This window comes from Sapientia aquatica (genome assembly GCF_004358105.1).
GTDB classification, from domain to species: Bacteria; Pseudomonadota; Gammaproteobacteria; order Burkholderiales; family Burkholderiaceae_D; genus Solimicrobium; species Solimicrobium aquaticum.
On the sequence record NZ_SMYL01000013.1, the window covers coordinates 1 to 57,671 of the forward strand.

Below are 57,671 nucleotides of genomic sequence, written 5' to 3' on the forward strand. Positions count from 1 at the left end.
TGCGTTTCGGCGCAAAGGGAGGAACAAAGACGGTCGACGGCAAAGAGGAAATTACGCCACCTGAATTCGTTCAAAAACTCGCCATCACGAGAACGGTTATCTCACAATTTAACTTCGAATATTCAGCCGCAAATTATTTCCTAATCAAAGATTGTGAATTCGACCGCGCCAATTTCCGCAAAAGCCGTTACAACAAACTAGAAATCATCAACACCCGAATCAGCCGCCAAATCGACTTTACCGACACCAAAGTGGATGAACAAAACATCGAATTCATTGCTGGCTTCAAAAATCGTATTGAGCTAACTGACGGTTCTAATGTTCGGATTCCGCGCTAGACCGGCGGGACACCGAATATGATTCACCACATCCACGCGCACGCCATCAATCCCCGCCAGCTCACGCTGTTACGCCGCGCACAACTCACGTTCACCAAAGAACACATCGCCAATCTCAAGGCCGCGTTAGCCGCCGGAATCGTTCGCCAGATTGGACGTGCGCCGCGCCGCACGATTCCGCAAGCGTTTTGTGCAGTGAAGCTCAAAAAGCCAGCGGATCGTTGGTTCTGGGCCAACGACATGCGCATCGGTCAAGGCAATCCCGAGACCTGGGTATTTCCAATCGATATCAGCATTAGCGGCACGGAGTTTCAGGAAAAGACTTTTTTAACTCCTAATTCCGCGTTGCGGTTTCATCGCTCAGCGGGCGAACGGGGTGAGGTACCCGATTGGGATTGGCTGGCAGCCACATTTCCAGAGAAGGGATATATCTCAAAGGAGCATGTCATCAATTTGGCCCAAACAATTCCGAAGAAATAACAAATGCGTAGACGATCATTTATCTTCAATTCATTAATTTTTTTAAGTTCCAATCTATTTGGGAGATGCAATGCAATGAGCAAAAAAACACATATTAGCCAACTAGGTAAAAGTTTCGAATACCTACAAAACCCAGTACTGCGATCACAAGAAATTGGAGAGCAGCTATTAATCATAAAAGACGCATTCGTCGCAGATATAACTTTCAGCAAAATTAAGTGGGAAAACATTCAATTTGTGAATTGTGACTTTGCCGGTGGTTACCAAATTAAATTGGATGAGCTCAATAATTGCCGCTTTATCGAATGTAATTTCGAGGCGATCATCAATTGGGGTACTCAAACTAACGTCCAATTTCTTCGATGTAAAACCTACGGTGGTAGCAATATTATTGGTGACCGAGGCAGTAAAAACGTTATCCACGAAGAATGTGAATTTATTGGAAAAACGGAAGATCGCAACAACTATGGATTTATCGCGTCCTACGGAGAGGTCACGTTTAGTCAATGTCATTTAACCTGGTTCAGTCTGATGGGTTCTACCGCTTTAACCATCATAGATTGCAAATTAATTGGGGCTAAAATTTTGACGGATAATCTTCCGAATAGCGGACCTGATTTCGACAGGTCATCTATTTATATAAAAGGAAGTGTATTGATAGGTCTAACCAAAATGATCAACGCCAACCTAACCAACCTCACTATCCTAAATACCCACTATGAATCAATTGATCTGACTAACGCAACTTTCACCGGCGACTTCCGCATGGAGCAATGTCAGGGCGGGAATACGAAGATACTTGTTAAAGAAAGAGCGCAAAATTTCACCATTAAAAATTGCCACATGCAATCAAATAGTAAAGAAAAATTTAGATTCTATATTGCATGCTCTGCACAAACCGCATTTATAGATGGATTAAAAATTCAAAATTCAAGCGAAGTTGCGGAGATACGTTTTGGAGCGCAAGGCGGGATAGAAATCGAAAATGGAGTTGAGGTAATTTATCCACCTGAATTTGCAAGGAAAATCACTATCAGTAATACATCCATCCCACAATTTAACTTCGAATATTCAGCAGCAAATTATTTCCTAATCAAAGATTGTGAATTCGACCGCGCCAATTTCCGCAAAAGCCGTTACAACAAACTAGAAATCATCAACACCCGAATCAGCCGCCAAATCGATTTCACCGACACCAAAGTTGATGAACAAAACATCGAATTCATTGCTGGCTTCAAAAATCGTATTGAGCTAACTGACGGTTCTAATGTTCGGATTCCGCGCTAGACCGGCGGGACACCGAATATGATTCACCACATCCACGCGCACGCCATCAATCCCCGCCAGCTCACGCTGTTACGCCGCGCACAACTCACGTTCACCAAAGAACACATCGCCAATCTCAAGGCCGCGTTAGCCGCCGGAATCGTTCGCCAGATTGGACGTGCGCCGCGCCGCACGATTCCGCAAGCGTTTTGTGCAGTGAAGCTCAAAAAGCCAGCGGATCGTTGGTTCTGGGCCAACGACATGCGCATCGGTCAAGGCAATCCCGAGACATGGGTATTTCCAATCGATATCAGCATTAGCGGAACGGAGTTTCAGGAAAAGACTTTTTTAACTCCTAATTCCGCGTTGCGGTTTCATCGTTCAGCAGGCGAACGTGGTGAGGTACCCGATTGGGATTGGCTGGCTAAAACGTACAAAGGGAAGGGCTATATCCCAAGTAAAGAGGCGATTTCCGATAAAAAAGGTAACGCATGAAATTTAATCGCCGCCAATTTTTAGCAAAAGCCGCAGCCCTGTTCGGGTTAATGACTCCCCCTTATTTGATTGGAAATACCATGGCAACTAAAAAACACATTCGTCAATTTGGAAAGCAATTCGACTATTTAATTGATCCCGAATTACGCAAGAAGGAAATTGGCAGCCAATTACAAGTTATCGAAAATGCGGGTTTTTATGACATCCAGTTCGAAACCGAGTGGAGCAATACCAATTTCGTCAATTGTCAATTTGTCGGCGGATATCAAATCAGCCTTGATCGGCTGGTCAATTGCCGATTTATCGACTGTGAATTCGAGGGAATTATCGGTTGGGGCGAACAACTCAATGTGCAGTTTCTACGTTGTAAAACGTATGGCGTTAGCAACATCATCGGTAATCGACGAAGTAAAAACGTTGTACACGATGAATGTGAATTTATTGGTAAAGGAGACGACAAAAACCACTACGGATTCATCGGCAATTATGGCGAGGTTACCTTCAATAAATGCAAAGGTTCTTGGTATGCGGTCATCGGTGGGAAGAAGCTGACCCTCAATAATTGTAATTTTATGGGATTACAAATTAGCACAGATAGCTTCGCCAACAGCGGCAGTAAGTTTGAAAAGTCTGATGTGGTTCTAAATCAGTGCCGTCTTTTTGGGCTTACCGACATGATAACTGCCGATTTTGCAAGTTTCACCATGCTCGACACCGCGTACGAATCGATCGATCTTACGGAAGCCACCTTTACCGGCGACTTCCACATGGAGCAATGTCAGGGCGGGAATACGAAGATAATTGTTAAAGGCGGAGCACAAAATTTCACCATTAAAAATTGCCGCATGCAATCAAATGGCAAAGAAAAGTTTCGATTTTTCGTAGGCTGCTCAGCACAAAATGCGGTAATTGATGGACTAAAAATCGTCAATACCAACGAAGAAGCTGAAATGCAATTAGGGGCAAAAGGTGGCAAGGAAATTATCAATGGCGTCGAAAAAATCTACCCACCTCGATTAGTGAAAAAAATTACTATTGCTAACACCAATATCGGTCGATTTAATTTCGAGTATTCAGCCGCAAATTATTTCCTAATCAAAAACTGCGAATTCGACAGCGCCAATTTCCGCAAAAGCCGTTACAACAAACTAGAAATCATCAACACCCGAATCAGCCGCCAAATCGACTTACCGACACCAAAGTGGATGAACAAAACATCGAATTCATTGCTGGCTTCAAAAATCGTATTGAGCTAACCGACGGCTCTAATGTTCGACTTCCGCGTTAGACAGATGGGACTACCAAATATGCGTCACTACATCCACGCGCACGCCATCAATCCCCGCCAGCTCACGCTGTTACGCCGCGCGCAACTCACGTTTGCCAAAGAACACATCGCCAATCTCAAGGCCGCGTTAGTTGCTGGAATCGTTCGCCAGATTGGTGGTGCGCCACGCCGCACGATTGCGCAAGCCTTTTGTGCGGTCAATCTCAAAAAGCCAGCAGATCATTGGTTCTGGGCCAACGACATGCGTATAGGTCAAGGCAATCCCGAGACATGGGTATTTCCAATCGATATCAGCATTAGTGGCACGGAGTTTCAGGAAAGAACCTTTTTAACGCCTAATTCCGCGTTGCGGTTTCATCGTTCAGCGGGCGAACGGGGTGAGGTGCCGGATTGGGATTGGCTGGCTAAAACATACAAGGAAAAGGGCTATATCTCTAAATCCCGTGCACTCAATAAAGACGAGGATAAAGAAACATGAAACGCCGCACTTTTGTAAAAAACATCGCTGCATTGTTTGCGCTGGCGAATCCATTCACATTCATAAAGGCCTTTACCATGAACAAAACAAATATCCGTAAATTTGGAAAAACCTTCGACTACTTAAAAGATCCTGACCTGCGCACCAAAGAAATTGGCGATCAACTAATTCGCGTAAACAATGCCGACGTCAGTGGGGCTAGTTTCCAAAAAGTCGTTTGGCGAAATATTGAATTTGTGAATTGCGATTTCCAGAGTGGGTATGACATTAAATTAAGCAGGCTAGAAAATTGCCGTTTTATTGACTGTCAATTTCAAGGAATCATCAATTGGGGAGCCGCTACTAACACTCGTTTTGTACGCTGCAAGTTTTACGGTGAGAGCAATATTATCGGCAGCAGTGGCACAAAAAATCTTGTGCACGAACAATGCGAATTTATCAATCCTAAAGGCGGCAGAAATCATTTGGGCGCGATTGGTGCGTATGGCGAAGTTGAGTTCATCAAGTGTAAAGCAGAATTTTTCGACTTCCTTGGAACAATACAACTCAAACTTTCTGACTGCCAATTAAAAGACTGCACTATTTCAACCGATTCTGAAGCCAATACTGGTCCTCATTTTAAGAGAGCAGAAATTGTTATTAATCAATGCATATTGATAGGTTTAACCGACATGATCAACGCCGATCTAACCAACCTCACCATCCTCAATACCCACTATGAATCAATTGATCTGACTAACGCCACCTTTACCGGCGACTTCCACATGGAGCAATGTCAGGGCGGGAATACGAAGATACTTGTTAAAGGCGGAGCACAAAATTTCACCATTAAAAATTGCCACATGCAATCAAATAGTAAAGAAAAATTTAGATTCTATATTGCATGCTCTGCACAAACCGCATTTATAGATGGATTAAAAATTCAAAATTCAAGCGAAGTTGCGGAGATACGTTTTGGAGCGCAAGGCGGGATAGAAATCGAAAATGGAGTTGAGGTAATTTATCCACCTGAATTTGCAAGGAAAATCACTATCAGTAATACATCCATCCCACAATTTAACTTCGAATATTCAGCCGCAAATTATTTCCTAATCAAAGATTGCGAATTCGACCGCGCCAATTTCCGCAAAAGCCGTTACAACAAACTAGAAATCATCAACACCCGAATCAGCCGCCAAATCGACTTTACCGAAACCAAAGTTGATGAACAAAACATCGAATTCATTGCTGGCTTCAAAAATCGTATTGAGCTAACCGACGGCTCTAATGTTCGACTTCCTCCGAAAATCCCACCGAATCAATAAATTGCCTCTGAATATTATTTGGGAGCAAGTTTTACCATCCGCATAATTTGATGTGATTCGTAAGAAACCAGATAGATAGTTATCAATCAAAGGTCGGTTCATGCTGCGTTAGTGGTGTACGGATTTTTATGAACGTGGTCTTAGGCAACTACTTAGTTCTCTCCACAATACTTTTAAGGAATAGATGTAATGACTAAGAAGATTATTTTGGTCGGTGATTCGACCAGCCATGAGGGGTCAGTTATTTCTGGAAGTCTTACCCACACAATTGGTGGTAAAGCGATAGCTCGACAAGGTGATTTGGTGAGTTGCCCAAAACACGGTGACAACAAAATTATAGAAGGTTATGCGAATTATTTAATTGATGGAATTCCAGTGGGTTTGGATGGTCACTCCACTGAGTGCGGTGCGGTGCTTATTGGAAGTACTTCGGCTTACGTGGGTGATTAGTTTTTTGATAGAGGATATGTTGATGTATTACGCAGCAGGAAATTTGAGGCCACCTTCTCCTGAAACCGGGGACGAGGATTTTGAACAAGGGTCGGCAACACAAGATACCGCGATTATCAGCGATGTTGATGGACAGCATTTCATCCACTCGCACAGAGCGACGATTGATACCATCGTTGCGGCAGGCAGTGAAACAAGCGAAGAACGCACCGATCGCTTTACGGCGATATCAGCGGCTCGAAATCCGCTGTTGGAGGCTGCGAAGCCATTATTATTAGCTATTGCGACGATGCCCAAACAGTTGAATGATCCAATCCAAATCGAAGGATTTCGTGGACTGCTGAAAAGGGAAATCCGAAGCTTTCAGGATATTTGCGCGAAAGCTAATATTCGACGTGAACATCTTATTACTGCCAGTTTTTGCCTGTGTACTGCGTTGGACGAGGCTGCCAGCAGCACCTACTGGGGTGGTAGTCAAAACTTAGGCGACGTTGGAATATGGGCGTCCGGCTTATTATCAGAAAGCTTCCATCAGGATAGTCATGGCGGTAAAAAATTCTTTTTATTGGTCGCACGTTTATCGAGTAATCCTACCGAACATGGCGATTTGCTGGAGGTCATGTATCACATTTTAAGTTTGGGATTTGAAGGACAGTATCACAATGATCCAAACGGCCAACGTCAGTTAGAAGCAACTAGATATCACTTATTTACTCAGTTGAGCAATATCCACGGGGCGTTCAATCGCGAACTGTCGCCAAATTGGGTGGGAGTACCACATCAAAAAAGTATCTTTATGCGCAGCCTACCTGTTTGGGCTTTAGCTCTCGTCTGTGGTCTTGGACTGCTAATTATGTTTGGCTGGTACCAATATCAACTTTCGTCACTCGCGCGCCAAGTCACCAACAATATTATGGCGATTGAAAAGATGGCTCCACCGCCACAGGCAATTAAACAAGTAGATCTCGCAACCCTTCTAAAAGATGAAATCAAACAAGGCCTGGTCACGGTTGTTGAAAAAGGTGATCGTACTGAAGTTATTTTCAAGGGCGATGACATGTTTGTACTCGGGCAGTCAAGCGTCAATAAAAAAATGATTCCATTATTAAATAAGGTAGCCGCCGAGATCGCCAAAGTCGCTGGCAATATTCAAGTTATCGGCCATAGTGATAACCAACCGATTAACACGCCACAATTCCCGAACAACCAAGCTTTGTCATTAGAACGCGCTGTTTTGGTTGCAGACGTCCTGCAGTCCGCAGGCGTCGCAGCAGGCCGAATGGAGATAAGTGGTCGCGGGGACAGTTCTCCCATAGAAAGTAACTCTACCCCAACCGGAAGGGCGAAAAATCGCCGCGTCGAAATCGTACTTGTAGGATCTTCCGCTCCAAAATCAACATTACCTTATCCTACCTCGACTGAAGCGCCCACTACTAAACCTTCAACTAAGAATTAATCGGTTAGTTCCATGCAAAAATTTCTCACTATTTTATTTTCACGCTATACGTTAGCGATCGTAATGATCGTATTAATTGGCGCTTTCATCTGGTTCGTTGGACCACTTTTAGCATTTGGCGGAATGCGTCCGCTTGAGTCAGTCGGCCTTCGCGTGACGATCTTTATATTGATTTTGGTGTTTGTCCTCTGTTTACTCTGGTCTATATCGATATTAGCAATCGGAGTTGCTTTACTTTGCCTGTTAATTTGGCATGCTGGGCCACTATTAGCGATAGGCGCTATGCAGCCGCTGGCGCCTATCTGGTCGCGCATTTCAGTGATCAGCGTCATTGTGCTGATTTACGCGATCTACGGACTTTATTTGTTGCTAAAAGCAGCACAACAGAATCAACACATACTGGACAGATTTTTCGGAAAAAATAAGAACGACTCTGAGGAGATCGATAAGGAGACTCTTACGTCTTTACGCAAGATTATTCAAAGTTCATTAAACCAACTAAAAACACTACAAATCACCACAACCGGCCTGCGTAAATTGTTGGAGGGCAAGCGGTATTTGTACGAGTTACCTTGGTATCTAGTGATTGGACATTCCAACTCGGGTAAAACTACCGCGTTAATTAATTCGGGCTTGAAGTTTCCGCTTGGTGCCCAAATGCAATCCGCGGCGAGCGCACTGGCCAAAAACGAGCATAACACCGCCAACTGCGATTGGTGGTTTAGCCATGAGGCTGTATTAATTGATACAGCAGGGCGCTACACCGAACAAGAGCCTAGCCCCAAAAATAAAGCAGAATGGATGGGCCTTCTGGGTCTATTACGGCAGTACCGCACAAGAACACCGATCAATGGAGCAATTGTCGTTGTCAGTATTGGTGAATTATTGGCGAAAAACGATGCTGAGAATATGAAACACGCCAGCCAACTAAGAGAACGCTTACTTGAATTACGCCGTGTATTAGGCGTTCGTTTTCCAGTGTATGTCGTCATTACCAAGATGGATCTGTTGGCTGGTTTCAGCGAATATTTTCAGTCGCAAACAACGGATACGCGATCACAAGTCTGGGGTTTTACGCTGCCTTACACAGCGAAAAAACAAAGCCTAAAGAAGCAGTCAGATAATGAAAATTCGGCAAACTCGCTGGAGAAAGCAATCTCGGTTGAATTCACGGCATTAAAACAAGTCCTAGATAACGGATTACTAGTTCGCTTACAAGAGGGGCTCGATAACGATCTACGCCAATCGCTATATCAATTACCACAGGAGTTTGCTGGTTTAATACCGCGCTTAACTCGATTTGTGGACAGTGTTTTTCAAGACTCTAGATACGATAATACTGAATTGCATAATATGTTACGCGGCGTTTATTTCACCAGCGCTGCTCAGGGCAATGTGCACGAGGTATCCGATAGACGAACCCTATGGCAACGGTTTTTAAATGCGATTAACGCGAAGTCCGAGGAAGTAAATGATTCGGAGCCAAATAGTGTTATGTCGACTCAATCCCAATCAACTTCTACAAAAGAATCCAACGAACAGGGTGTAGGACAAAGTTCACGTAAAGCGATTTTAGGAAACCGGAGCTATTTTTTACGTGATCTGTTCACCAAAATAATCGTACCTGAGGCGCATTTAGCACGACCAAACTTAATATGGGAATTTCGATTCAGAGTCATACGTTTGGTCGCTTACTCCATTGTCATCGTTCTTTCTGTGTGGCTTGCTGCAGGCTTCTCGGTATCACACGAAAACAATAGTAAATACTTGAACAGCGTAGCGGGCAAAACTGTGTCGCTTACAAAACAGGTTTCAACGTTGTTTGCCGCTAACGGGGAGGAAAAATTACAAGCGATTCCCGATGTATTAACTGCCGCGCAAGAATTGCCAACCTATACTGGACTTAGTTTAGAAAGTCCATCTACAAGTTTTCGCTATGGCTTATACAGCGGACCAACAGTCATAGCGGCATCCGATAAAGTCTATGCTTATTTACAAGATCACTTCTTGCTGCCACAAATTATCCGTCGCATGGAATCGGTTCTGGAGCTTGCGGTGCGTGACAAGGATAGCAAAACGGCGTACGACACCTTACGAGTCTATCTACAGTTGCACGATCCAAAACACTACAACGCGGAAGATCTTAAAACATGGATGCAGAAAGACCTAAGCCAACCTGAAAGTCTGGCTTTTTTTGGCGGTCGTACCGCCATGACAGCTCATATTACTCAGTTGTTTTCGGCTGAGCGAGTAGTCCAATCTCCCTTCGTCAAAAACGAAAAACTGGTGCAGCAAACCCGACAGTTCTTGGATGGGGCATCGTCCACGGAACGCTTATACGAACGCGCTAAATCAGCTATGCAACTTGAGGCGCCTCAGGAGTTCACTCTACTGCGGGCAGTCGGGCCACAAGCGGGGACAGTTTTTGCCCGCGCGTCCGAGCAGCCCATCGGGAAGGGCATAGATGGATTATTCACCTTTGATGGTTACCACAATTTATTTAGCAAGCGATTACCCGAATTCCTTGCAAAAGCGCAGATTGATGATGCTTGGGTGATGGGCTATTCCACACCTGATGGCACAAAGTTTGCAGGAAAAAAAGCAAGCGCATCATTGGACTCAGCAATCGACGATGACGAGTTGACTCGCGAAATTAGGCGTCAATACCTCAACGAATACGCACAACGCTGGACATTTTTTTTAAATGACATCCGTACCGTCACAGGCGCTAATTTAGCCTTTGATTTAACGGTTTTGCGCACATTTGCGGCACCCGACTCGCCGTTATCTAGGCTAGCTCGGGCGGCGGCCAAGGAAACAACTCTGTCGCGCTCATTGAATACAAAGCCTGAGCTCGACAAGAATTTTATCGATAAGGCGAGCGAACAACTGACCAAAAAAAGCCGCGATGTATTAGGTCTAAGTTCAAAAGAGCGCCAAGAACGAGAACTCGTTGACAATCGATTTGCCGCATTGCGTGAAATTGTCACAGGACAAGCCGACGTTAATTCAGAACAATCTGGACAAACCCCGCTAGGGGAAAAACTCGGCCTTGAAAATATTATTGGCTTACTTAATGAATATTACACTTTGCTCGTTGTAGCTGACGCCGCCCTCAACACAAATAGCTTGCCCCCGGGAAGTATTGAAGCAGGGATGAAGTTAAAACTAGAAGGCGATAAATTGCCAGCGCCATTTAAACAAGTGCTGAGCGCTCTAGCCGACAGTGGATCACAAAAAATAGGAGACGGTGCAGCGGCTATATATCGCACTCAAGCCCAACAACAAGTTAACCAAATCAATGCTGTGCTGGCATCCCAAGTAACTGACGTTTGCAAACGTAGCATTGAAGGCCGATATCCTTTTTCAAAAACCAGTCAAGATGTTTCCATCGATGACTTTAATCGCTTGTTCGCCTCTGGTGGGACGGCCGATGATTTTTTTCAAAAATACTTAGCTCCATACGTCGAAACGAGCTCGCGACCTTGGAAATATAAACTTCCCTCTCCTGTAAAAACATCTTTATCAAATAGTCAGTCTTCATCTAACCCTAACGCAGTAGGGCTATTAGCGAATCCCGGTCCAACCCTAGACGGTGAATTGATTGCGTTACTGACAAAACAAGGACCGAACCCGGACATATTCGCTCAGATTGCGGAGATCCGCGAGTCTTTTTTCCGTGGTGCTGCTGGGAAAACAGTGGCTTGGAAGGTAGATATGAAAATCGCAGAGATTGATCCCAGCATCGTTGAACTCATCATCAACATTGATGGGCAAGTTACGCGCTATTCACACGGTCCGATACAAGCCCAAACAATTAATTGGCCAGGCTCTCGCGGGGGAACCATAGCCGAACTAACAGCTCTGCCACGAATTAAACCAGATACGTCAAGTATCGTTACTAGCGGTGCATGGGCATTATTGCGCTTACTAGAGCGCGGAAAAATAACGACCTCAAATACCGGGGGAAAAGCAGAAGTTGAATTTAATTTGGACGGCCGCAAAGTTGTACTGGACTTTAATAGCGGCAGCTTTTCCAACCCATTAACGTCAAATTTATTCGCTAATTTCCATTGTCCAGGGAGTCGACCATGACTTTTTTGACACCCAAGTTTCGTCAGAATTTTTTCGTCAGCTCCCCTGCACTGTGGGGAAAATTACCAAGTCAAAATGAATTCATTTGCCATAACCTCCCCGAATACCAGCAGGAGGAATTACACAATTGGATTATTTTACAACGGCGACCTACTAAGAGAATGACAGCAAACCGCGCGATACAGGTCTCAAAAAAATCGAACTCTACCAACCTACTTTGGCACCATTTAAATCCACCAAGCGACGCTTCCAATCGGTCATCTCAACCTGAAATAGGACGCGACATGGTTCCGTGGTGCTTCGTTCTCCCTCCGTCAAGCTTGGCGTTCGCACCGAGCGAGTACGTCATTGGGGTCTGGATAGCCTCATACGACAAGCAAAATAATCCTTATCCCTTAGTAATGATACAGACTGCATCGCTCAGCTGGATCGAACAATATTTTTCTCGACACGCTGAACTTCCTCGCGACTGGTTATTCTCAGCATCGAGAATTCTGGCAAAGATCGTCTATACCGACAAGGAGCAAGTATTAAATCCAAACAATTGTATAAATCGGACGGATAGCTTGGCGAGACTCGTAGTCCAGATTGATGAACTTTGGAGTCTTAGCAAACCCAACTGGCGCAATTTGTTCGGACTAAGTTATGGCGCAATCGATAGTAACCTAGCGCAAAAAATAATAGGTGAACATCATGAAGAAGATCCGGCGCACCACCTGCAGGGGGTGCGCTATTTACCTTGGTCAGATTGGCCTAAAAGACTAACTGCTACGGACAATAATGCACGACCCGAGCCAGCATTCTGGCAGCAGGATTTAAATGGTCGATTCATAGCCGCGGCATCAAAACTAATGGGGTCAAATTGACTCAGCTGAATTTGATGTTGATTGTTCCAATTCATGAAACAAGGAAAAGAGATGAAGTATGACCTGAATTTAAAAGTCAAATATCAATATGGCGAATCCACAGACGAAGCTCACATTGTTTCATTTTCAGAAGATGGCTTTTTAGGAATTGCTCGTTTCGGGCACATACTCCCCTCGCTAGATTTTGCCTGGTTGGAAGAAGCACAATGCAGCGTCAAATGGCGCTCATTAGGAAATGTGTCAGCATGGTGGCTCCAACATCAAAGCCAACGTTGGATTTGTACGGTAAATGATCAGGTGCTTCCCTGCGGCGATAAAGTCATGCTGCATCATGGCGACCGTATTGAAATCGGGCTTCTGTGCTTAGAGGTAATAGATCCGCTAATTATGGGGCAAAGGCTAACAAATGCTCAACCTTATACGCACCATATCGCCAGAGAAATCGATTTATTGATTGATCATCAATTTGATCGATTCCCACCGCTACCACTCGATTTGGCCAATCCAATTGCACCTACTATGGATTCAAATGAATATAGCCACGACAATCCTTTTGACATCATTAATTCAATATGGTCCGAATCGTATTTTCAAATCGAAACATCGACACCGCAGGATGGGTCGCTCGCATCGGCGGGCGTAGAACAACATCTCTCAGAATTACGCAAAGAATATTTCCTAGCAGTTCTTGACCCAACTTCTTTATATTCTCAACAATCAACGCAACACCACGTGATTGGGTCGTCCTCGATAGACTTTTCATCCCAAGTAATATCAGCATCGCTGAACCATGATGAACCTCTAGAAGATTTGCTTGCTGGCCGCTTAAGTATTGACGCCATATTAGAACAGCTCGGTCTAGCCGAAAATATAGAAAAGCCAGATCAACCGAATGAAGTTCTCCGATTGTTTTACCCAACTGCTCATTCGGCAGATCATCAAAAGATACCGCCAGAACTAACTAGACGTGAGCATCACGTGATTAGTCCAGACAGTGCGTATAGCTCGACCAGCGCAACCCAAACTACGGATGAGCCGGACACGATGATTAAGAATAGCCTTCTAATTAAGAGGGGCTAGGGTATGAAAAAACTAGGCAACAGTAACAAACAAAAGTTTTATGAAGACGTCAGCTTGGGACGCTCCAGTTCGCACTTACTACCAACACTACTTGACCGTCTGCGTGATGATGCTCCTTTCAGAAAAACTGAAGCACCTAGCGAATACGCCGTGTCGCGTAAACAGATGGGTGAAATCATTCGACGAGACTTAGCCTTTCTCCTCAATACGTCAAATACTGATGACCTAATCAATCGTTCGATATACCCGGAAGCAGCAGCTTCGACCATCAATTTTGGCATTCCTCCGCTAGCTGGAGGTTATTTATCTGAGAATAAATGGGTAACTATCGAAAGACTCATTCGTCGGGCCATATCAGATTTTGAACCGCGAGTTATACCAGAGTCATTGCAGGTCATACCACTCATCAAAGACACAAGTACGCACAATTACAACGTTTTATTGTTCGAAATTCATGGTCTGATTCATATGAAACCGTATCCCCTAGCTTTCCTAATTCAAAGTTCCGTAGATATTGAAAATGATCGGTTCACGATCGTAGGCAATCGCTCAAGTTAGCGGATTTTTTCGATACTAGGAACAAACTATAAAAACTTCTGAAAGACAATATGGATCCACTTTTACTCGAGTATTACAACCGCGAACTAATTTACATGCGCGAAATGGCCAACGAATTTGCGCATATGCATCCCAAAATCGCTAAGCGCTTGGGCATACATGGTATCGAAGTAGCTGATCCGTATGTCGAGCGCTTAATAGAAGCATTTTCATTTATATCAGCCCGAACGCAGATCAAACTAGATGCCGAGTTTCCACGTTTTACCCAGCGCTTATTAGAAGTAATTTATCCCAATTATATTTGCCCAACTCCCTCAATGGCGGTGGCACAACTGCACCCAAATCCACAAGAGGGAGATTTACGTAACGGCTTCGTGGTACCAAAACAAACAGCATTCCACGCTGCTGTTGCTCAAGGTGAGCAAACAGCGTGCGAATTCCGCAGCAGTCAAGATGTCACTTTATGGCCGATAGAAATCGTCGATGCAAAACTAACTGGCGCACCACCCGATCTTCCCAATATAGAGCGATATTTGCCAGAGCACATCGAAGTGCGGGGTGCATTGCGCTTAACTCTGCGGTTGACAGAGGCACTCAACTTTTCTGATTTAAACGGCTTAGATACGCTGCCGATTTATTTGTGCGGGGATGAGGTAATTGCCTCGCATATATTCGAGCTATTGCATACCTCCGTTATTGCCACCGTTACGCCGATTGCAGAGGAGTTGATGCGTCCACATATTGTTCTACAAGACGCATTAGTTCATGAAGGATTAGAGCCAAACCAAAGTTTATTGCCACTTAATTGGAACACATCCCATGGCAATAACCTTTTACATGAATACTTTTCCTGTCCTAGCCGGTTCTACTTTTTTTCACTGACTCAACTCAAAGACGGTTTAAAACGAATTTACAACCAACAGATTGAAATTATTGTGCTCTTGGATAGATCGCCCATGAATTTAATTAGTCATGTAGACCACAATCATTTTGCCTTGTACTGCACTCCGGTGATCAACCTATTTCCAGGAAGGGCTGATCGGGTCGAAGTTAACTCTGCTGAGACAGAGTTTCATGTCGTGCCCAATCGTTCTAAACCAATTGACTTTGAGATTTTTTCTCTTACTGAGGTCAGCGCACAAGCAACCGAATCATCTGCGAACGTGATTTTTCGGCCAATGTTTCAAACATTGAATCAGGATCAAAACAACTACGGACGTTATTACTCACTGCGCCGGGAAAGACGTCTAACTTCCGACTCAGCGCGTAAGTATGGAACTAGGTCGCCCTACATGGGTACCGAAGTATTTATTTCTATCGTTGACCAACACGAAGCTCCGTACAGCGAAGATATTAAATATTTATCGATTCAAGCGATGCTGACCAACCGCGATCTAGCTACGATGGTGCCTCGAAACGGTGTATCGGATTTAACCACTTCCGATTCAATTCCAGTCGCTAGCGTTGGCCTAATTCGACCTCCTAGTGCTGCTAAAGCGCCTTACGCTGAGCGGGAACATGCTTGGCGTTTAATACGTCAACTAGGGTTTAATTACTTACCCTTAACAGACATGGACGGTAAAGATGGTGGACGAGCTCTGCAAGATTTGCTGCGCCTATTTGTGACTAGCGAAGATTCTGAGCAACAAAGGCAGATTCAGAGTCTTATACGTTCAGACATCATACCAATTACACGGCGTCTGCCGGGGAAAGGTCCGTTAATTTATGGGCGTGGAGTCAAATGCCAATTGACCGTTGATGAGACTGGCTTTTCCGGCACTAGTCCGTATCTATTCGGACTAATTCTTGAACACTGGCTGGCTCATCATGTTTCTATTAATGTATTCACCCAAACCGAACTTCTAACAATCCAACGAGGCAAGATTGCCACTTGGCCAGTGCGCATGGGGGGACGTGGGATCATATAATGAAAAAATCTTTAGATCTTAACCGCTCTGCCGCCATCGCCCAAAAACACTTTAATTACCAACTGCTAACGGACCAGCCATGGAAATATAGTTTTACTTCGTTACTGCGATTCATTGCAGCGCGGTGTCGTCGAACTATGCCTCCCATTGGCAGCGCATTCCGTCCACAAGATGAACCCTTTCGGCTCGGTCAACAACCTGCATTGACATTTGCGCCGCGTGAAATTGCCCACATTTTAGTGCGGGAGTCACGATTGCACATTAATCTGTTTAGTCTGGGGATGCTTGGTCCAAATGGACCGCTCCCAATACACTTTACTGAAATTGCAAAGGATAGACTCGATAATCGGCATGATTCAACACTGGTGAATTTTTTAAATATTTTTCATCATCGATCAATGGTGCTGCAATACAGAGCGTGGGCGCAATCACAATCGGCCGCAGGTTTAGATCGCAGTGAGGAGGAAAATTTTTCCCGGTATATTAGTTGGCTCACAGGAAATGATCCTTGGGATATTCCTTTATCTCCGTTGCCAGCCCATGCCCGCCTAGCAACAGCACCGCACCTCGCCAAGCAATCTCGCAACCCTTTTGGATTGTGCGCAACATTGGGACAATACTTTGACGTCCCAGTTGATTTGGAAGAAAACATTCTCCATTGGATTTCCATATCCCCGGATGAGCACACCCGCCTAGGAATATCTAGCGAGGCGTCCACTTTAAGTAATGGTGCCCTACTCGGTGACATGGTGCCCGACAAGCAGCATAAATTCCGACTCGTGATTGGCCCATTAAGCCTCGAAGAATATTTACGATTCACTCCGAGTGGAGAGAATCTCTCGATTTTAGTCGAATGGGTTCGTGCTTTTATTGGGCTTGAATTCGCATGGGATATCGAGTTAAAAATCAAGCCTGAATCAGCTCCCGCAGCACGAATCGGTGATAACGAACGCTTGGGTTGGTCGACTTGGCTTAGCAATGATCGTTTGAATGAACCTATTACTGGCATGATTTTCGAACCCGAAACCTATGTCGCAAACGAGAGAGAAAAACATGTCAACAAGAATTAAAAGTACAAAGCCAAATAATAAAAATGATTTCGACACAAACAATGAGCCATGCGGCCCCAATCTTGAGTACGATCCCGAATATGTCACGCTCATGGCGAAAGTGTTACCAAAGGGAGATGCTCAGTACGGTGATTTTATTGGTGTATCCGAAACACCTAACTGGGGAGAAATTGAAAAGGACTGTGAACGCCTGCTAACTCGTACCCGCGACATAAATTTAATATTACTGTTACTACGTTGCAAAATTCGTCAGCATCAAGGCCTGGGATTACTCGATGGATTAACAACGTTGGTTGAGGTGCTAGAAAAATATCCAAATCATGTACATCCTCAGCCCATCATTGAAGGCGAACACGATTTGACCGTGCGCTGTAATGCATTAGCTACGCTCACGGATCCCGAGGGGCTAATGGACGACATTCGTAGCATTGTGCTCATTAAAAATAACGCAAGCCGACTGCAAGTCCGAGACGTAGAACGAGCGTTTGCCACACCAAGGCACACTGACGCCCTTTCGATTCCATCAGTAACACAACAACTTGAGGTCCTACGGGCGGCAAGTAACACCAATTTGAAATCAATTATTGAGGCAAATTCTTGGGTGGTAAGGCTTCAAACATGGATGAATGCCGAGCTTGGTGACTATGCTCCTGATTTAACTCCGTTTATGCGTCTGATCGGGCTCTTTGATTTCACCCAAGGACCAATCGCTTCCAAAGCGAAAACCTTAATTCCGGTAGAAAAATCCTTGCCGAATCCAATCATCCTCGAAACAACAGAGCTATCACCAGCTACTCCATCGCCAGAAGCTAAATCAACAAGTTCGAATCATGTATTAGACCGCCACACAGCCCTGCAACAAATCATAACTACCCGAAAATGGTTTGAACATGTTGAACCTAGCAGCCCCGTCTCCGTGCTTCTGCGTCAAGCTGAAAAGTTAGTCGGCAAGCCATTTTCTGAGGTAATCGATTGCATTCCAATCGAGCTGCTTCAACGCTGGGAAAATAGCTAAGAGCTTAAAAAATTATTAAAAATAAAAATTATTTGAATCATTTTAATGCTGCGGATATCGCCCATCGAGTCAGCAGAATTAACAACCAAAAAGTGAAAATGTAGTCTTCCAAATTCTCACCATGTTGGCCAACTCGGCGGGTAATGCTGCGAATCACGGGGAAGGCATAATTGGCGTCGGTTACGAACATGACCGGATAAGTTCGGTTATTACGTTGATACGATTCAGGCAAACTGACCCAGACTTCGTAATCGCGTTGCAATACGATCGAGGCTAGGCTGAGAACTTCGGTGTCTTCTAAAACATAAGGATGTGTTTCTGCGGCAGGGGCTTGAATTGGCAGGAAACTGGTCGATATTAAAAGTAGGCTAGCAGCGAAGGTGCGGGACAAGATTAATTTGGCGAGTCGGAATCTGGCTGTCATTGAAAATAAATTAGTGGGGAAGTTTTTGTGCGGCTTATTTGGGCGGGATGTTTTGAGTCGGGCTGGCGTTGATCAAAGCAAGGCGTTAACAAGGACTGGCCAGCGGTATCACCTTTGCCAAATCAATTCCTGCACCAGCTTAAAAACGGTCAAATCGCCATCCGTTATTAGTTGCTTTTAAACAATCAAAACTAGCTTATCCCCTATTCAACACAAGGTCAACAATATTCACCCCGCCGCTAATTTGGTACACTGCCGGACTTATGCCTGATATAAAATTTCCAATAAGCATCATCAATCGCGGCCGCGAAGCGTTTCCCATTACGTTTGCTGCCATGCGTGCCTATACTGATCAACGAACATCCGAAACTCCCGACCAGCTCTGGATAGTCGAGCACGAACCGGTCTACACCTTGGGATTGGCAGCGGATACCAGCCATGTGCTCAATGCGGGGCAAATTCCAGTGGTTCAAACCGATCGCGGTGGTGAAGTGACCTACCACGGGCCGGGGCAAGCAGTGGTGTATTTATTGATCGATTTGAAACGCAGAAGGCAGCAAGGTTTAGTGCGCGAGTTAGTGCATACTATCGAGCAAGCCGTTATCAATACGCTTAATCACTACGGCTTGGCAGGAGAACGTAAGGCTGGGGCACCGGGAATTTACATGGCGGATGGCGCTTGGAAGGGCGCGAAAATCGCTGCGTTAGGTTTGAAAGTGCGGGCTAGCGGCAGCACCTATCACGGCGTGTCGCTCAATGTGGCGATGGACTTAGCGCCGTTTTCCAACATCAATCCTTGCGGCTATGCGGATTTAAAATGCGTCGATATGCAGTCTTTAGGAAGTAATGCCACTTTGCCAGAAGTACAATTGACCCTGGCTCACCAATTACAGCAATCATTATCATGACCACTCCAACCGAACCAAGTAATTCCCCCGCAGCAACGGCCACTCCGGAATACAACGCCAGCGAAAAGCAAAAAGGCGCGAGCAAAACGTCGCGTATTCCGATCAAAATCGTGCCGTTTGAAAAGCTCGCCAAGCCGAGTTGGATACGCGTCAAAGCCGCCTCACCGAATACCCGTTTTTATGAAATCAAAGACATCCTGCGCGCTTCGGGCCTAGTCACCGTGTGCGAAGAAGCGTCTTGCCCCAACATTGGCGAATGCTTTGGTAAAGGCACGGCCACCTTTATGATCATGGGCGACAAATGCACCCGCCGCTGCCCGTTTTGCGATGTCGGTCATGGGCGCCCCGATCCATTGGATGAAAACGAACCAATCAATCTCGCCAACACGATTGCACAATTAAAGCTCAGTTACGTCGTTATCACTTCGGTTGACCGCGATGATTTACGTGACGGCGGCGCCGCGCATTTTGCTGCCTGTATTAATAAAGTGCGTGAATTATCGCCGCACACCCGCATCGAAATTTTGACCCCCGATTTCCGCGGTCGCATGGATCGGGCGTTAGAAATTCTCAAAGCCACGCCGCCCGACGTGATGAATCACAATCTAGAAACAGTGCCACGCTTATACAAAGAAGCACGTCCTGGTTCGGACTATGAGTATTCCTTAAGTTTGCTCAAGCGCTTTAAAGAGTTGCATCCCAATACCCCAACCAAATCCGGCATCATGGTCGGCTTGGGCGAAACGGACGAAGAAATCCTGCAAGTTATGCGCGACTTGCGCGCCAACGATGTGGATATGCTGACCATCGGCCAATACTTAACACCAAGCGGCAACCATTTGCCGGTGCGCCGTTATGTGCATCCTGATACCTTCAACATGTTTGAAGAAGAAGCTTACAAAATGGGCTTTGCGCACGCAGCGGTGGGAGCAATGGTGCGCTCCTCGTACCACGCTGATGTCCAAGCACATGAAGCATCACTTGGTGTGAAAAACCAGTAGTTCATGAGAAACTTTAATAGTTGATGAGAATTTTCAATAGCTTGAATCGCCATTCAGTTTGAATAAATCAATTAAAAACAAAGACTTAATTACTATTTCAGCCTTTCCCAAGGATGAAAATTATTGGCGCATTGATTGGTTCGGCGAAGTCGGTTTAGCGACTATCACCGTATCAGCACTAGTCACTTTAAACGTCACCCCGCTGACTCCAGCACCAGCGATCGTGGTGTCGCCGGCGCCTATATCCCAAATAGACAATTTATTTCCAACAAAAATGATCCATATAAATACGAATTTAAGTGAGAGAAAATCATTATTAGATCGACAAACTCTCTGAATAAGTTTTACCTGTTTTTTATTTCATACAAATCTGCTACCCAGAAGCGTTATCAATACGTGTTTTGGGTCTCGTAAAAAGTTCGACCTAATGCAAGGTTCTAGCTACCCGAAATCCGTCAGATGCAAATCTATAATGCTCCTCGAGGCCATTCCGCGTGGCTGCACGAGACTCTTGAGACACGTCAAACCAAGAACCACCTCGCAAAACGCGTCCAAACTTACATTGATTTTCAGTTTTCGCCGTACCATCAATGGGAGCAAATTTATATGAATCAAAACAATCCTCTACCCACTCCCGAACATTTCCACTCATATCAAATATGCCCCACTGGTTTGAGAGTTTTGTACCGACGGGATGAGTCGAAAATTGTGAATTCTCTGAGTGCCACGCAACAATATCCGCGCTGTTACCTCCGCAATATTCTTGTCGCATACCTGACCGACACGCATACTCCCACTCTGCTTCGCTAGGTAGCCGATACTCCTTTCCAGTTTTTTGATTAAGTCTAGAAATGTACTGTTGCACGTCATACCAACTTACGTTTTCAACTGGACAGTCATCACCACAGGCCGTAAATTGACTTGGATTATTCCCCATCAATGCTTTCCATTGCCCCTGAGTAACAGGCGTCAAGCCAATAGCGAATCGCGCCCAAATGGTTACTCTGTGCAAAGGTAGTTCGTTCTGTCTTCCATTTTCATCTTTTGCGTCAGAGCCCATCAAAAAGGTCCCAAACGGTAAGACCACCATTTCAGAACAAATACTTTCCTCGCAATCACGAAGATGAGTTCCAGGTCGATAGGTAGGATTTATCGCTAAATTGCTTGTATTGTTTTGAAGATCGACCGACTGCCAACAAAAACCAAGTAAAGGCCGATTCAACAGAATGATGAAAGAGATCCAAACAAAGATATATTTTTTGCCGCGCTTCATATACTTTCCTGTACCGATTTAAAATTAAATAAACGTTCTAGCTAGGGGATTGTGATTTGGTACTTCAACCAAATTCAATTTCCTCTTTAGTCTCAGTCATAGAATTTCATTCAAATACGCTCTAATCCCGAGTGATTACATAGTTACTAGAGTTTTTCAATTACGCTGACCAATTTCTACGATTTTGTCCACCAGCAAAGCACGGGGTAAAACGTGCGTGATAAACAGCATAGTTACCTTACCCTTCAACTGATTAATCGTCGCCGCAAAATGTTCTGCCGTCTCAGAATCTAAACTACTAGTCGCTTCATCAAACACCAATATTTTCGGTTGCTTGAGTAGTGCACGCGCAATCGCCATACGCTGTTTTTGTCCACCAGATAATCCGGCACCACGCTCACCAATTTCCGTTTGATAAAGTTTCAAAAGCGAGGACTTATTTAGACTCAACTCGCAAACAGTTTTTAGAAAGCGTATCCAGAGCTAAAGGCGTTTCAGTGTAAACTGGGGCTGGAGTTCTCGCGGATCCGGTTAAGCAATTTCATAGAGTCAAATAAAGGACTTCTTTCAGGAACATTATTTCCAAAAGCATCAAACGAACAGTTTATGATTAAAATTATATTGCAATATTAATTCCTGAAATACTTCGCTAAAAATAGTCTCATGTTTAACTAAGTTTATTCTCATTAACTTATGAAATAACTTACGTTTTTTCATGTTTTTGTCTCATAAACTACTGAATCTTCACACTTGGTTTGAAATAAGACTTGGGGCAGGATGTAATACCAGAACATGTTACTGTTGGGCTACAGCAGTCTGGGAAGTGCTTAAAACCGATCAAGTAAGTTGCGGTAACAACAAGAGAAATGATGATAATAAAAACTCTGGTCTCGGTATTTTTTCTGTCAACAATCTTTGTTTCGGCGCAGGGCGCGGAAAAAATCTACTATCCGCGACCTGAAGCTTCGGTCGATAGCCGCAATGAATATCCTGTGGAACTGCTGCAGTTAGTGTTCAAAAAAGCCGGTGGCGTGTATGAATTAGTGCCGAACAAAGTCGTCATGCCGCAATTGCGCTCGATCAAGGAATTACAAAATAATCACGGCGATATTGATGTCATGTGGACCATGACGTCGAAGTCCAGAGAATCGTTGCTGCGCCCGATTCGCATTCCCATTGATAAAGGACTTATCGGATGGCGCATCGCCTTGGTAACAGAACCAAACAAGGACTTATTTAAGAACGTCACTAGCGCAGCGGATTTAAGTAAATTCTCAGCGGGACAAGGTTATGGCTGGCCTGACGTTGACATTTTGCGGGCCAACCATATTCAGGTCGTTGATTCGTCGACCTATACCGGGCTGTTCAATATGCTGTCGAACAAGCGCTTTGCCTTTCTTCCGCGCTCGCTGGACGAAATTTGGCCGGAATTAAAGCAATACCAAGCGCAAGGTCTAGCTGCCGATCAATATCTGGCCCTTCACTATCCTGCCGCGTCGTATTATTTCGTGAATAAAAAAAATGCGAAGCTAGCGGCCAATATTGAAAAAGGCTTGAACCTTGCCATTGCAGACGGTTCGTTTGAGCGCTTATTCCGCCAATATTTTGAGGATGGAATTAAACGGGCGGACTTAAAAAATCGGATCGTCATTGAATTGACCAACCCGCTCATGTCCGACGAAACGCCGCTGGCACGCAAAGAGTTGTGGTTTTTTCCTAAATGAATCCATATCAATAAACCAGAATCGCCGCGCTGAACAATTCTTGACGCCATATTCACGTCGAGTAAGCCAACGACTTAGTGAAGTCGATTCTGATTATTCACACACTCAACAGGAGTAATTTTTGGCTATCGATACATTACTCGAACAAATCGCTGGCGCTGAAATTTCCAGCGACACGACGCTTTTGCGCGAATTAATCGCCGCCATTCGGCCTAATAAGGCCAGCAACATTGCGCTCGCCTCCGATCGACTGCGCGCCTTGTGTTTTTTGCTGTCGACTAAACCCGAATACGCCGCCGCACTGCGCCAGTATTTAATCGCCGTGGTGAGCGAACGCAAACTGGTTCACTTATGTACCGACACCGGAATCACCTTAAGCGAAGGCTTTTGGGCCGCGGCTTGGCAGCGTGCGTTGTATAAAATTCTTCCACCGCTCACCAATGATTCGTATCTGCGCGATGTGTTTGGCACCTTGTTTAATCAGGTTGACGATCATCGCTGGATACATGGCGTGGATGAAAAAATTTGGATGGATTTAATCCAGCTATTGGATTTTCAAGTCAGCCGCGCGCGGGTTCGTCCGGATGGCATCGTCAATGAATTGCTCTCGGCCATGCAAGTGCTGTCGTACCGCATCAGCGCCATTGGTTTGGAGTCTGAGCTGGTGCGTAACTACCCAGACATTGAGCGTTACGAATCGCCCTTCTTGCGTCAAAACGATGAGATCAATGACTACATCACCGAATACCGCAATTGGTTGCGTGACCATTCGACTGAACATCGCGACAGCCAGCAAATTGAAGTCTTATTAGCCCAATGCGAAGAAGTGGTGGTCAAGATTCGCCGTACCGCCACGCACCAAGGTGTCTCGGTCAGCTTGACGCGCTTGCTATTGCGCGTGACCCAAAGCATCGCCCGCTTACGCATCATGTTGGAATTGATCGAAGCACCCAACAAAGACCATGCATTGCTGACCGGCTTTCGCTTATTCAAAGAATTGGTGTACGCCGACAACCGGAAATACAGCATCGGCGAGCTAATTGAAACCAACACCCACTTGCTTACCATGCAGGTCACCGAACATGCCGGACGCAGCGGTGAGCATTATGTGGCAAGTAATCGGCGCGAATGGCTAGAAATGTTGCGCTCAGCCAGTGGGGCAGGTTTCATCGTCGGCTTTATGGCGATGATCAAAATTCTGTTTAGTAAATTGCTGCTCGCGCCATTTGGTTTTGCGTTTTTGTATAGCTTGAATTATTCGCTCGGTTTCATGTTTGTGCATGTGTTGCATTTCACGATCGCGACTAAACAACCGGCCATGACCGCAGCGCTAATCGCTAAATCGCTCGATCAAAGTAAAAAAAATCTAGACGATTTGTGTGAGCTGGTGGTGCAAGTCATCCGCACCCAATTCATCGCGATTCTGGGCAACGTAATGATTGCGATGCCGACCGCCTACGCGATTGCCTGGGCTTGGTATGGGGCGACCGGGCATCATTTTATCGATCCGACTAAAGCGCATCATTTGCTGGAAGAACTCAATCCGTTTGCTAGCCTGGCCTTATTCCATGCGGCTATCGCTGGTGTATGTTTATTTTTATCAGGACTGATTTCGGGTTACTACGATAACAAAGCCAGCTACAACCACATTCCGCAACGCCTAATGCAGCTCTCCAGCATGAACTGGTTATTTGGCGTGGCGCGTTGGCAGCGCATGACGACCTATATTGGTAACAATCTAGGCGCGTTGGCGGGTAATTTTTTCTTTGGAATTATGCTCGGCAGCATCGGCCAAATTGGGGTGTTCTTAGGGCTGCCAATCGACATTCGTCATATTACTTTTTCGAGCGCCAACTTTGCCTTCGCCTTGGTCGGATTGGATCATCAACTAACTTGGCAAGTTTGGGTCATTTCGCTGGTCGGTATCGCCACAATTGGGATAGTCAATTTGGCGGTGAGTTTTTCCTTGGCCTTGTTTGTCGCCATGCGCTCGCGCCATGTTAGCTTTGAACAAACTGGCGAATTGATGGGATTGCTTTGGAAGCGGTTTATTAAGCATGGGCGAGAATTCTTCTTTCCGCCCAAAGAAGTTGATAATTTAGATCAATAAAACGGCAACTTAATTTCGCCATTGGGCAGCGCGGTTAGCGCGACAAATTCGACATTATTTTGATTTTTCGTAAACACTATTTAGGCTACGTAGTTATACTTAACATTCGTTTATTTACCGGGGAAATTCATGACACGCTTTAACCAGCTTTCTGCCGCATTGGCACTTGCCTTACCGTTGTTGAGCACTGCTGTCTTGGCGCAATCCACTGCCGCACCTGCTGCCACAGACATGAGTTCACCAATTCGCGTCAGCATCAACGAAATTAAAACTCAGGCCAAAATTGTTGAACTCGACAAGGCCAATCGCTTTGCGGTAATCCGTACACCAAAACGCCAATATATCGCTGTGCGCGTTCCGGCTGAATTGCATAATTTCGACCAAGTCAAAGTCGGCGATGACGTATTAATTAGCTATACGCTGGCGGTCGCGGCGCAGATTGAACCAGCGTCCAAATCAAGCGGCATTCGCGAAACGATTGAATCATCGAGCGGCTCGAGCGCGGCGCCCGGCGACAAGCCCGGTATAGTTGGTGAACGTACCGTTGAAGTGATTGCGTTAATTCAGTCCATCGACAAAAAAGCCGGCACCGCAACCTTGCAAGGCGCAACTCGCACGCTCACTATTTCCGTGCCAAGCTCGATCGACATTAGCAAGCTCAAAGTCGGTGATGAAGTGCACGCGGTATTCCACGATGCAATCGCCGTAGCGGTTGAACCTGCACCTGCCAAAAAATAATTGCGCGTTGCATTTACAGCCTGATTAAACCGGTAATAAAAAAGCCGTTCAAGGTATTCATCCTGAACGGCTTTTTAACATCCTACTTAAATGCTTCAATTCGCTGGTGGCGGTGCTTCTGCCGGTTTTGCGGTGAATTTCTTCACTTCAGCTTCATCAATATATTCATACACTTTAACGATTTTTTGAACGCCTGAAACTTCTTGAATCGACGCTGCAGCCGTATCGCCTTCACGTACTGAAACACGACCCATTAAATACACCACGCCCGCTTCGGTAACGATTTTGAACGAGCTAGAATAAATGTCTTTGGTGCCGACCAATTTAGCCCGCACTTTGCTCGCCAACAGCGTATCGGACGAACGGGAACCGAAGCTCGATAAAAACATCGAGACTTGAATTTCATTGACTACGGACGACACGTTTTCTAACGCCGCAATCTCTGCGCCCACTTTGGCTTTAGTCGCTTCATCTTTCACTTCACCGGTCAATAATACTTTGCGGTTATAGCTATTGACGTTGACATGCACCGCATCACCAAACACGGTAGAAATACGCGAACCGCCTTTAAACTCAATCGAGGTGTCTTCTGTTTGCGCACCAAAAGTGCGGCGGTCGGATGCGGACATGGCACCGCCCACTGCACCACCCACAAACAGCACAGCACAACCCGATAAGCTCGATAACAGCGTCACACCAAGCGTGGCCGCTAATAACGGACGCTTAGCTGATTGCAGCAGTTGATCCCAGTGACGTGGGGATTTATTCATTTACTTCTCCTCCAAATAAGGCGTTGTCGATTCCATCGCAAATGCAATGGATGGTAAGTAAATGGACTTCTTGAATTCGTGCGGTGCGCTCATGCGGCACGCAGATATTGGCGTCTTCTGGAGTCAACATTGTGGCGATTACGCCGCCGTTTTTGCCAGTTAATGCCACCACGCGCATTTCGCGCTCCAAAGCCGCTTCGACCGCTTGCACCACGTTGCCCGAATTGCCCGAGGTGGAAATCGCTAGCAACACGTCGCCCGCTTGGCCAAAGGCTTGCACTTGCTTGGAATAGATTTCAGAAAAACTGTAATCGTTGCCGACTGCGCTGATGATGGATGTGTCGGTTGTTAAGGCCATCGCTGGCAAGGGCAAACGTTCGCGCTCAAAGCGCCCGACTAATTCCGCCGCAAAATGTTGGCAATCCGCCGCCGAGCCGCCGTTACCGCACGCTAGGATTTTGTTGCCATTCGATAGCGCGGTAAACATGATGTCCACCGCTTTGGCGATTGGGTCAGCCAGCACTTCAGCCGCTTGCATTTTGAGCTCAGCACTTTCGCGGAAGTGCATTAGGATTTGTTCGTTTGTCATGATCGTATCAACGTCGAGGGTTCTGTTAGGAAATGGTGGAGCTAAACAATCGCACGATTATAGACTATCGGGCTGGAATATTTCTCTTATTCCATGTTACCCGAGCATAACATTTGTAAGCCACGTGACTTGGCCCGCGTCAATCGCAATGACATCAAATCGACAAGCGGGTGGATGCGTAAAGGATTGCAAGTACGATTGGGCGGCTAAGATCAGACGACGTTGCTTAGTCGGTGTAATCGATGCTGCTGCCCCGCCAAAACGGCCTTTGGCGCGACTTCGCACTTCCACAAAAACCAAGGTGGAATGGTCGCGCATGATTAAGTCAATTTCACCAAACGGACGCCGGTAATTTCGCTCAATCAAGATCAAGCCCTGCTGTTGTAGGTAAGCCAGCGCTTGCTGCTCCCCTTCTTGACCTAGTTGTTGTCGGTTGGGTTTTAGCTTTGCTAGCCAGTTCATAGGTGTATAACGCTGTGGTTGAGATCGATAGTTAGTGACTCAACTACGCGCATAATTCTGGGGCTGATTGGATTAATTAACACTTTTATGGTGGGTTTGAACGATTGCGAACCGACAAGGGGCGGAGTTTGACGAGTCTGTGCTTGGCTAAAATTGGTCGAATCTAGCTATAAATCCTTACAGCGTCACTTAAAAAATTTAATCCTCGTAGATAAACCCGTGATGATGTGCTGCTTTTTATTCAATCCAAATTTGCTATTAATGCAAGTCTTCGGCTGATCGATGCCAAACATGGCGGTAACTCCCGTTCTCCGAAATCTATCGATAAACACACTATTTAATACACACTAACCTTGTGCTAGCCGATTGATACGCGCACAATCTTCGCTTCCCATCTTATTTGCCCCATTTCAATGAGCGATCAACACCCACTTTTGGCGCACGCGGCGCAGCAGTCCTATCCAGCCTCGTGCTTGTATATTGTTGCGACGCCAATTGGCAATACCGCCGACATCACTTTCCGCGCCTTGCATGTGCTGTCGACCGTGGCCGCCATTGCTTGCGAAGATACGCGCAATACCTCACAACTGCTTAAGCAACTCGGCCTCTCCAAGCCACTCATCGCGGCGCATCAACACAACGAAAACGAGGTCGCGCTGAAAATCATTCAACGTTTGCAAACCGGTGAAAGCATTGCTTTAGTCTCGGACGCGGGAACGCCAGCGGTGTCCGACCCGGGCGCGCGGATTGTCGATGCAGTGCGCGCAGCAGGATTAAAAGTTGTGCCCTTGCCGGGCGCGAGTGCTGTCATCAGCGCGTTATCTGCCAGCGGTTTAATTCAGGATCAGTTTTATTTCGTCGGATTTTTACCGAGCAAAGCCGGCCAACGTGACAGCGCATTGAATAAGCTCATCGCGGTTCCGGCGACCTTGGTTTTTTACGAAGCGCCGCATCGGATTGTTGAGACAGTCAACGCCTTAGCAGCGATTTTTCCGCCTAATCGTAAGATCGTATTAGCACGCGAGCTGACTAAATTATTTGAAGAAATTCATCGCTGCGATGTGGCCGATGCCGCCGCGTGGTTGGCTGCAGATAGTCACCGCGAAAAAGGCGAGTACGTCGTTTTGCTTGAAGGCGCCTCACAAGATGCCGATGCCGAACTCACCGAAGCTAAGCGAGTGCTGACGATTTTGTTGGACAGCTGTTCGGTCAAACAAGCAGCGCAATTAGCCGCCCAATTAACCGGACAAAAAAAGAATGGGCTGTATGAACTTGCGCTAAACTTGCAAAAATCTGTATTGCCGCCTTAACAAGAACTTCACATTTCCACCCATCACATAGGAACTCGCCACTATGCTCCATCAAACTCCACTAATTGCAACCATCGTCGGCGGGCTAGTTTTGGCATTTATCTTTGGTGCCATTGCCAACCGTTTGCGTATGCCGCCGTTAGTGGGCTATTTGATCGCGGGCATCGTGGCTGGGCCTTTTACGCCGGGCTTTGTCGCCGATACGTATTTAGCGCAGGAGCTGGCCGAGATTGGTGTGATTTTGCTGATGTTTGGCGTGGGGATGCATTTTTCTCTCAAAGATTTGTTGGCGGTGAAGTCGATTGCTATTCCCGGTGCCGCGCTGCAAATCGGTGCGGCCACTCTGTTAGGCATGGGCTTGGCATGGGGCATGGGCTGGCAGATCGGGCAGGGGATTATTTTTGGTTTGTCTTTGTCGTGCGCTAGCACCGTGGTCTTGCTGACTGCGTTGGGCGAGCGCAATTTAATCGACACGCGGCGCGGTCAAATCGCCATTGGTTGGCTCATTGTTGAAGACATCATTATGGTGCTGGCGCTGGTGTTGATTCCGGCGCTGTCAGGTTTATTGGGCGGCACTGGCGAAGTACTCAGCATGGGTGAATTCCTCACCACCTTTGCCATTACCATCGGCAAAGTCATCGCCTTTGTGGCGGTCATGCTGATTTTTGGTAAGCGCGCTATTCCGTGGATTTTGCAGCGTATTGCAGCCAACGGTTCACGCGAATTATTCGGCTTGTGCGTGTTGGCGATTGCCTTGGGATTTGCGCTCGGATCGACCTACTTGTTTGGTGTGTCATTCGCCTTGGGCGCATTCTTTGCGGGAATGATGTTGGCCGAATCGGAACTCAGTCATCGTGCGGCGGAAGAATCGTTGCCGCTGCGTGAAGTGTTCTCAGTCTTATTTTTCGTCTCGGTCGGAATGTTGTTTGATCCGTCCGTTTTGCTGCGCCAACCTTGGATGGTGCTGGCAACGGTGTTAATTATCGTACTCGGTAAATCGCTGGTGTCCTTGGTGTTGGTGCTGGCGTTCCGCCATTCTTTATCGACCGCTTTAACCATTTCAGCGAGCTTGGCGCAAATTGGTGAGTTCTCGTTCATTCTGGCTACGTTGGGAATTAGCTTGGGAATTTTGCCCACCGAAGGGCGCGATTTGATCTTAGCTGGCTCGATTATTTCCATCATCCTGAATCCGTTTGTATTTGCCTGCTTAGACAAATTAAAACCTTGGTTAGAGCATCGCCATCCAGAAAAACAAGAAGTCGAAACCGATAACGCCGCCGCTTGCGCGCAACAAGAAGGTCACACAATTTTGGTCGGCTATGGCGAGTTGGGGCAGCTAGTCGGAGAAGAACTACAAGCTAGGCACAAGCCGTTTATCGTAGTGGAAGATCATCCCGATATTTTGCATGACATGGGCAAGCAAGAAATTCCTACGGTGTTCGGCTACGCTGCCGCGCCCGGGGTATTGGATGCGGCCATGATTAGTACGGCGCACTGTTTGGTGTTGACGATGTCCGACCCGATTATCTCTGGCCAGCTCATCAGCTATGCCCATTCCTTAAATCCTGCCATCAAAATCATCGCGCGCGCCATGACTGATGTGGAAGCTGAGCATTTAAAACAGCAAGGCGCAACCAGCGTTATTGTGGCCAAACGCGAAGTCGCGAAAAATTTAGCGGCCTTGATTAACTAAAAGTACGGCAAAGTTAGGCCACAAAAAAAGGGCACATCGTGCCCTTTTTTTCTATCACCAACAACCATCAACGCTGCACTATCACTGGTTTCGATACGCCCGCACTAAGCGCCAATTGGATCGCGCGGTTGGCCTCATCGCGGCTTACAAACGGCCCACTAAATAGGCGATACAAGGTCCCTTGCTGCACAATTTCAAAGCTGGGCAATTGCTTTAAGGTTTCTTGCAAACGGGTAAACGTCGCTTCGGCATTGGAACGCAATCCAAACGCGCCAAACTGCAAATAAAAGCCGCTCGCCGGGTTGGGCGAATTAATCACCGGCGGCACTGACGCGCTGCTCACCGCGGCGCTCACAGCGGGTGCCGACATATTGGGTTGAGGATTAACGGGTGCAGCGGAATTACTGGCGACTAAATTTTCAAACGCCGCCGTATCGGGCTTCACCGCGCTAACGCCACCAACAGCAGTCGAACCTACCGTTGATGCTGCTGCCGTTGCCGGTAAGGCCGTGACTGTCAACGCAGGTGGGGCGGAAATTGGCGCCGAGCTTGGCACGAAGGTAGAAGGGGAAGCAGTAGCGACTGTTTCGGTCACACGATTCTTTTTGTTTTCGGCCATTTTTTCAATATCGGCGGGCAGCAAACGTTCCAACAACAACTCGCTACTTCCCTTGCCCAAGTAATCCAACTTGAGCGCGGCGGTATAGGATAAATCGACGATACGGTTGGTATGAAACGGGCCGCGATCATTGATCTTTACGATGACTTGCTTACCGTTGCTCAAATTGGTGATGCGCGCATAGGAAGGAATCGGCAAGGTTGGATGCGCAGCCGTCATTTTGTACATATCGTAAGGTTCACCCGACGAGGTTTTTTGTCCGTGGAATTTTTTCCCGTACCAGCTTCCCGTACCCGTTTGGGAAAAAGGCGTGTCGTCAATCAGCGGCACATAAGTTTTACCGAACACAACATAGGGCTTGTTGCCGGATTTGGAATACGGCTCAACTTTTGGCTCTGCATCCAACGTCAATTCCAAGCCGGGTGGCGGATTATCGCCCGGACCATCGTCTTTGTAATAACCGCCGCGTCCCGAACCTGCTTTCGGTAAATTCGGGGCGGCTTGTCCGGCTACTGGCGCAGTTGTGGCAGGCATTGCTGCGCGTGGCGCAGGCGTGGGGGCAGAAGATACTTTAGGCGCGCTGCCGCAAGCCGAGAGCAAAGCAAGAACGACGCACAGACTTAGCGCATTGAGCAGCCGACTATATTGCTTGATTTTATGCATCCCAGCCTCCTTCAATCAATATTCCAAGCTAAATCAGCTCTGAATCAATTTACGATGACGTTGAATACTCATCAAAATTCCCGCGCCCAAAGCCAGCGTCACCAAGGCCGTACCGCCATAACTCATCATCGGCAATGGCACCCCAACCACCGGCACGATGCCGCTGACCATGCCCATATTGACGAAGGCGTAGGTAAAGAAAATCGTCGTAATCGAACCGGCTAATAGGCGCGTGAAAAAAGTCGGCGCGTTCGCGGCAATCATTAATCCGCGTGCGAAGAACAATAAATACAGCACCAATAAAACACAGCAACCGATCAAACCAAACTCTTCAGAAAATACTGCGAAAATAAAATCGGTGGTGCGTTCCGGAATAAATTCCAAGTGCGCTTGCGTGCCGTTCAACCAACCTTTTCCAGTAATACCGCCCGAGCCTACCGCAATCGTGGATTGAATAATGTGGAAGCCTTTTCCAAGCGGATCGGTGGTCGGATCGATCAACGTTAACACCCGTTCGCGCTGATAATCGTGCATGTTGTGCCATACCAAAGGCATGCTGGCGGCGGCCAACACTACCGCGCCAATAATCACCCGCCACGACAAACCGGCCAAAAAAATTACCGACAAACCTGCTGCCAACACCAACATCGCGGTGCCTAAATCGGGTTGCTTAACGATGAAGCCAATCGGCAAAATGAGTAATCCAGCGGCGACCAAAAATTCGCGCCAGCCGACCGCGCCTTCGCGTTTTTGGAAATACCATGCCAACATTAACGGCATAGCGATTTTCATGAGTTCCGATGGCTGCACCACCATGCCGATATTAATCCAACGACGCGAACCTTTTTTCACAATCCCAAATAACGCTACCGCAATCAACAAAGTGACGCCGACCGTATAAACCGGAACGGCGAAGCGCATCAGTGTTTGCGGCGGCGTCATGGCAGCAATCCACATCACGATAAAGGCCACGACGATATTGCGCAGTTGGTCTTCGACCCGCCCGGGGAAATCAATCCCGGCGGAATACAAGGTAACAATTCCGACCGACATAATCAGAAAAATAATAATCGCTAACGGGCCATCAAACACCGTGACATACGGTTTGATGACTTGCCAAGGTGAACGGTATCTGCGCATAACGAGGTCTTATCCGGTAATCAATTAGTTTTTAGGAGCAGGGCTAGTTGCGCCGGGCGCTGGGCCGCCTTCGGATTCGGCTTCGGCTTTGACTTCCGATTCGGATTGCATCAAGGAGGCATCGACTTTTTCTACTGCAGGATTATCGGTGTCCATCATCTTGAGTAGTTCTTTGGATTTATCGTCGGGGCGTTTGCCGAGCAAGAAATAATCCAACGCTAGCTTAGCAATCGGTGCGGCACCGGCGGCACCGAAACCGCCATTTTCGACAATCATGGCAATCGCAATACGTGGTTTATCGACTGGCGCAAAAGCGGTGTACAAAGCGTGATCGCGGAAACGCAGGGCGACATTTTTCTCGTTGTATTTTTCACCCTTTTTAATACCAATAACTTGCGCGGTACCAGTTTTACCAGCCGATTCGTAACCCGCATTGGCAAACACTGGGCGCGATGTGCCTTCCTTGGTTACGCCTGCCATGGCGTTTTTAATGATGTCGATGTTTTCTTGTTTGAGCGGAATACGATAACTTTCTTTTGGTACCGTTAAGGCGCGTTGATGCGTTTGCGGGTCTTCGATCATTTTGACCAAATGCGGTCGCATCACGACGCCGTTATTGGCCAGCGTTGCAACGGCATGCGCGATTTGCAGCATGGTGTAGCTGTTATAGCCTTGCCCGTTTCCTAACGAGATGGTTTCACCGGCATACCATTTTTGTTGCGCGGGCTTTTTGTACATCGAACGCTTCCATTCGGTGGAAGGCAAAATCCCGCTGCGCTCATGTTCCAAATCGATGCCGGTTTTTTCGCCAAAACCAAACGGCTTCATAAAATCATGGATGCCATCTACGCCGATGTCGTTCGCCAGCATGTAGTAATAGGTGTTGCACGACAACACAATTGATTTATATAAATCGACCACACCGTGACCGCCGACTTTATCGTCATTAAAACGATGTCCGCCCAACATAAAAAAACCTTGGTCAACAATGGCCGAACTCGGTGTGCGCTTACCCAACTCCAAACCGGCTAAGGCCATGAAGGGTTTATAAGTTGAGCCGGGCGGATAGCTACTGGTTAAGGCGCGATTGATGAGCGGCTTGTCGATGGAGTTGTTCAGCGCATCCCAGTTCGCTTGATCAATGCCTTCCACAAAAAGATTCGGATCGTAAGTTGGTTTCGATACGAAGGCCAACACGTCGCCAGTTTCGGGATCAATCGCGACCAAGGCACCGCGCTTGTCGCCAAACGCATCTTCGACGATTTTTTGCAATTCAATATCTATCGATAAAATCAAATTGCTGCCCGAAGTCGCCGGTGAACGCGACAACGTTCGCACTGCGCGACCGCCAGCGGAGACTTCCACTTCTTCAATCCCGGTCGTACCGTGCAAAACGCGCTCGTAACTTTTCTCTAAACCTTCTTTGCCGATGTAATCGGTACCGCTGTAATTATCGGAATCGTCTTCGGACTCATCGAGCTTTTTGGCATCGGCTGCGCTGATGCGGCCAATGTAGCCAATGACGTGCGAGGCGAGTTCGCCCAGAGGATATTGTCGGAATAAGCGGGCTTGGATTTCCACTCCCGGAAAGCGGAACCGTTGCACGGTGAACCGCGCAACTTCTTCGTCGGTTAAGCGGGTACGGATGGGCAAGCTTTCAAAGCTTTTGGAATCTTCCATTAGCTTTTTAAACCGCTTGCGATGTTTGGCTTGGATATCGACCAATTCGGCTAATTGGTCAATCACGACGTCTAAGTCTTGATTGATTTTGGACGGCGTAATCTCTAAGGTGTAGGCCGAAAAATTACGCGCTAACACGACGCCATTGCGGTCCAGAATCAAGCCGCGATTCGGGACCACTGGCACGATAGAGATACGATTCTCTTCGGCTTGGGTGGCATACATTTCATGCTTGACGATTTGCAGCCAAACAAAGCGCGCAAATAGCATGGTGAAGCAAAACAGAATGATGCCCGCTATCGCAAATAAGCGCATCCGAAAATAATATAACTCGCGTTCGGTATTTTTAAATTCAGTCATGCTATGAGCGGCTTAATGAGCGTGGTAATACAAGGAACATCAAATCGGACGCGTATCATCGCGATCCACAGAGCGGCGCTGCGGAGCTAACAACAACCAAGTCGCCACGGGCCACAGGGCGGCTGTCACAAAGCTTTCGCTAAAAAATAACCAGCCGGGAAATTTTCCATTGACCATTAATTGAATCAACGATTGAATCACTTGGGTCAACAAGAACAACGGAAACACATGCAAGGTTTGTGTCATCGGTGTAAACCACAACACGCGGCGGTGTATCGTGATGGCGAAGTAGGACAGCAAAGTGTACGCCAGCGCGTTTTCGCCCAACAGCGAAGCGGTGTGCACATCCATTAACAAACCCATGACAAAGGCCACGCCAATGCCCACTTTGCGCGGCTGATGAATACTCCAAAAGACCAAGACCAGCGCGACAAAATCCGGTACGAATACCATGTTCCCCCAAGGGAGAAAATTCATCAAAAATGCGATCAATAAGCTGCTAAAAATAAACAGCGGGCTAGCGGGCAATAAGATGTAATGCGGCTGGTTCACGGTTGAACCTCTTTAGCTTTAGGCGGGGTTTCGGGACCGTCACGAGTGACGCGGCGATTAACTTTTTTCAGCTTGGCGTCTTCGTCTTCGGGACGCGCTTCGATATGGGTATCGACTAACAGCACCAAGACTTCTTTGTGCCGATCTAAGCCCGCCATCGGCAGGCAGACGATGCGCTCAAAAGTCGTGGTCGCGTTGTTTTCAATCAGCGACACTTTGGCGACAAACAAGCCCGCAGGATAAATCCCATCGATGCCGGACGTGACTAACACGTCACCGGCTTTGATGTCGGCATTGCTTGGCACACGCAGTTCTAAATTGCCGAATTGGCCTTTACCGTAAATCACGCTGCGCAAACCGTTGCGCTGCACTTGCACTGGAATCGCTTGATCTTTATCGGTCAACAAGGTGACTTCGGAAGTCAGCGGAAAAATTCGTGTCACTTGACCGACCACGCCTTGATCGTCAATCACCGGTTGCCCAAGCGCGATGCCGTGCTTGGTCCCGCGATTGATAATGATGCGACGACTAAAACTATCGCGCGCGTCATAAAGAATTTCGGCCAACACGGATTTAACCGGAACTTGTTCGCCAGTGGCGAGCAGACGGCGCAATTGGGCGTTTTCGAGTTTGAGTTGTTGATCTTGCTGAACGCTGAGCGACTGCGCCAATTGCGCGCGCTTTAAGGCGGCGTTTTCTTTTTGTAGCGTACTGAGTTGGGTGAAGTAATCACCCATGCTATTGACCGCGTCGCGCGGCGCGACGGCCAGCATTTGCAGCGGATAGAGCGCGGAACCAACCACTTGACGCACCAAACTCAGCGATTGCAGACGGGCGTCAATCACCAACAACATAATCGCAACTAGGGAAAAAAATACCACTTTAACGCGAGCCGATGCGCCTTGTTTGAAGAGTGGTGGTGGACTGTATTCCATCTTTTAGTAATCAATATAACCGAGTGATAGTTTGCATAAATTTGCACACCACATTCCGATTGGTCGGAACGAATTTGCTGTTCTAAAAATGTAAAAAAACAGCAAACAAAACTAAAAGTATTGGTGCTGTTTTTTGGGTAAAACAATTGAGCTGCTGGTGAAGCACTGCCGGTGAAGTACGTTTAGCTAATCAATCACAACGACCAGCTAAACGTTGATTGCGCGCTTCGTATGTTTCTTATGAATGCCAATCCAACTTATTCGTAAGAAAACATCGAACCCAATTTTTCAATTCGATCTAAGGCCATGCCGGAACCGCGTACCACGCAAGTCAATGGATCTTCGGCCACGATGACTGGCAAGCCCGTTTCTTCCATCAACAAACGATCCAAGTCACGCAGCAACGCGCCACCGCCGGTCAACATCATGCCTTTTTCCGCGATGTCGGCACCAAGTTCTGGTGGGGTTTGTTCCAAGGCGTTTTTCACTGCCGAGACGATGTTGTTGAGCGGGTCAGTTAAGGCTTCCAAAATCTCATTGCTCGAAATCGTGAACGAACGTGGGATACCTTCGGACAGGTTGCGGCCTTTGACTTCCATTTCTTTGACTTCTGAACCTGGGAAAGCGGAGCCGATGGTTTTCTTAATCGCTTCGGCAGTTTGCTCACCGATCAACATGCCGTAGTTACGACGGATGTAGTTCACAATCGCTTCGTCAAATTTATCGCCGCCCACGCGGATCGAGCCTTTAAATACCATGCCGCCCAAGGAGATAATCCCGACTTCGGTCGTACCACCACCGATATCGACCACCATCGAACCAGTCGCTTCTGAAACTGGCAAGCCAGCACCGATTGCGGCGGCCATTGGTTCTTCGATCAAATACACTTGCGATGCACCAGCGCCTAAGGCGGATTCGCGAATCGCGCGGCGTTCAACTTGGGTCGAACCGCAAGGAACGCAGATGATGATACGTGGGGAAGGTTTGAAGAATTTGGTGTCGTGCACCATGCGGATGAACTGTTTCAACATTTGTTCGGTGACGGTAAAGTCAGCGATCACGCCGTCTTTCATCGGTCGAATGGCTTCGATATTGCCCGGCACTTTGCCCAACATTTGTTTGGCTTCTTTACCGACTGCTTGAATGGTTTTTTTGCCGTTAGGACCGCCTTCTTGACGAATCGCTACCACTGATGGCTCATCAAGAACAATACCTTGGCCGCGGACGTAAATGAGGGTGTTTGCTGTACCTAAATCGATTGCTAGGTCATTAGAAAAATAACTACGAAAAAAACCGAACATGTTAATCCTGTGCGTTATCAAAACGCGTTTAATGTATTGGGGAATTGGGTGTATTGTCTGAGCCGGCAGCTAAAACTCAACGGGCTTTAGCAGCTTACGTGCAAATGCAACTTCTTATCAGACATTAACCCAGCATTCTACCTTATAATTTGCATAAATTTAGATCAGTTACAAGCAATAACACTTGCTTTTTCACTGTGACAATTCGCCGAATTTGTGTTTTTAACCATTTATTTCTTTTTCTAATCAAAACAGGGGCTTTCGCACTTTTGCCCACCTCACCGTTTTCTTCGTTTTCTGATTAGAAAATCAACCAGACTGCCTAAAATTATGTCCCTCAAAGATACCGACGTAACCCGCATCGCGCACCTCGCGCATTTGGAGTTATCTCCCGAGCAAACCGGCAAAACGCTGGATCAACTCAATGGCATTTTTGCATTGGTCGAAAAGATGCAAGCCATCGATACAACCGGCATCGAGCCACTCAGCCATCCGTTTGCCTTGGTAGTCGATCAATTGGCGCTGCGCTTGCGCGACGATAAAGTGACCGAAACCAATCACCGCGAGGCTTACCAAGAGTGCGCGCCAGCGACTCAAGATGGCTTGTACTTGGTGCCGAAAGTCATTGAATAAGCCGGATTTAGCCGTTTCAGTCATTGGTGTTTCATCAGCAAAATCGCTTAACGCTCATTAAATACCACCCAATTGCTCACAAAATAATCACATCATGCATACCAAAACGCTTACCGAATTATCTGCTCTGCTGCACAGCAAACAGATTTCCGCTACCGAATTAGCGCAGCATTACTTAAGCCGCATCGCCGCGTCCGATTTAAATGCTTTCACCCACGTTGATGCGGACTTGACCTTAGCGCAAGCCGCCCACGCCGACAAACTCTTGGCGCAAGCGAATCCGCACGCACTAGCTGGGATTCCGATTGCGCACAAAGATATCTTCGTCACACGCGGTTGGCGCTCCACCGCTGGCTCTAAAATGCTGGCCAATTACACCAGCCCGTTTGACGCAACCGTGGTTGAACGCTTTCAACAAGCGGGCATGGTCACGCTCGGTAAATTGAACTGCGATGAATTTGCGATGGGTTCAGCCAATGAGAACTCGTTCTTTGGCGCGGTAAAAAATCCGTGGGATAAAACCGCGGTGCCGGGTGGCTCGTCCGGTGGCTCGGCGGCAGCGATTGCGGCACGTTTAACCCCGGCGACTACCGGAACAGATACTGGCGGGTCGATTCGCCAACCAGCTTCGTTTTGCGGCGTAACTGGCATTAAACCTACTTACGGGCGCGTGTCGCGCTACGGCATGATTGCGTTTGCGTCCTCACTCGATCAAGGCGGGCCGATTGCTCAAAGCGCCGAAGATTGCGCGCTGCTATTAAATAGCATGGCCGGTTTTGATCCACGCGATTCAACTAGCTTGGAGCATCCTGACGAAGATTTCCGACGCGATTTATCCACATCACTCAAAGGCTTGCGCATCGGCGTGCCACGGGAATTCTTCAGCGCAGGTTTGGCGGCCGACGTGGAACAAGCGGTGCGCGCAGCGTTGGCTAAATACGAAGAACTCGGCGCTACCTTGGTAGAAATTTCCCTGCCCAAAACTGAACTATCGATTCCGGTCTATTACGTCATCGCCCCAGCCGAAGCATCGTCCAACTTAAGCCGCTTTGACGGTGTGCGTTACGGTCACCGCGCGGCAAGCTACGACGGCTTAACCGATATGTACAAAAAATCGCGCACCGAAGGTTTTGGTGACGAAGTCAAACGCCGGATTTTGGTCGGCAGCTATGTGTTATCGCACGGCTACTACGACGCCTACTATTTACAAGCACAAAAAATCCGCCGCTTGATCGCTGAGGATTTCCAAGCCGCGTTTAAACAATGCGACGTGATTATGGGGCCAGTGGCACCAACGGTAGCGTGGGATTTGGGCGATAAAGCCGATGATCCAGTGGCGAACTATTTAGCCGATATTTTCACCCTGTCCACCAGCTTAGCTGGCTTGCCGGGGATGTCGCTGCCGTGCGGATTTGGTCAAGGCGAAAAGAACAGCAAACGTCCGGTTGGCTTGCAATTGATTGGTAACTATTTCAGCGAAGCCAAATTGTTGGGCATTGCGCACCAATACCAATTAGCGACCGACTGGCACAAACAAGTACCGACTATCTAAATTAAGGAAAAACTATGCAATGGGAAGTCGTTATTGGATTTGAGACGCATGCACAGCTCTCAACCAACTCAAAAATTTTTAGTGGTTCAAGCATTCAATTTGGCGCAGAGCCAAACACCCAAGCCAGCCCAGTGGATTTAGCGTTGCCGGGCGTCTTACCGGTATTGAATCGTGGCGCGGTTGAGAAGGCCATTCAGTTTGGTTTAGCCGTCAATGCGACCATCGCACCGGTATCCATCTTTGCGCGCAAAAACTACTTTTATCCCGATCTACCAAAAGGCTACCAAATCAGCCAATTTGAATTGCCCGTGGTGCAGGGCGGTGCGGTCAGTTTTGTGATGGAACGCGATGGCAAATCCGAAATCCGCACAGTGCAATTAACCCGCGCGCATCTCGAAGAAGACGCCGGCAAATCGCTGCACGAAGATTACCAAGGCATGAGCGGCATCGACTTAAACCGCGCCGGCACGCCCTTATTAGAAATCGTTACCGAACCGGTCATGCGCAGCGCCGCCGAAGCCGTGGCTTACGCTAAAGCCTTGCATTCCTTGGTCACGTGGCTGGGAATTTGCGACGGCAATATGCAAGAAGGCTCGTTCCGTTGCGACGCGAACGTTTCGGTGCGTCCAGTGGGTCAAGTCGAATTTGGCACCCGTTGCGAAATTAAAAACTTGAACTCGTTCCGCTTCTTAGAAGAGGCGATCAATATTGAAGTACGTCGCCAAATTGAGTTGATCGAAGACGGTGGTCGCGTAATTCAAGAAACCCGCTTATACGATCCGGACAAAAAACAAACGCGCTCCATGCGTAGCAAAGAAGATTCGCAAGATTACCGCTATTTCCCTGACCCCGATTTATTGCCATTAGCCATCAGCGAAGAATGGATTAGCCGCGTTAAAGCGACCATGCCAGAGTTGCCGGGCGCGATGCGCACGCGCTTTGTCGAGCAGTTGGGCTTGTCCGAATACGATGCCATGGTGCTGACCCAAACTAAGGCCACCGCCGCTTATTTTGAAGAAGTGGTCAAGCACGCTGGCGCAGCACAAGCCAAGCCCGCCGCTAACTGGATGATGGGCGACGTTGCCTCCACTTGTAACCGTGAAGGCCTAGAAATCACCGACATCCCAGTCACTTCGGCGCAGTTAGCGTTGTTATTACAGCGTATTGCCGATGGCACGATTTCGAACAAAATCGCTAAAGAAGTCTTTGCCGCGATGTGGGCAGCTCCGTCGGCTGATGCTAGTTTGGCCGATGCGGTGATTGAAGCCAAAGGCTTAAAGCAAATTTCTGATCCAAATGCTTTGGAAAAAATCATCGATGAAGTCTTGGCCGCCAATCCTAAATCCGTCGAGGAATTCCGCGCAGGCAAAGAAAAAGCCTTCAACGCCTTAGTCGGACAAGCGATGAAAGCGACCAAAGGCAAGGGAAATCCTGCTCAGGTCAATGCCTTGTTATTAGCAAAACTTAATGCCTGATTAACTATTTTCATAAAAATTGTTAAAAAACGCACATTGCCTGTCGGTTTTTGAGGGTAAGTTGCCATAAGTCATATTTTTGTCATGCGGGGACTGTATCGTCGATGAGTTACTAAAACACTCATTTCGGAGCAGTCCCACCATGGATTCCAGTCTCAATTTAGGCCCCTCGCCTAGCGCGGCAACTGCGGCGCCCGCCCGTACCCCCTTAAGCGAACACAAAACCAGTCCGCTGACAATCGTCCTCTTCATCGCTTTGCTGGTGATGGGATTAATTTATACCGCCCTGAGCTTAACGTCGGACGTGACCGAAGCCGGTGCGATTAGCACCCAATGGCTGCCGTATTTCTTGCTCGGCATCGCGCTGTTGATCGCGCTCGGATTTGAGTTTGTCAACGGCTTCCATGACACCGCTAACGCTGTCGCGACGGTGATTTACACCAACTCGATGCCGCCTAACTTTGCCGTCATGTGGTCAGGCTGCTTTAACTTCTTGGGCGTACTGCTCTCTAGCGGTGCGGTGGCGTTCGGAATTATCTCGTTGCTGCCAGTGGAATTGATCTTGCAAGTCGGCTCGGGCTCAGGTTTTGCGATGGTGTTTGCCTTGTTAATCGCCGCCATTATTTGGAACTTGGGCACTTGGTGGCTGGGCTTGCCAGCATCTTCTTCGCACACCATGATTGGTTCGATTCTGGGCGTCGGTATTGCCAACGCCATCATGCATGGTCGCAATGGCACCAGCGGCGTTGACTGGGCGCAGGCAACCAAAGTTGGCTACTCCTTATTGCTGTCTCCATTAGTTGGCTTTATTTGCGCGGCTTTATTGTTACTGGCGCTGCGCGCTTTCGTGAAAAGCAAAGAATTGTACGAAGCACCGGAAGGTAACAATCCACCACCTTGGTGGATTCGTGGTCTGTTGATTTTGACTTGCACCGGCGTGTCGTTTGCGCACGGTTCTAACGACGGTCAAAAAGGCATGGGCTTAATCATGCTGATCTTGGTGGGAACGGTGCCGATGGCCTATGCGCTCAATCGTGCCATGCCGGTGGATCATGTCACTCAGTTCGTCGCGGTTTCACAGGTGACCCAAGTTTCGTTAAATAAATACGTTGATCGCGCAACCCCTATGCCGCTGCCTGAGTCACGCGATGTGTTAGTAACTTATATCCGCACCAAAGCGGTCACAGCGCAAGTTATTCCAGCGCTCTCGACCATCACCGGTTCAATAGGCGAACGTGTTAAAGATTCCGGCTCCTTGGCTAAAGTGCCAGCCGCGAGTGTGACTAACGTGCGTAACGATATGTACTTGGCCGCTGAAGCGATTCGCTTCCTTGATAAAGATGCGAGTGTCAAATTCGACGCTGACACCAAAGCCAACTTAGTCGCTTTCAAAAAGCAAATCGATGACGCCACTAAGTTCATTCCACTCTGGGTAAAAATCGCCGTCGCTATTGCTTTGGGCCTAGGCACGATGGTGGGCTGGAAGCGCATTGTGGTCACGGTGGGCGAAAAAATCGGCAAAACCCATTTGACCTATGCCCAAGGTGCATCGGCTGAATTGGTCGCGATGTTGACCATCGGCGCAGCAGATGCGTTTGGCTTGCCGGTATCGACGACCCACGTTTTATCGTCCGGTGTTGCGGGAACGATGGCGGCCAATAAATCGGGCTTACAAATGTCCACGATTCGCAATTTAGCCATGGCGTGGGTCTTGACCTTGCCGGTTGCGATTGTGTTGTCAGGCTCCTTGTATTGGTTGTTTTCCCACTTGTTTTAATTAGCGCAGAGAGCACTAACATGACCGAATCCGAATTACTCAACCGCATGCAAAGCGAGCTGGACGACAGCTATTTTGAAGAGTTGGAATTAGAACTGATCGACGATCGACCAGTGAGCAGTCTGATCGGCGAGGACATGCAGGAAGCCACGCCGACCGATCCTGAGAGCCGCCGCACCTATTTCCGCGAACTGTTCCGCTTACAAGCAGAATTGGTCAAGCTGCAGGATTGGGTGGTGCATACCGGTCATAAAGTCGTGATCTTGTTTGAAGGACGCGATGCCGCTGGTAAAGGGGGCGTGATCAAGCGCATTACGCAACGGCTCAACCCGCGTGTTTGCCGTGTCGCGGCCTTGCCAGCGCCAAACAATCGTGAACGCACACAATGGTATTTTCAGCGCTATGTTTCGCATTTGCCGGCGGCCGGCGAGATCGTGTTATTTGATCGCAGTTGGTATAACCGCGCTGGCGTTGAGCGAGTGATGAATTTTTGTACCGATGAACAGTACGAAGAATTCTTCCGCACCGTGCCTGAATTTGAACGCATGTTGGTGCGCTCCGGGATTCAAGTGATTAAGTATTGGTTCTCGATTTCGGACGAAGAGCAGCATGCGCGCTTTTTAGGTCGGATTTACGATCCGCTCAAGCAATGGAAACTCAGCCCGATGGATTTGGAATCGCGCCGCCGTTGGGAAGAATACACCAAGGCCAAGGAAATCATGTTGGAGCGCACCCACATCGAGGAAGCCCCTTGGTGGTTGGTGCAAGCCAACGACAAGAAAAAAGCGCGCTTAAATTGCATCCATCATTTGCTCAGCCAAATGCCGTACGAGGAAATCGTTCATCCTCCGATTGCATTGCCACAGCGCGAACGGCACGAGGATTACACTCGCCATCCGGTTCCGGCCAGCATAATTGTTCCGGAAGTGTATTGAACACGTTCCGGTAGCAGTAAAAAAGGCGCTGAAGTCCAACGACTTACAGCGCCTTTTTTTATCTTTGGAATGTTGCCATTAGCGGTTAAAGCGCACGGCATTAATCGCATCAATTGCGGCATTCAAATCCGCGGCGGAAGTTTCTTTCATATCTTGCGCCTGCAAGTTCACGATTTTGCCTTTCACAATCACACAAAAGGTAACGCCGATCACCGGATGGCCATCCAAGTTTGCCGACCACGCCACGCGCGAAGCGGGGTAACCGGCCAGCTCCACCCGTTTTGGTCTAGCGGCCATAAATCGGCTGCGATGCTTGGTTTCTTCTTTTAAAAATTGATTGAGATATTTGTCCGCAGCAGAGCCAGATTCGTCTTCAGTAATCTCGGGCATTTTCGGGCCAAAATCGTAAGTTGTGATTTGCAACATTGCACTTTTCTTCTTATCGGCATGCGCTTTTTTGTAGAAAACGCGTGTCGCGTAGGGAATGCCATTATCGAATTCCGGGCCGACAAAATTGTTCGGAATTTCGAGCGTGATAAACATATCGTGATAGGTTTCAGCGCAAACGGTGTTTGCCATCACACTTAGAAAAGCAAAAACAACGATGGGAATCCATTTCATAGCAATGACCGTCTCATTTATTAGTAGTAAAGTAAATTACGCCGATTTTGATGCATTTGAGCAATTTTAAACGAATAATAGCGCATTGCTGGTTGCCAAGAAATATTAAAATGCTGGCTCGGCCAACAGCTATTTTTCAATTAAGGAATGCTATGCCAAGCAATTTCGCCCTATTTGCGCGCTACAACGCCGAAATGAATGAGCGTCAGTTTTTAGCGGGCCAACAATTAACGCCTGAAGCATTAATGCAAGAACGCGGCGCTTTCTTCGGCTCGATCTTAGGCACCATGAATCATCTGATTGTGGCGGACACGCTTTGGCTGCAGCGCATCGCCGAGCATCCGCGCCGATTCGCGAGTTTGCATGACATTCGTACTTGGGCAAAACCGAGTTCGCTGACTGACTTTCAATACAAGACATTGGCGGACTGGATCACGCAGCGCCGCATTCTTGATCGATTAATCGCGCAGTTAGTGGCAGAAATCACCGATGCCGATTTAAGCAGCGTTTTGCATTATCAGCGCACCGATGGCACGCCCGGCAGTAAATATCTTAACGATGTATTGACGCATTTTTTCAATCATCAAACCCATCATCGCGGGCAAATTAGCACGCTATTTTTTCAGGCGGGAGTGGATGTCGGGGTCACCGACTTAATGAGTTTGGTGCCCGATGTGATGTAAGGATGTTCAAGAATTCGGGATGCAAAAATGGACTGACGGCACATTCTGCAGAGCGTGCGGTAAGTCCATTTTTGAGGGGAATTTACAGAGTTTTTAAATGGCGTATGCCTTCTTCGATCACTTCCGAATCGTAGCTGCGTAGAATTTTTTTTATCGGCGCATTCAATTCCATCAAATCGATATTCATCACCTCTTGCTTGATCTCCAATAGCTGCGCTGGCGGCATCGAGAGCGCTCTGAAACCCATGCCTAGCAGAAGACGCGTCAGTCGAATATCACCCGCCATACCACCGCAAATCGAGACCGGAATATCGGCTTTATTGGCCGCTTTCACCGTCATATCAAGCAACTGCAAAATGGCGGGATGTACATCGTCGTATAAATGAGCAACGGCATAATCAGCCCGATCAATCGCCAAGGTATATTGAATTAAATCGTTGGTGCCGATGGAGAGGAAATCGAGTTTTTTGACGAACATTGGCAGACTCAACACGGCGGCGGGGATCTCAATCATCGCACCGATTTTGATGTTGGCGTCGAACGCAATATTCTGCAAAGCGAGTTGGTGTTTAGCCTGTTCAATCATGCCCAAGGTCTGATCAATTTCAAACCCGTGCGAGAGCATTGGAATCAATATCTGCACCGGCCCAAAGGCGGACGCACGCAAAATTGCTCGTAACTGGGTAAGGAATAATTGCGGTTCGGCCAAGCAATAGCGAATCGCGCGCAAACCTAAGGCGGGATTTAAGGTTTGATTATCGGCCTCATCCAAGGGCTTGTCGGCCCCGACGTCGAGCGTGCGAATCGTCACCGGACGCCCTTTCATCGCGGCTACGCTGGTTTTGTAGGCTTCAAATTGTTCTTCTTCGGTTGGCAAAACACCGTTGCGGCCCATGAATAAAAATTCGGACCGAAATAAACCCACTCCAGCCGCGCCGACTTCATTGGCGGCCACCGCATGTTCGGGCAACTCAATATTGGCTAACAAGGAAATCGGCGTGCCATCTTTGGTCACGGCAGAAGTCTTTTTTAACTTGGCTAGTTTTTTGCGGAATTTTTGTAAATCGGCCAGCTTAGCGCGGTATTCATCCAGCACAATTTGCGGCGGCGCGACAATCACCACGCCCGCAACGCTATCGATAATGAGCCAATCGTCTTGCTTAATCAGGTGGCTGGCATTGCCCATACCGACCACCGCAGGAATGCCCAAACTGCGCGAGACAATCGCGGTGTGTGCGCTGTGTCCACCTTCGTCGGTGACAAACCCAACAAAGGCCGAATCCTGAAACTGCATCATGTCAGCCGGTGAAATATCGCGCGCCACCACAATCATGTGCGCGTTCAATTCATCGACGCCAGCGTGTTTGGGTAGAGTGTTTGCTGTGCCAGTTAATAGCTTTAAAATGCGGTCGGCGACTTGGGCGATGTCGGCTTTGCGCTCACGCAGGTATTCGTCTTCGATTTCATCAAACTGGGCCAGTAGCACATCGATTTGCGTGACCAGCGCCCATTCAGCGTTGTAATGGCGTGTGCGGATAATTTCGAGCGGCGCTTGCGCCAGCATCGGATCGGATAAAAATAGGGAATGCACATCGAGGAAAGCGCCCAATTCGGACGGCGCGTCGGTCGGCAAATCGGACCAGATTTTTTGCAGTTCACGTTCGGCTTCGGCCAGCGCTTTTTGCAAACGCTGCACTTCGGCTTCGACCTGCTCTTGACCAACTAAATAATGCTGCACCTCCAACGCGGCAGGATGCAATAAATGCGCCCGACCAATCGCGATGCCGCGCGAAACCGGTATACCTTGTAAGGTGAATGACGCCATGTGTCCCCGCACAGAGTTGATTAAAAACGCCTCACTGAATAAGCAATATTGAAAAGGTGCGCCGCCAACTTTTTATTGACAGCGCACCTTCTAGCAATTACTCGCGAAGTCTTAGAATAGTCCTACTTATTCACCTTCACCAAACCGCTCAGCAACCAGTGTGGTGATGGCGGCGGCGCATTCCTGCTCATCTTCCCCACTGACTTCCAACGTGATGCGGCTACCCTTGCCGGCAGCTAACATCATCACGCCCATAATGGATTTCCCGTTGACCCGCTTGTTGTTGCGCATGATCCAGACTTCAGACTTAAATTTTGACGCCATTTGAGTTAATTTGGCGGATGCTCGCGCATGTAATCCTAGTTTGTTGACGATTTCTAATTCTACTTGAACCATGAATTTGCTCGCTTTCGGATGAGCTAGTAGCCCATTTTCTCTTCGTTAATTTTGCTAAAAATTATGGCGCAATTCGCAACCGGTTATCCACCCGAATCGCCCCATTTTGCGCACCTGCTTGCGCCATTTCAAACACCACATCTAAATTATCGTTACGGTAGGTCAAGGCACGCAACAACATTGGCAAACTCAAACCAGCTAGCACCGCAACTTGGTCTAACGCATCCAACTTTTGACTGCAATTGGCTGGCGTACCGCCAAACACATCGGTGAGCACTAAAACGCCATCGCCCAAGTTTAGGCGACCAATTGCTTGTTTGCCTAATTCAATCACTTCGTCGGTATTTTGATCGGGTTGCACGTCGATTGCCTCTAAATGTTCGGGAGTACTTCTAAACACATGACGCGCTGCGGTAATAAACGCGCTCCCCAACGGAGCATGTGCCAAAATTAAGATCCCAACCATGTATTAAGCTCGCTCTAATGCATCAATAAACATTGCTGCAACATCAAACCCAGTTTGCTGCGTGATTTCCTGGAAGCAAGTCGGGCTGGTGACATTGACTTCCGTTAGGTAATTTCCAATTACATCACAACCAACTAATAATAAACCGCGCTGCAACAAAATTGGGGCTAATGTGTGGCCAATTTCACTTTCTTTTTCCGTTAATGGCTGCGCAACACCGGTGCCACCAGCGGCCAAATTACCTCTCACTTCGCCTGCTTGCGGTATTCTAGCCAAGGAAAACGGCACGACTTTGCCGCCGATCAACAGCACGCGCTTGTCGCCTGATTTGATCTCCGGGATATAGCGTTGCCCCATAATGGTGCGGGTGCCGTTGTTGGTCAGCGACTCAATAATCGAGCCTAAATTCAAACCGTCTGCGCCGACTTTAAACACACCCGCGCCGCCCATGCCATCTAGCGGTTTTAGGATGATTTCTTGGTGCTCGGCATGAAAAGCCCGCAAACGTTGCTCATCGCGCGTCACAATCGTGGGCGCGGTGAATTGTGAAAACTGTGCAATGCTCAGTTTTTCATTGTGGTTGCGAATCGCGGCAGGTTTATTAAAGACCCGCGCCCCAGCCATTTCAGCCAACTCCAGCAAATAGGTCGCGTAGATATATTCCATATCAAACGGCGGGTCTTTGCGCTGCAATACCGCATCAAAATCGCTTAACAAATGCTCTTTAGGCTGCTCGGCCTGATACCAAGCGGCTTCGCCGGTTAAATGAATGCGACGAATGTTAGCAATCACTTTCCCGCCAACGTAGGCCATGTCTTGCGGCATAAAGGCGTACAACTCATGTCCACGTTTGGCCGCCTCGCGCATCATGGCAAAGGTGGTGTCTTTGTATATCTTAAAATCGTCCAGCGGATCAGTCAGAAAAGCGATTTTCATGCGAATTACCTTTATGAAGATGGCTTAATAAGCGTCTGGATTTGGATCGGTTTTTTCTAATTCCAGCGATGCCGCCAACAAAGCTAAACGTGCCACCACGCCGTACATGTAGAAGCGATTTGGCGACGCGGTGCCTGGCTTAGCGTGAACATCGGGCAGCGCGTGTTGCTGAGCGAACGCCAGCGGCACAAAATGTGCACCCGGGGCATTCAGATTCTCATCCACGCCACGTCCCGAATGGACGCGATAGAAACCACCGATGACATAGCGATCCATCATGTACACCACAGGTTCGGCCACGGCTTCGTTAATTTGCTCGAAGGTGTGCACGCCTTCTTGGATAATCACGTCGCTCACTTCCAAGCCTTCTTTTACCACCGACATTTTGTTGCGTTGTTTGCGGTTTAAATCTTTGACTTCGGAAGCATCATGCACGGTCATGATGCCCATGCCGTAAGTACCAGCGTCGGCTTTGACGATGACAAATGGTTTTTCTTTGATGCCGTATTCTTTGTATTTTTTGCGTATCTTGGTCAGCACCATATCGACCTGCGCGGCCAACACATCTTCACCAATGCGTTCATGGAAATTGATTTGCGACGCTTTGCCGAAATACGGATTGAGCATCCACGGATCGACGTCCACAATTTTGGCAAACTTCTTAACGACTTCATCGTAGGCCGCAAAGTGGTTGGTCTTGCGACGCACTGCCCAGCCCGCGTGCAGCGGCGGCAACAAAGTTTGTTCATTCAAATTGCCTAACGCGGCGGGGATGCCGGCGGACAAATCGTTGTTCAATAAAATCGTGCAAGGATCGAAGCCAGCCAAGCCCAAACGACGACCATTGGCCGAGCGTTCTAGCGGCTCCAAGGTCAGGATAGAACCATCGGGCAATTCCAGATTAGTCGGCTCTTTGATGTCTTCCGACAAACTACCCAAACGCACGTTGAGACCGGTTTGACGGAAAATTTGAATTAAGCGGGCAACGTTTTGCAGGTAAAACGTATTGCGCGTGTGGCGCTCAGGGATGAGCAATAAATTTTTCGCATCAGGGCAATATTTTTCAATCCCCGCCATCGCCGCTTGCACCGCCAAGGGCAACATTTCGGGTGCCAAATTGTTAAATCCCCCTGGGTATAAATTGGTATCGACTGGCGCTAATTTAAAACCCGAATTACGCAAATCCACGGAACAATAAAACGGTGGCGTATGTTCTTGCCATTCCAAACGGAACCAGCGCTCAATGGCGGGCGTCGCTTCGAGGATTTTCTTTTCAAGTTCAAGCAGCGGGCCATTTAAGGCGGTAACGAGATGTGGGACCATGGATAACTTTCAGCGGTATAACGGGATAATGAATGAGCGGCTTTGTTTGGGTTGCAATGACATGTTCAAAAAACAAGCCTAGCCCTTGCGAGACAAAGGACAGATTTTAGCTGGAATTGAAATTATTCGTTGCGCACGACATAAGGAAGGCTAAGTTGGGATTTGGACACAATTATCAAGGTTGATTGGTTGATTTAGAAGCACTTGCGTTGCCAACAAGCAGGGAACAGCCACAAAGTTGCTATCAAGTTAAATTAAATTCCCATTTATACAAGGTTAAAAAAGCAAATATACGCACTAAGTCCGGCAGAAATCTTAAGCGCCATCATTAACAAATTGAAATGATCCCAATTCCATCGCCCGCATACGGTTTACAATACGACTTCTTTGGGCGGCAACGTGGCTCAATTCCACCGCCCACCATTGCTGCCTAACCTATTTCAACGAGTGCTCTATGAGTGAATCTTCTTTTTTTAAACATCATGTCTTTTTTTGCCTCAATCAGCGCACTGACGGTCGCGCGAGTTGCGGCGACTGCGGCGCAGCCGGCGCGCATAAATATGCCAAACAACGCATTAAAGAACTCGGCTTAGGCGGACCGGGCAAAGTGCGCATCAACCAAGCCGGTTGCCTAGACCGCTGCGATGCCGGGCCGGTTTTGGTGGTTTATCCCGAAGCGACGTGGTACACCTTTGTTGACAATCAAGACATCGACGAAATTATTGATTCGCATTTGGTAAACGGTAAAATCGTGGACCGTTTAGTGGTCCCGTCGTCCGACTAATTTTCTATCTATTTCTCGCCTATCCAACGCGCTGAATTCTCTCGCACATCAATTAGCTAACCCAGCATGAATGCTCAAACAACGTCCTTTTTTCTCACCGGCGGCGCAGGCCAAATGGAATGCGCGCTGGATTTACCGTTTAACCAAACTCCGGTTGGTGTGGCTTTAGTCGCCCATCCGCATCCGTTGTATGGCGGCACGATGGATAACAAAGTCGCGCAAACTTTAGCGCGCACATTTGTTGGATTGGGTTACGCTACCGCGCGCATGAATTTTCGCGGAGTAGGGCAATCCGCTGGCGTGCACGATCACGGCATTGGCGAAACCGAAGACATGAAAATCTTGCTCGCGCACATGCAAAATTTGTATCCCGATTTACCGCTGGCGTTATCTGGATTTTCGTTCGGCACGTTCGTACAAAGCCGCCTACGACGCGAGTTAGCTGCTCAGAATGTGCCCGTACAACGTTTAGTCTTAGTCGGCTGTGCAGCAGGCAAATGGGAATTGGGCGACGTGCCCGCCGACACGATCATGATTCATGGCGAATTGGATGAAACCATTCCGCTCGTTGATGTATTTGACTGGGCGCGTCCGCAAGATTTACCGGTAACAGTGATTCCGGGCGCCGATCATTTCTTCCATCGCAAGCTGCACCATATTAAAAACCTCGTCACCGCGCTGTGGTAAGCGCATTGGTTGAAACAAGTTTACTCACGATTTTTTGTTGTTCTTTTTAGGTTGAACGTCTTACTATGAAAAAACTTTTAGCAGTCGCCCTTCTTTGCTTTTCGGCCTTGACAGGCCAATCCACTCAGGCACAAAGCCTGCCAGCACCGACCATCGCAGCAAAATCCTGGCTATTGTTGGATACCACCAGCAACCAAGTGATCGCCTCAGAAAACCCAGAGATGCGCATCGAGCCAGCATCGCTGACCAAAATCATGACCGCGTATTTAGTGTTCGAAGCGCTGCGCGACAAAAAGCTGGCGATGGATCAAATGGTCAATGTATCGATGGCGGCATGGAAGGTCGATTCCGACAGCTCCAAAATGTTTATCGATCCCAAAGTACCGGTCTCGATCAACGATTTGCTGTACGGCTTAATCGTCCAATCCGGTAACGACGCCGCCGTAGCCTTGGCCGAAGCAGTCGCAGGCAGCTCGGACGCCTTTGCCGTGTTGATGAACCGCGAAGTAGAGCGCATGGGATTAAAAGGCACGCACTTCGCTAATCCCCATGGCTTACCTAGCCCGCAAAACTATTCCACCGCCAACGATTTATCGCGCATCGCGCAACATTTAATCACCGAATTCCCCGAATACTACAAAACGTTTTACTCCACCAAAAGCTTCACCTACAACAAGATCTCACAACCCAACCGCAACCGTTTATTGTGGTTAGACCCAACCGTTGATGGCATGAAAACCGGCCACACCGAAGCCGCTGGATTTTGCTTAATCTCATCCGCCAAACGTCCCAATGGTTCGGGCGAGCGTCGATTGATTTCCGTCGTCCTAGGAGCCACCAGCGACCAAGTGCGCGCACAAGAAAGCTTGAAATTATTAAACTGGGGCTTCCTCAACTTTGACACCATCAAGCTGTACGACAAAAACCAAGCCATCGGTACGCCAGAAGTATGGAAAGGCACCCAGGCCCAAATCAAGATCGGCTTCACTAAAGACCTCTACGTAACCCTACCCAAAGGCAGCGCCGCCCGCATCAAACCGCAACTAGACCGCAAAGACCCGCTAGTCGCCCCAATCGCCGCCAACACCCAAATCGGCACGATGAAGATGATGATCGATGGAAAATCAGTAGCCGAATTCCCAGTAATGGCATTAGAAACCGTCAACCAAGCCAGCATCTTTGGCCGCGCTTGGGATTCGATTCGTTTATGGATGAAGTGAGGCTAACTGCTTGGGGATAGCAAAGCTATTTCGAACTCTGGTTTCACAAAAAACGCCGACTTAGTTCGGCGTTTTTTGTGGATGAAGCAGATGCGCTGTTCGCACTACTTTAATTAATTTTCTGCTGCCCTAAGAAAAATTGCATATATTCAACATTTGACTTACTATTTTTGAATGTGTCTGGCTGGTTTGGAGCGGTTAGAGGTCAGTTAACTTGCTCTTGCGTATGGGGACTTACGGCACAAACCAGCCACATGAAGCAAATTCTAATTTGGATGAATTAATGCGTAGAGCTATTTCAAATTTACTTATTTTCGTTGGCACATGCGTCTATGCATTTTTGCTGTACATTGCGACTGTTGAATGGAACCAAGATATAAGTATTCATGAATCAAGATTTGAAGAAATGCGGTTCATAGTTGGTGCATCTTTTGCCGCTGGCCTTCCACCACTTATTGTTGCGATTTCATGCCTTTTGTTCTCCAAATCAACAGGCCAGACGGTTAAGAGTGTTTTGATTGTTTTAGTTTTCGTAGTGTTCCATTGGATAACTTTGGTATTTGTGGCACATGGGACTGTTTTTGAGTATTTACCGCTTTCCCTAATTGAGTTCGTGGCATCAATCTTGGTGGCGGTAAATCGTCGAAGAATACTAACGCCTATTACAACTGAATTGCGGCAATAGGCAGCTGCCGGCACAATCCGGACGGACGGTTAAGGCGCTAATCAAACGGGTTTAACGGTTAGATAAAAAATATTTTGGAGACGAAATTGAATGAATGAAACAAAGCCGATTCCACCAACGTTAATTAAGATAAGCAAGATAGTCGCGGGACTTTTTGCATTCATTTCAATCGTTGCAGCTCAAAATCTATTTAGCGAGTCATCGTTGAATCAGTTTGTGATCGTTTTTCGTGCTGTAGCTGCAAACGTCGCCTTTATTGCAATAATGTCGGATACAAAAATTGGGCGAGTAGTTTCAATTGTATTTTTTTCTCTTTTGACGATTGCAGGATTATTCGGAATTGTTACATCTTTGGTTGGAATTAATAATTCCCCAGCAATTTCAGTTGCATTATTGGTGCTGTCGATATCTATGCTTTGGGTATCGCTAAGCCACATTTTTGGACGAACGAGCAAAAATTATTATCGAGAGCTATTTAGCAAAAACTCGTTCTCAACTACAACATAGAACTACTTCAGGCCGAATATGGCTGGCTCGATCCGGCACATTTCGGACAACGGAATTAAAGCCCAAATAAATATAAATTTTCGACGGCTGTTTTAATGCGTGTGTAGTACACAATGTGATGTGTCAAGTTTAGACAGATCCTCTTATCCGATTCAAAAAATAATAAATTTAATAGGTGCTCTATGGAACGTAATGCAAATATGTTTTTAAAATATTTGTACGTGATCTCATTGTTGGTAATGATTTATCCAGCATCTTGTTTAAATTCTTCCGATCCTTTATTTTTAGTCATGGGAGGTGGACTTACGGGAATACTACTGGTGCCTTTTGCGATTTTTAGGACAATACAAATTATTAAATATCCGAAGTTTTTTGAGTTAGACACTAACAAAAAGGGGATCCTAACTTATCGGATTTTTGGGATTTTTTTTTTAGTACTTGGAGTTTTGGCATCATTGATTCAATCGCTATCCGCTCAAAATATTAATCAAAACGAAAAAAGCGGTGATACATTTTTTTGGATTTTTCTTCTACTGTACTTCCTTAGCATGCTGGGATGGCTCGGCATCGTATTAGTTGAAATTAGCCTCAGTGCCCGAAATAAATTTATACATAGTGATGAAGCGAAGGAAACCGCGTATCTTGAGAAAATACCGCAAAAAAATGAATTAACAGTTTTAGAAAGAAAAAAAATTTTAAAAGCTATTTTTAGTCTTGGAAATTTTTTGCTGATCGCAATGATTGGAGGTTATTTTTATTTTTTTATAGCGATATATCCATTTACGAAATGGACCGAACAAGTTGAGTTAAACGACGGAAGCGTAACCATTGTTGAGCAAAGAATACGGAATTGGGGAACCGCTTCTGTAGAAACATGGTTGACAATATATTTACCTACAATCACCAAGCAGCCAATTTATTGGCATGAAGACTTACTACCATTAATAGCGAACTTGCACAAAGAAAATCTCTACGTTATCGGATCGCCTTTATCGGCTCTCGCTGAAAAGAAATATGACTGTCCCCGCCCTGCATATGTAGCTTTTTTATGGAAAAAGGGGAGTTGGAGCAGGATTCCATTTGAGCAAATTCCTGCAGAGATTTATTTATACAATTTGTATCTTGGGGGCATTAAACCAAATGGAAAAGAGCTAATGACAGTCAACTTTAAAAATAGCATTCCAATGAACGAAAGACCAATAGGTCAAGAAGTTCAGCTTGATCATAATAAAGGCGGAGGTTGCTAAATGAATTTAGATTGCTCAATTATAAAGATTATTAGGTTTTAAATTTGCTCGAAGTTCTGGAGTGCGAATGTCGGGAATGCAGAATCCCGATCGTCTCCAATGGGCACAAAGCCACCAATCCCCACTACAAACCCAATGACCGTTATGACTCCCATTCCTGCCAAAGACTAGGCACCGAACACCAACAGCACCTCCGATTTACCAAATTAACATCCCAAAACCACAACCAATTGTGGCAATAGTTGTGTCAAATTGTCTGCTAATGCCTAAAGCCTGCTGTTGCTAGACTACAATAGCGCTTTTGTTCATTTTTACTGAGAATCTTGTGCCAACATTTTTTCGTCAGTTTGCTTTCCCCAAATTCTCGGCCTTCGCGTTAATTGCCTTCGCGCTGCTAGCTTGTACGCCTAAATTCGATTGGCGCGATGTGCGCTCGGATGATTCGCCTTATACGATTTTGATGCCCGCCAAACCTGCGACGATGACGCGCGAATTGGATTTGGGGCAAAGCAAAATTGTGATGCACATGACAACGGTTCAGGTTGACGGGGTCAGTTTTGCGGTGGGTGCGGCTAAGTTGCCGGATGCGACGGCGGCGTTGGCGGCGTTGACTATTATTAAAGCGAATCTGCTCGCCAAATTAGATGGGCCAGTTACTCAGCAAAAAACCACGTCGGGCAATAGCGCGGGCAAAGCTACTTTGACCGATGAATTTGATGCCACGAGCAGTAAAGCTGATCACAGCGGCTCAGCCACGCGCATGGTCGGCAAGATTGTGGCGCGCGAAAATTGGGTGTTTCAGGTTTTGGTGGTTGGCCCCGACAAAGCGATTAACCGCGATTCGGTTGATACGTTTTTAACATCGTTTAAGACGATCTAAGCGCCCGCTAAGCGGTAATTTGCACCTCATTTTGCCGCGAGTTTGGTGCTGTTTCTATTTGAATTTTTTGTGTTGGTGTGCAACACTCTATTCCGTTTTCCCCTCGCTGTAGACGCTTTTATTTAACCCTGTTGAGTTTAGAAAGATTTCCATGTTGATTACGTTTAAGTCCAAAGCTGCCGCTGATATCGTTATGTATAAAGAGCATGCTCAGCGTATTTTAGAATTATTAGACAAAGATATTGAACGCGGCATCATCGTCAAAGAAGATGCTGCCAACGCTGTTGCGACCATCGAAGAAGCGATTGCCGACAGCCGCACTCACTCGGTTTCTGGTTTGGTACAACACGACGTAGCCGAGCATCCACAACCAAACGAAGATGGCGATCACGAACATGCGCCGATTGAAAACATCAGTTTCGCCGCGCGCGCTTTCCCATTATTAGAAATGTTACGCGCCGCCCATGAACAAGGCTGCGACGTGGTCTGGGGCGTATAAGATGAGTACGCCTGCGGCTCTGGCCCCGGTTGAGTCGCGCTTTCGGCTGATAGACGGTTGCGAATTATTTGTTCGTGACTTTATGTTGGAAGGCGACACAACTCCGTGCATCGTTGTGATG

General features: G+C 47.4%; 56 protein-coding genes and 1 pseudogene (1 of these 57 running past the window's edge). 38 read left to right on the forward strand and 19 right to left on the reverse strand.

Annotated features, from left to right (window positions below):
• The 16 genes from E2I14_RS19365 to E2I14_RS17105 all read left to right on the forward strand — a co-directional run.
• Positions 1-338, forward strand: a 338-nt coding sequence (locus tag E2I14_RS19365; protein WP_165967878.1) for a hypothetical protein, incomplete at its 5' end; no start/stop codon positions are given.
• An 18-nt stretch (positions 339-356) separates the two neighbouring features.
• Positions 357-818, forward strand: coding sequence for a hypothetical protein (locus E2I14_RS17035; RefSeq protein WP_133330759.1), 462 nt, complete (start codon positions 357-359; stop codon positions 816-818).
• 75 nt (positions 819-893) lie between these two features.
• A complete protein-coding gene (locus tag E2I14_RS17040; RefSeq protein WP_133330761.1) occupies positions 894-2,105 on the forward strand; it encodes a hypothetical protein in 1,212 nt (403 codons plus the stop codon).
• An 18-nt stretch (positions 2,106-2,123) separates the two neighbouring features.
• Positions 2,124-2,579 (forward strand): hypothetical protein, encoded by a 456-nt coding sequence (locus E2I14_RS17045; RefSeq protein ID WP_133330763.1) that lies wholly within the window; start codon positions 2,124-2,126, stop codon positions 2,577-2,579.
• Between the two features lie 80 nt (positions 2,580-2,659).
• Complete coding sequence (locus E2I14_RS17050; protein WP_133330765.1) at positions 2,660-3,835, forward strand: hypothetical protein; 1,176 nt, start codon at positions 2,660-2,662, stop codon at positions 3,833-3,835.
• Between the two features lie 51 nt (positions 3,836-3,886).
• Positions 3,887-4,345, forward strand: coding sequence for a hypothetical protein (locus tag E2I14_RS17055; RefSeq protein WP_133330767.1), 459 nt, complete (start codon positions 3,887-3,889; stop codon positions 4,343-4,345).
• Positions 4,342-5,649 carry a hypothetical protein gene (locus E2I14_RS17060; RefSeq protein WP_133330769.1) on the forward strand — a complete coding sequence of 436 codons (1,308 nt, stop codon included), beginning with the start codon at positions 4,342-4,344 and terminating at the stop codon, positions 5,647-5,649. Before E2I14_RS17055 ends, E2I14_RS17060 begins: the two co-directional genes overlap by 4 nt.
• A gap of 189 nt (positions 5,650-5,838) precedes the next feature.
• On the forward strand, positions 5,839-6,099 hold the full coding sequence (locus tag E2I14_RS17065; RefSeq protein WP_133330771.1) for a PAAR domain-containing protein: 261 nt from the start codon (positions 5,839-5,841) through the stop codon (positions 6,097-6,099).
• Positions 6,100-6,121: 22 nt separating this feature from the next.
• Entirely contained in the window at positions 6,122-7,555 is a 1,434-nt protein-coding gene (gene tssL / locus E2I14_RS17070) for a type VI secretion system protein TssL, long form (protein ID WP_165967879.1), read from the forward strand.
• A gap of 12 nt (positions 7,556-7,567) precedes the next feature.
• A complete protein-coding gene (gene tssM, locus E2I14_RS17075; protein WP_133330775.1) occupies positions 7,568-11,650 on the forward strand; it encodes a type VI secretion system membrane subunit TssM in 4,083 nt (1,360 codons plus the stop codon).
• Complete coding sequence (locus E2I14_RS17080) at positions 11,647-12,516, forward strand: TagF domain-containing protein (protein WP_133330776.1); 870 nt, start codon at positions 11,647-11,649, stop codon at positions 12,514-12,516. Before tssM ends, E2I14_RS17080 begins: the two co-directional genes overlap by 4 nt.
• A gap of 51 nt (positions 12,517-12,567) precedes the next feature.
• The gene (locus tag E2I14_RS17085) at positions 12,568-13,596 is read left to right on the forward strand and encodes a TagK domain-containing protein (RefSeq protein WP_165967880.1); all 1,029 of its coding nucleotides are present in this window, start codon (positions 12,568-12,570) and stop codon (positions 13,594-13,596) included.
• Between the two features lie 3 nt (positions 13,597-13,599).
• Positions 13,600-14,154 carry a type VI secretion system baseplate subunit TssE gene (gene tssE, locus E2I14_RS17090; RefSeq protein WP_133330778.1) on the forward strand — a complete coding sequence of 185 codons (555 nt, stop codon included), beginning with the start codon at positions 13,600-13,602 and terminating at the stop codon, positions 14,152-14,154.
• Positions 14,155-14,204: 50 nt separating this feature from the next.
• A complete protein-coding gene (tssF, locus tag E2I14_RS17095) occupies positions 14,205-16,082 on the forward strand; it encodes a type VI secretion system baseplate subunit TssF (protein WP_133330779.1) in 1,878 nt (625 codons plus the stop codon).
• A complete protein-coding gene (gene tssG, locus E2I14_RS17100; protein ID WP_133330780.1) occupies positions 16,082-17,152 on the forward strand; it encodes a type VI secretion system baseplate subunit TssG in 1,071 nt (356 codons plus the stop codon). Before tssF ends, tssG begins: the two co-directional genes overlap by 1 nt.
• Positions 17,136-18,167 (forward strand): type VI secretion system protein TssA, encoded by a 1,032-nt coding sequence (locus E2I14_RS17105; RefSeq protein WP_165967881.1) that lies wholly within the window; start codon positions 17,136-17,138, stop codon positions 18,165-18,167. The genes tssG and E2I14_RS17105 overlap by 17 nt, the downstream gene beginning before the upstream one ends.
• Positions 18,168-18,204: 37 nt before the next feature.
• Here E2I14_RS17105 and E2I14_RS17110 read toward each other — a convergent pair whose 3' ends face one another.
• The gene (locus E2I14_RS17110; RefSeq protein ID WP_133330784.1) at positions 18,205-18,591 is read right to left on the reverse strand and encodes a hypothetical protein; all 387 of its coding nucleotides are present in this window, start codon (positions 18,589-18,591) and stop codon (positions 18,205-18,207) included.
• A 263-nt stretch (positions 18,592-18,854) separates the two neighbouring features.
• Here E2I14_RS17110 and lipB point away from each other — a divergent pair, with 263 nt between their 5' ends.
• Both lipB and lipA read left to right on the forward strand, forming a co-directional pair.
• Positions 18,855-19,499, forward strand: a complete 645-nt coding sequence (gene lipB / locus E2I14_RS17115; RefSeq protein ID WP_133330786.1) for a lipoyl(octanoyl) transferase LipB — start codon at positions 18,855-18,857, stop codon at positions 19,497-19,499.
• Complete coding sequence (lipA, locus tag E2I14_RS17120; protein WP_133330788.1) at positions 19,496-20,500, forward strand: lipoyl synthase; 1,005 nt, start codon at positions 19,496-19,498, stop codon at positions 20,498-20,500. The genes lipB and lipA overlap by 4 nt, the downstream gene beginning before the upstream one ends.
• Positions 20,501-20,620: 120 nt before the next feature.
• Here lipA and E2I14_RS19370 read toward each other — a convergent pair whose 3' ends face one another.
• The 3 genes and pseudogenes from E2I14_RS19370 to E2I14_RS17130 form a co-directional block, all read right to left on the reverse strand.
• The gene (locus E2I14_RS19370) at positions 20,621-20,758 is read right to left on the reverse strand and encodes a hypothetical protein (RefSeq protein WP_165967882.1); all 138 of its coding nucleotides are present in this window, start codon (positions 20,756-20,758) and stop codon (positions 20,621-20,623) included.
• A gap of 166 nt (positions 20,759-20,924) precedes the next feature.
• Positions 20,925-21,773: a formylglycine-generating enzyme family protein gene (locus E2I14_RS17125; protein WP_133330790.1), complete on the reverse strand. Its 849-nt coding sequence runs from the start codon at positions 21,771-21,773 to the stop codon at positions 20,925-20,927.
• A 156-nt stretch (positions 21,774-21,929) separates the two neighbouring features.
• A pseudogene (locus tag E2I14_RS17130) lies at positions 21,930-22,196 on the reverse strand (ATP-binding cassette domain-containing protein); the annotation flags it as partial.
• Between the two features lie 443 nt (positions 22,197-22,639).
• Here E2I14_RS17130 and E2I14_RS17135 point away from each other — a divergent pair.
• The 3 genes from E2I14_RS17135 to E2I14_RS17145 all read left to right on the forward strand — a co-directional run bounded on the left by E2I14_RS17135 (position 22,640) and on the right by E2I14_RS17145 (position 26,345).
• On the forward strand, positions 22,640-23,497 hold the full coding sequence (locus E2I14_RS17135) for a substrate-binding periplasmic protein (protein ID WP_133330792.1): 858 nt from the start codon (positions 22,640-22,642) through the stop codon (positions 23,495-23,497).
• A gap of 121 nt (positions 23,498-23,618) precedes the next feature.
• Complete coding sequence (locus E2I14_RS17140; protein ID WP_227544778.1) at positions 23,619-25,607, forward strand: site-specific recombinase; 1,989 nt, start codon at positions 23,619-23,621, stop codon at positions 25,605-25,607.
• A gap of 129 nt (positions 25,608-25,736) precedes the next feature.
• The gene (locus E2I14_RS17145; RefSeq protein ID WP_133330794.1) at positions 25,737-26,345 is read left to right on the forward strand and encodes a hypothetical protein; all 609 of its coding nucleotides are present in this window, start codon (positions 25,737-25,739) and stop codon (positions 26,343-26,345) included.
• Between the two features lie 95 nt (positions 26,346-26,440).
• Here the strand turns inward: E2I14_RS17145 and E2I14_RS17150 are convergent, their stop codons facing one another.
• The 3 genes from E2I14_RS17150 to E2I14_RS17160 form a co-directional block, all read right to left on the reverse strand.
• Positions 26,441-27,115 carry a BON domain-containing protein gene (locus E2I14_RS17150; protein WP_133330796.1) on the reverse strand — a complete coding sequence of 225 codons (675 nt, stop codon included), beginning with the start codon at positions 27,113-27,115 and terminating at the stop codon, positions 26,441-26,443.
• Complete coding sequence (locus tag E2I14_RS17155; protein WP_133330798.1) at positions 27,108-27,704, reverse strand: phosphoheptose isomerase; 597 nt, start codon at positions 27,702-27,704, stop codon at positions 27,108-27,110. The genes E2I14_RS17150 and E2I14_RS17155 overlap by 8 nt, the downstream gene beginning before the upstream one ends.
• A 96-nt stretch (positions 27,705-27,800) precedes the next feature.
• The gene (locus E2I14_RS17160) at positions 27,801-28,166 is read right to left on the reverse strand and encodes a YraN family protein (RefSeq protein ID WP_133330800.1); all 366 of its coding nucleotides are present in this window, start codon (positions 28,164-28,166) and stop codon (positions 27,801-27,803) included.
• A 413-nt stretch (positions 28,167-28,579) separates the two neighbouring features.
• On the opposite strand from E2I14_RS17160, the gene rsmI reads away from it, so the two are divergent.
• Positions 28,580-29,476, forward strand: coding sequence for a 16S rRNA (cytidine(1402)-2'-O)-methyltransferase (gene rsmI / locus E2I14_RS17165; RefSeq protein ID WP_133330802.1), 897 nt, complete (start codon positions 28,580-28,582; stop codon positions 29,474-29,476).
• A gap of 43 nt (positions 29,477-29,519) precedes the next feature.
• The gene (gene ybaL / locus E2I14_RS17170) at positions 29,520-31,169 is read left to right on the forward strand and encodes a YbaL family putative K(+) efflux transporter (RefSeq protein ID WP_133330804.1); all 1,650 of its coding nucleotides are present in this window, start codon (positions 29,520-29,522) and stop codon (positions 31,167-31,169) included.
• A 67-nt stretch (positions 31,170-31,236) separates the two neighbouring features.
• On the opposite strand, the gene E2I14_RS17175 is transcribed toward ybaL, so the two are convergent.
• The 6 genes from E2I14_RS17175 to E2I14_RS17200 all read right to left on the reverse strand — a co-directional run bounded on the left by E2I14_RS17175 (position 31,237) and on the right by E2I14_RS17200 (position 38,419).
• Positions 31,237-32,451, reverse strand: coding sequence for a septal ring lytic transglycosylase RlpA family protein (locus E2I14_RS17175; RefSeq protein ID WP_133330806.1), 1,215 nt, complete (start codon positions 32,449-32,451; stop codon positions 31,237-31,239).
• 33 nt (positions 32,452-32,484) lie between these two features.
• The gene (rodA, locus tag E2I14_RS17180) at positions 32,485-33,591 is read right to left on the reverse strand and encodes a rod shape-determining protein RodA (RefSeq protein ID WP_133330808.1); all 1,107 of its coding nucleotides are present in this window, start codon (positions 33,589-33,591) and stop codon (positions 32,485-32,487) included.
• 24 nt (positions 33,592-33,615) lie between these two features.
• Positions 33,616-35,631 carry a penicillin-binding protein 2 gene (gene mrdA, locus E2I14_RS17185; protein ID WP_133330810.1) on the reverse strand — a complete coding sequence of 672 codons (2,016 nt, stop codon included), beginning with the start codon at positions 35,629-35,631 and terminating at the stop codon, positions 33,616-33,618.
• Between the two features lie 39 nt (positions 35,632-35,670).
• The gene (mreD, locus tag E2I14_RS17190) at positions 35,671-36,183 is read right to left on the reverse strand and encodes a rod shape-determining protein MreD (RefSeq protein WP_133330812.1); all 513 of its coding nucleotides are present in this window, start codon (positions 36,181-36,183) and stop codon (positions 35,671-35,673) included.
• Complete coding sequence (mreC, locus tag E2I14_RS17195; protein WP_133330814.1) at positions 36,180-37,118, reverse strand: rod shape-determining protein MreC; 939 nt, start codon at positions 37,116-37,118, stop codon at positions 36,180-36,182. Before mreC ends, mreD begins: the two co-directional genes overlap by 4 nt.
• A gap of 257 nt (positions 37,119-37,375) precedes the next feature.
• Complete coding sequence (locus E2I14_RS17200; RefSeq protein WP_133330816.1) at positions 37,376-38,419, reverse strand: rod shape-determining protein; 1,044 nt, start codon at positions 38,417-38,419, stop codon at positions 37,376-37,378.
• Positions 38,420-38,749: 330 nt separating this feature from the next.
• Here E2I14_RS17200 and gatC point away from each other — a divergent pair, with 330 nt between their 5' ends.
• From gatC to ppk2, 5 genes are all read left to right on the forward strand, one after another.
• Entirely contained in the window at positions 38,750-39,052 is a 303-nt protein-coding gene (gatC, locus tag E2I14_RS17205) for an Asp-tRNA(Asn)/Glu-tRNA(Gln) amidotransferase subunit GatC (protein WP_133330818.1), read from the forward strand.
• A gap of 94 nt (positions 39,053-39,146) precedes the next feature.
• Positions 39,147-40,604, forward strand: coding sequence for an Asp-tRNA(Asn)/Glu-tRNA(Gln) amidotransferase subunit GatA (gene gatA, locus E2I14_RS17210; protein WP_133330820.1), 1,458 nt, complete (start codon positions 39,147-39,149; stop codon positions 40,602-40,604).
• A 14-nt stretch (positions 40,605-40,618) separates the two neighbouring features.
• Positions 40,619-42,079, forward strand: coding sequence for an Asp-tRNA(Asn)/Glu-tRNA(Gln) amidotransferase subunit GatB (gatB, locus tag E2I14_RS17215; protein WP_133330822.1), 1,461 nt, complete (start codon positions 40,619-40,621; stop codon positions 42,077-42,079).
• A 142-nt stretch (positions 42,080-42,221) separates the two neighbouring features.
• Complete coding sequence (locus E2I14_RS17220; protein ID WP_133330824.1) at positions 42,222-43,856, forward strand: inorganic phosphate transporter; 1,635 nt, start codon at positions 42,222-42,224, stop codon at positions 43,854-43,856.
• Between the two features lie 20 nt (positions 43,857-43,876).
• Positions 43,877-44,791 carry a polyphosphate kinase 2 gene (ppk2, locus tag E2I14_RS17225; protein WP_133330826.1) on the forward strand — a complete coding sequence of 305 codons (915 nt, stop codon included), beginning with the start codon at positions 43,877-43,879 and terminating at the stop codon, positions 44,789-44,791.
• 78 nt (positions 44,792-44,869) lie between these two features.
• Here the strand turns inward: ppk2 and E2I14_RS17230 are convergent, their stop codons facing one another.
• Positions 44,870-45,412 (reverse strand): hypothetical protein, encoded by a 543-nt coding sequence (locus E2I14_RS17230; protein ID WP_133330828.1) that lies wholly within the window; start codon positions 45,410-45,412, stop codon positions 44,870-44,872.
• A gap of 152 nt (positions 45,413-45,564) precedes the next feature.
• On the opposite strand from E2I14_RS17230, the gene E2I14_RS17235 reads away from it, so the two are divergent.
• The gene (locus E2I14_RS17235; protein WP_206105669.1) at positions 45,565-46,095 is read left to right on the forward strand and encodes a DinB family protein; all 531 of its coding nucleotides are present in this window, start codon (positions 45,565-45,567) and stop codon (positions 46,093-46,095) included.
• 82 nt (positions 46,096-46,177) lie between these two features.
• Here E2I14_RS17235 and ptsP read toward each other — a convergent pair whose 3' ends face one another.
• The 5 genes from ptsP to gshA all read right to left on the reverse strand — a co-directional run bounded on the left by ptsP (position 46,178) and on the right by gshA (position 51,041).
• The gene (gene ptsP / locus E2I14_RS17240) at positions 46,178-47,920 is read right to left on the reverse strand and encodes a phosphoenolpyruvate--protein phosphotransferase (protein ID WP_133330832.1); all 1,743 of its coding nucleotides are present in this window, start codon (positions 47,918-47,920) and stop codon (positions 46,178-46,180) included.
• Between the two features lie 126 nt (positions 47,921-48,046).
• The gene (locus tag E2I14_RS17245; RefSeq protein ID WP_133330834.1) at positions 48,047-48,316 is read right to left on the reverse strand and encodes an HPr family phosphocarrier protein; all 270 of its coding nucleotides are present in this window, start codon (positions 48,314-48,316) and stop codon (positions 48,047-48,049) included.
• A 61-nt stretch (positions 48,317-48,377) separates the two neighbouring features.
• The gene (locus E2I14_RS17250; RefSeq protein WP_133330836.1) at positions 48,378-48,782 is read right to left on the reverse strand and encodes a PTS sugar transporter subunit IIA; all 405 of its coding nucleotides are present in this window, start codon (positions 48,780-48,782) and stop codon (positions 48,378-48,380) included.
• Positions 48,783-48,785: 3 nt separating this feature from the next.
• Positions 48,786-49,718: a glutathione synthase gene (gene gshB / locus E2I14_RS17255; protein WP_133330838.1), complete on the reverse strand. Its 933-nt coding sequence runs from the start codon at positions 49,716-49,718 to the stop codon at positions 48,786-48,788.
• 24 nt (positions 49,719-49,742) lie between these two features.
• Positions 49,743-51,041 (reverse strand): glutamate--cysteine ligase, encoded by a 1,299-nt coding sequence (gene gshA, locus E2I14_RS17260; protein WP_133330840.1) that lies wholly within the window; start codon positions 51,039-51,041, stop codon positions 49,743-49,745.
• Positions 51,042-51,495: 454 nt separating this feature from the next.
• Here gshA and E2I14_RS17265 point away from each other — a divergent pair, with 454 nt between their 5' ends.
• The 9 genes from E2I14_RS17265 to E2I14_RS17305 form a co-directional block, all read left to right on the forward strand.
• The gene (locus E2I14_RS17265; RefSeq protein WP_133330842.1) at positions 51,496-51,825 is read left to right on the forward strand and encodes a (2Fe-2S) ferredoxin domain-containing protein; all 330 of its coding nucleotides are present in this window, start codon (positions 51,496-51,498) and stop codon (positions 51,823-51,825) included.
• Between the two features lie 66 nt (positions 51,826-51,891).
• The gene (locus E2I14_RS17270; protein ID WP_133330844.1) at positions 51,892-52,512 is read left to right on the forward strand and encodes an alpha/beta hydrolase; all 621 of its coding nucleotides are present in this window, start codon (positions 51,892-51,894) and stop codon (positions 52,510-52,512) included.
• A 65-nt stretch (positions 52,513-52,577) separates the two neighbouring features.
• Positions 52,578-53,732 (forward strand): D-alanyl-D-alanine carboxypeptidase family protein, encoded by a 1,155-nt coding sequence (locus tag E2I14_RS17275; protein ID WP_133330846.1) that lies wholly within the window; start codon positions 52,578-52,580, stop codon positions 53,730-53,732.
• Positions 53,733-53,946: 214 nt separating this feature from the next.
• The gene (locus E2I14_RS17280) at positions 53,947-54,417 is read left to right on the forward strand and encodes a hypothetical protein (protein ID WP_165967883.1); all 471 of its coding nucleotides are present in this window, start codon (positions 53,947-53,949) and stop codon (positions 54,415-54,417) included.
• A gap of 90 nt (positions 54,418-54,507) precedes the next feature.
• Positions 54,508-54,924 carry a hypothetical protein gene (locus E2I14_RS17285; protein WP_133330849.1) on the forward strand — a complete coding sequence of 139 codons (417 nt, stop codon included), beginning with the start codon at positions 54,508-54,510 and terminating at the stop codon, positions 54,922-54,924.
• A 182-nt stretch (positions 54,925-55,106) separates the two neighbouring features.
• Complete coding sequence (locus E2I14_RS17290; RefSeq protein ID WP_133330851.1) at positions 55,107-56,171, forward strand: hypothetical protein; 1,065 nt, start codon at positions 55,107-55,109, stop codon at positions 56,169-56,171.
• A 325-nt stretch (positions 56,172-56,496) separates the two neighbouring features.
• Positions 56,497-57,051, forward strand: coding sequence for a hypothetical protein (locus tag E2I14_RS17295; RefSeq protein WP_133330853.1), 555 nt, complete (start codon positions 56,497-56,499; stop codon positions 57,049-57,051).
• Positions 57,052-57,202: 151 nt separating this feature from the next.
• Positions 57,203-57,550, forward strand: a complete 348-nt coding sequence (locus tag E2I14_RS17300; protein ID WP_133330855.1) for a DUF1840 domain-containing protein — start codon at positions 57,203-57,205, stop codon at positions 57,548-57,550.
• Between the two features lies 1 nt (position 57,551).
• On the forward strand, positions 57,552-57,671 hold the start of the coding sequence (locus E2I14_RS17305; RefSeq protein WP_133330856.1) for an alpha/beta hydrolase. Its footprint extends 732 nt past the window's final position; the window shows 120 of its 852 coding nt (coding positions 1-120); the start codon lies at positions 57,552-57,554; the stop codon falls past the right edge of the window.

Excerpts from the sequence above, each read along its gene's own strand:
- E2I14_RS17035 (WP_133330759.1), top strand. The coding sequence starts at position 357 with ATGATTCACCACATCCACGCGCACGCCATCAATCCCCGCCAGCTCACG.
- E2I14_RS17040 (WP_133330761.1), top strand. The coding sequence starts at position 894 with ATGAGCAAAAAAACACATATTAGCCAACTAGGTAAAAGTTTCGAATAC.
- E2I14_RS17045 (WP_133330763.1), top strand. The coding sequence starts at position 2,124 with ATGATTCACCACATCCACGCGCACGCCATCAATCCCCGCCAGCTCACG.
- E2I14_RS17050 (WP_133330765.1), top strand. The coding sequence starts at position 2,660 with ATGGCAACTAAAAAACACATTCGTCAATTTGGAAAGCAATTCGACTAT.
- E2I14_RS17055 (WP_133330767.1), top strand. The coding sequence starts at position 3,887 with ATGCGTCACTACATCCACGCGCACGCCATCAATCCCCGCCAGCTCACG.
- E2I14_RS17060 (WP_133330769.1), top strand. The coding sequence starts at position 4,342 with ATGAAACGCCGCACTTTTGTAAAAAACATCGCTGCATTGTTTGCGCTG.
- E2I14_RS17065 (WP_133330771.1), top strand. The coding sequence starts at position 5,839 with ATGACTAAGAAGATTATTTTGGTCGGTGATTCGACCAGCCATGAGGGG.
- tssL (WP_165967879.1), top strand. The coding sequence starts at position 6,122 with ATGTATTACGCAGCAGGAAATTTGAGGCCACCTTCTCCTGAAACCGGG.
- tssM (WP_133330775.1), top strand. The coding sequence starts at position 7,568 with ATGCAAAAATTTCTCACTATTTTATTTTCACGCTATACGTTAGCGATC.
- E2I14_RS17080 (WP_133330776.1), top strand. The coding sequence starts at position 11,647 with ATGACTTTTTTGACACCCAAGTTTCGTCAGAATTTTTTCGTCAGCTCC.
- E2I14_RS17085 (WP_165967880.1), top strand. The coding sequence starts at position 12,568 with ATGAAGTATGACCTGAATTTAAAAGTCAAATATCAATATGGCGAATCC.
- tssE (WP_133330778.1), top strand. The coding sequence starts at position 13,600 with ATGAAAAAACTAGGCAACAGTAACAAACAAAAGTTTTATGAAGACGTC.
- tssF (WP_133330779.1), top strand. The coding sequence starts at position 14,205 with ATGGATCCACTTTTACTCGAGTATTACAACCGCGAACTAATTTACATG.
- tssG (WP_133330780.1), top strand. The coding sequence starts at position 16,082 with ATGAAAAAATCTTTAGATCTTAACCGCTCTGCCGCCATCGCCCAAAAA.
- E2I14_RS17105 (WP_165967881.1), top strand. The coding sequence starts at position 17,136 with ATGTCAACAAGAATTAAAAGTACAAAGCCAAATAATAAAAATGATTTC.
- E2I14_RS17110 (WP_133330784.1), bottom strand. The coding sequence starts at position 18,591 with ATGACAGCCAGATTCCGACTCGCCAAATTAATCTTGTCCCGCACCTTC.
- lipB (WP_133330786.1), top strand. The coding sequence starts at position 18,855 with ATGCCTGATATAAAATTTCCAATAAGCATCATCAATCGCGGCCGCGAA.
- lipA (WP_133330788.1), top strand. The coding sequence starts at position 19,496 with ATGACCACTCCAACCGAACCAAGTAATTCCCCCGCAGCAACGGCCACT.
- E2I14_RS17125 (WP_133330790.1), bottom strand. The coding sequence starts at position 21,773 with ATGAAGCGCGGCAAAAAATATATCTTTGTTTGGATCTCTTTCATCATT.
- E2I14_RS17135 (WP_133330792.1), top strand. The coding sequence starts at position 22,640 with ATGATGATAATAAAAACTCTGGTCTCGGTATTTTTTCTGTCAACAATC.
- E2I14_RS17145 (WP_133330794.1), top strand. The coding sequence starts at position 25,737 with ATGACACGCTTTAACCAGCTTTCTGCCGCATTGGCACTTGCCTTACCG.
- E2I14_RS17150 (WP_133330796.1), bottom strand. The coding sequence starts at position 27,115 with ATGAATAAATCCCCACGTCACTGGGATCAACTGCTGCAATCAGCTAAG.
- E2I14_RS17155 (WP_133330798.1), bottom strand. The coding sequence starts at position 27,704 with ATGACAAACGAACAAATCCTAATGCACTTCCGCGAAAGTGCTGAGCTC.
- E2I14_RS17160 (WP_133330800.1), bottom strand. The coding sequence starts at position 28,166 with ATGAACTGGCTAGCAAAGCTAAAACCCAACCGACAACAACTAGGTCAA.
- rsmI (WP_133330802.1), top strand. The coding sequence starts at position 28,580 with ATGAGCGATCAACACCCACTTTTGGCGCACGCGGCGCAGCAGTCCTAT.
- ybaL (WP_133330804.1), top strand. The coding sequence starts at position 29,520 with ATGCTCCATCAAACTCCACTAATTGCAACCATCGTCGGCGGGCTAGTT.
- E2I14_RS17175 (WP_133330806.1), bottom strand. The coding sequence starts at position 32,451 with ATGCATAAAATCAAGCAATATAGTCGGCTGCTCAATGCGCTAAGTCTG.
- rodA (WP_133330808.1), bottom strand. The coding sequence starts at position 33,591 with ATGCGCAGATACCGTTCACCTTGGCAAGTCATCAAACCGTATGTCACG.
- mrdA (WP_133330810.1), bottom strand. The coding sequence starts at position 35,631 with ATGACTGAATTTAAAAATACCGAACGCGAGTTATATTATTTTCGGATG.
- mreC (WP_133330814.1), bottom strand. The coding sequence starts at position 37,118 with ATGGAATACAGTCCACCACCACTCTTCAAACAAGGCGCATCGGCTCGC.
- E2I14_RS17200 (WP_133330816.1), bottom strand. The coding sequence starts at position 38,419 with ATGTTCGGTTTTTTTCGTAGTTATTTTTCTAATGACCTAGCAATCGAT.
- gatC (WP_133330818.1), top strand. The coding sequence starts at position 38,750 with ATGTCCCTCAAAGATACCGACGTAACCCGCATCGCGCACCTCGCGCAT.
- gatA (WP_133330820.1), top strand. The coding sequence starts at position 39,147 with ATGCATACCAAAACGCTTACCGAATTATCTGCTCTGCTGCACAGCAAA.
- gatB (WP_133330822.1), top strand. The coding sequence starts at position 40,619 with ATGCAATGGGAAGTCGTTATTGGATTTGAGACGCATGCACAGCTCTCA.
- E2I14_RS17220 (WP_133330824.1), top strand. The coding sequence starts at position 42,222 with ATGGATTCCAGTCTCAATTTAGGCCCCTCGCCTAGCGCGGCAACTGCG.
- ppk2 (WP_133330826.1), top strand. The coding sequence starts at position 43,877 with ATGACCGAATCCGAATTACTCAACCGCATGCAAAGCGAGCTGGACGAC.
- E2I14_RS17230 (WP_133330828.1), bottom strand. The coding sequence starts at position 45,412 with ATGAAATGGATTCCCATCGTTGTTTTTGCTTTTCTAAGTGTGATGGCA.
- E2I14_RS17235 (WP_206105669.1), top strand. The coding sequence starts at position 45,565 with ATGCCAAGCAATTTCGCCCTATTTGCGCGCTACAACGCCGAAATGAAT.
- ptsP (WP_133330832.1), bottom strand. The coding sequence starts at position 47,920 with ATGGCGTCATTCACCTTACAAGGTATACCGGTTTCGCGCGGCATCGCG.
- E2I14_RS17245 (WP_133330834.1), bottom strand. The coding sequence starts at position 48,316 with ATGGTTCAAGTAGAATTAGAAATCGTCAACAAACTAGGATTACATGCG.
- E2I14_RS17250 (WP_133330836.1), bottom strand. The coding sequence starts at position 48,782 with ATGGTTGGGATCTTAATTTTGGCACATGCTCCGTTGGGGAGCGCGTTT.
- gshB (WP_133330838.1), bottom strand. The coding sequence starts at position 49,718 with ATGAAAATCGCTTTTCTGACTGATCCGCTGGACGATTTTAAGATATAC.
- gshA (WP_133330840.1), bottom strand. The coding sequence starts at position 51,041 with ATGGTCCCACATCTCGTTACCGCCTTAAATGGCCCGCTGCTTGAACTT.
- E2I14_RS17265 (WP_133330842.1), top strand. The coding sequence starts at position 51,496 with ATGAGTGAATCTTCTTTTTTTAAACATCATGTCTTTTTTTGCCTCAAT.
- E2I14_RS17270 (WP_133330844.1), top strand. The coding sequence starts at position 51,892 with ATGAATGCTCAAACAACGTCCTTTTTTCTCACCGGCGGCGCAGGCCAA.
- E2I14_RS17275 (WP_133330846.1), top strand. The coding sequence starts at position 52,578 with ATGAAAAAACTTTTAGCAGTCGCCCTTCTTTGCTTTTCGGCCTTGACA.
- E2I14_RS17285 (WP_133330849.1), top strand. The coding sequence starts at position 54,508 with ATGAATGAAACAAAGCCGATTCCACCAACGTTAATTAAGATAAGCAAG.
- E2I14_RS17290 (WP_133330851.1), top strand. The coding sequence starts at position 55,107 with ATGGAACGTAATGCAAATATGTTTTTAAAATATTTGTACGTGATCTCA.
- E2I14_RS17300 (WP_133330855.1), top strand. The coding sequence starts at position 57,203 with ATGTTGATTACGTTTAAGTCCAAAGCTGCCGCTGATATCGTTATGTAT.